Source organism: Hyphomonas sp. CACIAM 19H1, assembly GCF_003325995.1.
In the GTDB taxonomy this organism is placed as follows: Bacteria; Pseudomonadota; Alphaproteobacteria; order Caulobacterales; family Hyphomonadaceae; genus Hyphomonas; species Hyphomonas polymorpha.
This window is the reverse complement of record NZ_CP016437.1, coordinates 2493675-2549764: the sequence shown is the minus strand read 5'-3', so window position 1 is coordinate 2549764 and position 56090 is coordinate 2493675. Positions and strand designations below refer to the sequence as shown.

Below are 56090 nucleotides of genomic sequence, written 5' to 3'. Positions count from 1 at the left end.
ACAGCCTTCCGCAGCTCGCGCGAAGATCGAAGTGAAGGGCAAGGCCGCCGGGGTAGACCGCGTGCTGACCCCGCAGGCGCTGGCCTTCATCGAGGCCCTGGAGCGCCGCTTTGGTGCCCGCCGCCGTGAGCTTCTCAGCCTGCGGAAGGAACGCCAGGCCCGGTTTGATGCTAGCGAACTGCCCGATTTCCTGCCCGAGACAAAGGTTATCCGCAACGGTCATTGGGAAGTCGATCCGGTTCCGTCCGTTCTGCTCGATCGTTCGGTCGAGATCACGGGCCCGGTTGATCGTAAGATGATGATCAACGCGCTGAACTCCGGCGCCAAGATGTTCATGGCCGATTTCGAGGACGCTTCCTCGCCCACCTTTGCCAACATGATCGACGGCCAGGTCAACATGCAGGACTTCGCCCGCGGCAAGCTGGCCTATACGGATACTGCGTCGGGCAAATCCTACGCGCTGAATGATAAAGTCGCCGTCATGATCGTCCGCCCGCGCGGCTGGCATATGGAAGAGGCGCATGTCCTCGTCGATGGCCGCTCGGTCTCGGCCAGCCTGTTCGATTTCGGCCTGCACTTCTTTCATAACGGCAAGATGCTGTTCGATGCCGGTATCGGCCCGTTCTACTATCTCCCGAAGATGGAGAGCCATCTGGAAGCCCGCCTTTGGGACGAAGTGTTCGAGTACGCACAAGGCGAAATCGGCATCCCGACCGGCTCCATCAAGGCCACCGTCCTGATCGAGACGCTGCCGGCTGCCTTCGAGATGGACGAGATCCTTTACGAGCTGCGCCGCCACATCGCGGGCCTCAACTGTGGCCGCTGGGATTACATCTTCTCCTACATCAAGACCCTGCGGAAGAACCCGGATTTCGTGCTGCCGGACCGTGCGCAGGTGGGCATGGACCGGGCCTTCCTCAATGCCTATTCGCTGCTCCTCATCAAGACCTGCCACCGGCGCCGGGCACATGCCATGGGCGGCATGGCTGCGCAGATCCCGGTGAAGAATGACGAAGCGGCTAATGACGCTGCCTTCGCCAAGGTCCGCGCGGACAAGCTCCGTGAAGTGAAGAATGGCCACGATGGCACATGGGTGGCCCACCCGGCGCTTGTCCCGGTCGCCATGGAAGTATTCAACGAACATATGCCGCTCGGCAACCAGGTGCTCGGTCAGCGCTGCTTCCCGCCGATCAGCCAGAAATCGCTGCTGACGCCGCACACCGGCGAAATCACCGAAGCGGGCGTGCGCACAAATGTGTCCGTCGGCATCGAATACACCGCTGCATGGCTGAACGGCCGCGGCGCCGTGCCGATCCACAACCTGATGGAAGATGCCGCCACCGCCGAGATTTCCCGCAGCCAGATCTGGCAGTGGATTTATCATGGCGCGCAGGTCAAGGCCGCCGATGGCGCAGCCCGCACCTTCACGAAGGAATGGTTCGCGGAAATCCTCGCCGATGAACTCGGCAAGGTCCGTGCTGCCCTCGGCGATAATGGCTTCAAGGCGGGCCGCTATGACATCGCCGCCGAAATCTTCACCAATACGGCGACTTCCGAAGACCTCGCCGATTTCCTGACGCTGCCCGCCTATGAAGCGCTGCGCACCCTTGCATGATCCGTCAACACACTAATCAGAACTTTCTCCAGGGAGATCCTCTCATGTCCAAACGACCCACTTACGCCGAGCTGCGCGCCCAGGTTCAGAAACGTTACCCCACCGGACAGGCGCCCGGCGGTGTGACCGTTGACGATATCGTCCAGCTGAAAATGCAGAACACCTACAACACCCATCTCGACATTGCCCGCGAGATGGCCGGTGTGATGCGCGCCGATATGGCCGCCTATGACAAGGATCATTCCAAATTCACCCAGTCGCTCGGCTGCTGGTCGGGCTTCCATGCCCAGCAGATGATCAAGGCCGTCAAGCGCATGAAGGGCACCGCCAAGGGCACTTATGTCTATCTCTCCGGCTGGATGGTTGCCGGCCTGCGCAACCGTTTTGGCCACCTGCCGGACCAGTCGATGCACGAGAAAACCTCTGTCGCAGACCTGATCGAGGAAATTTACGTCTCCCTGCGCCAGGCCGATGAAGTGGGCCTGAACGATCTCTTCCGTGAGCTGAAAGCGGCTCGTGAAAAAGGCGCGCCGGCTGACGTGATCGAGACGATCATCCAGCGCATCGACAATTTCGAAAGCCATGTCGTGCCGATCATCGCCGACATCGATGCCGGTTTCGGCAACGAGCACGCCACCTATCTGCTCGCGAAAGAGCTGATCAAGGCAGGCGCCTGCTGCATCCAGATCGAGAACCAGGTGTCGGATGCCAAACAGTGCGGCCACCAGGATGGCAAGGTCACCGTTCCGCGGGAAGACTTTATCGAGAAGCTGCGCGCCTGCCGCCTCGCCTTCGAGGAACTCGGCGTGGATGATGGCGTCATCGTGGCCCGCACCGACAGCCTCGGCGCTGGGCTGACGCAGAAGGTGCCGGTTTCCCAGCATGCCGGCGACCTTGCTTCGGAATACACCAAATGGCTCGAAGTTGAAGAGATCACGCCTGCCAACCCGTTGAAAGAAGGCGACCTCGCTCTGCAGCAGGGCGGCCGCCTCGTGAAGCCGGTGCGCCTGCCCAACGGCCTCTTCAAGTTCCGTGAAAACACCGGCGCAGACCGCGTTGTGGAAGACTGTATCGCCAACCTCACCCTTGGCGGCGCAGACCTTCTCTGGATCGAGACCGATACGCCGGATGTGGACGTGATCGCTGGCCTCGTGAACCGCGTGAAAGCCGCTGTTCCCGATGCGAAGCTCACCTACAACAATTCACCGTCGTTCAACTGGACGCTCAACCTGCGCAAACAGGTCCGCAAGGCATGGGCCGCTGAAGGAAAGATTGCCGAGGGCGAATATCCGGAAGCGGAGCTCATGTCGGCCAAGTATGACGACACCCCGTTGGGCAAGGAAGCCGATGAGCGCCTGAAGCGCTTCCAGTATGACATCTCCGAACGTGCCGGCGTGTTCCACAACCTGATCACGCTGCCCACCTTCCACATGACGGCCTTCGCCACCGACCAGCTTTCGCGCGGTTATTTCGGCGAAGACAAGATGGCCGCCTATGTGAAGACCATCCAGCGCCAGGAAATCCGCAACAACGTCTCGGCTGTGAAACACCAGCACGAAGTCGGCTCGGACCTTGGCGATACGTTCAAGGAAATGGTTGCCGGTGAACGCGCCCTGAAAGCCAGCGGCGAGCACAACACCATGAACCAGTTCGAGAACGTCTGACACCTTTCCTGCTGCGTAGGGAAAACTCCGGCCCCATCTGCCTCCGGGCAGATGGGGTTATTTTTATCTGGGCTTCATCGACATCACGACGACTGGCTCGTCGCCCGTGACCATGTAGCGAAGCAGCAACGTGCTTGCTGAAGGCGGGGGCGCGAGAGCTTCCGCGCGACAGATATAGTCGTAGCCGGACCTGGTACTGACAGTCACTTCGCCAAGAGTGTGCGCCGGATTTAGGATGATGTTCCTGAAAGCAGCGCGACAGCTCTCTCTCACAGCATCATCTTCCATCAGGGTCTCGTCCGGACCTGGCGCTTCCATGGGGACGCGCATGACCTGGCCGTCCGCTTCTTTCAGGGGCTGAGCCCATGTTGCGCTGCCCCCTTCCTGTGCCGTTGCAACAATCGGGCAGACGGCCAGCGCAGCGGTGAGGAGTACAAAGCGCATCCTTTTCGTCTCCCATGCCTGCAGACCGGGAGACCCTACCATCATCTACCAGGACGGGAAACCCGGGCGCCTGAAAGTGACCGTCTGATCCTGTTCAGGGATGAAGCTCACCCACCGCAAATGTCACCGCTGTCGAATAGGACCGCACATCCGTCTCGGCGCCTTCCGGAGCGGGGGCGATGTGGCGGACGAGAAGGGCATAGACCCCCGGCGCCAGGTTTTCCAGCCGGATCTCCCCACCGGGCGAGATGATCAGGGGCGCCCCGTCATGAGCGCCGGTAAGGAAAGCATAAGCCGGGATCAGGAACGCCTCGCGGGCGGCGAGCGGCGCGCCGCCGAAGGTGACCCGGAATGTCCGGAATTGTCCGATGCTGTCCGCGACCTGTCCGGGCGTGACTGCCAGTTGACCGGCAGGGGATGTATCCGCGGCCGTATTCGTTCCCCCACAGTTGAGATAAGCCTCTGAAACCGTAGCCGTCTGCGATGTCAGGATCTGCGCGCCCGCCGGCAGGCGTGCCGGGTCCATATCTTCCCCACCAAGGCGAAGATATTCCCCATTCACAAGGGCAACTTTTCCTTTGCGGCCAAGGCGTTCACCGCTCGTTATACGGTACGTACCCGGCATATCCAGCGAGGCTTCCAGCCGCGTCATCGCATGGTCGGCTGTTACCTTATCGAGCGGAATGGCCTGCCCCTGCGGCCCCACCAGGCGAAACTCCGCCGAAAGCACAATCTCCGGGGACGGAAAGTAGTCACTGAAGGTCGCAATCGCCCCAAAGCCACTGCAGCTCTTGTAGGCAAAGGAATCGGGCAGCACGAACCCCACATGGGCCGAAGCGGGCAGGGCAGCGGCCAGCGCAGCAGCGCCCGCAAGAAAGGGCTTTGCAAACCGCATCATTTCTCCCCCGCTTTCGGGGTGGCGGCGATGCGCTCAGCCAGCGGCGCCAGATCGAAGGTCACGAATTCCCGCACGAGCGCCCGGCCCTTTGGTCCGGCTTCCGCCAGTGGAATTTTCCCCTCAGCCACTTCGCTCGCCAGTTCCAGAAGCGGAACATAGAGCGCTTCGCTCTCACCCTGGATTGTCAGACCGAACCGGTTGTTTTCATTTCCAATCCTGACCCACTCATCGCGGATTTCGGTCCAGAAATCGGCCGTGCCCGCCCAATAATCCAGAGCTACCTCAACCGCGAAATCGCTGTCGCGCTCATACGTGTTTACGCCGACTTCACGCGCCAGCAGCACGGGCACGCCGGAAGAGAGCACCACCTTGTCATTGTCCTGCTCATGCACCCAGCCAAGCGGCGTGATGACATGCCGGTTCATGGCATTGATCGTGTGATAGTCGTTGCGGGTCGTCATGTCCCGGCGGGGCAGCGGGCGCCATTCATGCGGTGGGGCCCAGGTCGGCGCGCCAAGGTCATAGGTCCAGGCCGCCACAGCGCTGTAACGCGGCGCATCGTCCACCTGATACACCGTTTGCGACCATTTTCCCTTTCGCTGTGCGAGTGGAATATCCTGCCATTCCCAAGCATTGCCGCCAATGAAGCTCAGGATACGGTCGGGTTCATACTGCCAGTCCTGCCGCCAGTGCTTGATCGGGAAGGTCACGTCCCCGTGGGTAGCCACCAGGATATGCTGCAGGCTGATGAAATCGCCCCGGTCCTCGATCACGCGAACCACTTCCTCCGCCCCGGAAATCTTGGGCGGTGTTACAACATAGTTTTCGTTGAAGGAAACCGTCTCGATGAAATCGAATGACACCTTGTAATCGCCCGCCATGGCGAGAATCGACGCGCGGTCCCGCTCGAATTTCGCCGGATCAACCACCTCGCCAGTGGCGGCAGCGGTGAAACTTGCAGGCGCGGTCTGGGCCGGGGACGCGGCGCAGGCGGTCAGGGAAAGCGCGATCGCGGCGGCACTGAAAAGCAGGAATGAGCGGGATCTGGATGGCATGGAGGCCTCCTCCTGAGGAGTTCGGGTGGCGGATCTGTTCCCTTCTGCATAATGCGAATGAGAATTACTTGCAATTCTTCGGAAGCTTTGCGAAAAGAAGTATTGAGAATCATTCGCAACATTCCAAGGTGCCTCCATGTTCCCCAATGTCTTCCCCGCCCGTTCCTGCCGCAGCCGCCGCCCGCGCCTGCTGCTGTCTGCGGCCGTGTTCGCCTTCGCCGCCCTCCCGGCGCTGGCCGAGGAGGCACCCGAAGAGGCCGAACAGCGGGAAGAGACCGTCACGGTCTATGGCACGTCCAACCCCTTGCCAGTGTTTGATTATCCAGGACAGGTCACCGTCATTTCGCGCGACACGCTGGAGCTGATCCAGCCGAGCGCCATGTCAGATCTGTTGCGCGATGTGCCCGGCCTTCAGTTCAGCGGCGGTCCGCGCCGCACGGGCGAGACGCCCAGCATTCGCGGCCTTGGGCGCGAGAATGTCCTCGTCCTGCTCGACGGCGCCCGCCAGTCTTTCAGCTCCGCACATGATGGCAGCTTCTTCCTCGATCCCGAACTCGTGCGCACGGCCGAAGTGGTGCGCGGCCCGGCGTCGGCGCTTTACGGTTCGGGCGCGGTTGGCGGCGTGCTCGCCTTCGAGACGGTCAATGCGGCAGACCTGCTGCGCGAGGGCGAAAGCTTCGGCGGCCGGCTGCGCACGGCCTATCAGAGCGTCAATGAGGAATGGCTCGGCTCGGCCACCGTCTATGGCAGGTCAGGCAATCTGGACGCGCTTGCCAGTCTCGGCTTCCGCCGGTCCGGGGATATTGGGCTCGGGTCGGGCGTTGATCTTCCATCGGATGACGAAATTACCACGGGAATCGTCAAGCTTGGCTATCAGTTCACCGATGCTTTGTCCGGGGAAATTGCCTGGCAGAAATTCAGCAACAATGCCATCGAGCCGAATAATGGCCAGGGCACACTGGGTACGGGCGACGCCACGCTTGACCGGGATGTCGACAAGGACATCAGCAGTGAGCTGTGGCGCGGCGCGGTGCGGTATAATCCGTCATCGGACCTGATTGACGCAAAGCTCACCGTCTACCAGTCCACCACCGGTGTGGATGAGTTTGACGCCACCGTTCCGCGCACGACCCTGCGGGAAATCGAGACGACGGGCGTCAGCCTGCGCAATGCCTCCCGCTTCCTGCTGGGGCCGGTCGAGACCACGCTGACGGTTGGCGGCGACTGGTATGAGGACAGCCAGACGGGTACGGATTCGACGGCCGCCGGCGGCATTCGCGGCGGCGTGCCCAACGGCAGCGCTGAGTTTGCAGGTATCTTTGTTCAGGCCGAAGCCGCAGTTGAGCGCCCGTTCGGCTTGCCGGGGCGCCTGATCGTCATTCCCGGCATCCGGCACGATTCGTTTGAAAGCTCGTCCGATCTCAGCCCCGACAAGGCATCGGATGACAAACTGTCGCCGCGTCTGGGGGCGAGCTATGCGCCGGTCGAATGGCTGCGCCTTTATGCGTCGTATGCGGAGGGTTTTCGCGCGCCGTCCATCAACGAACTTTATCTCGATGGCGTCCACTTTTCGGTGCCCCACCCGACGCTGTTCAATCCCGCGCTCGGGCGGTTTGTCTTCGTGAACAATAACTTCGTGCCAAATGCGGATCTGAAGCCGGAATCGAGCGAGACGGTGGAAGTGGGGTTCGGTCTCGATTTCCGGAATGTGCTCACCCGGGAAGACCGCTTCCAGGGAAAGATTTCTTATTTCGAGAGCGATGTCTCTGACCTCATCAACCTGACGGTCGATTTTTCCTATGATCCCACCTGCTTTGTTGGGCCTTCCTTCTTTCCGTGTACGGCGGGCAGCACCAACTCCGCCAACATTGCCGGCGCCAGCCTGGAAGGTTGGGAGGCGGAGGCCTCCTATGATGCGCTGCTCTGGTTTGCCCGAGCAACGCTTTCAACAATTGAGGGCACCGATACCGCCACGGGCGAAGACCTCGGCACGCTGACGCCCGACCGCCTGACACTCGATACCGGCATCAAACTGACCAGTTGGAATACCCGCATTGGCACGCGCATTCAGGTGGCGGACGAGTTCGAGCGCCGCGCGCTTTCCGGTAGCAGCCTGATGGTGGCCGAGCGACGGGCGGGCTATGTGGTCCTGGACCTTTATGGTTCCTGGCGGCCGCAATTTGCGCCCAACCTGCGTATCGATGCCGGTATCGATAATATTTTCGACCATGACTACGACCGCGTCTTTGAAGGCGTGTCAGAGCCTGGCCGGAACTTCAAGATCGCTTTGTCCTGGCAGTTTGGTCAGTAAAAGGAGTGCCCCATGATCTGCATGCCCATTGATGACAGCCAGATGCTATGCTGGTTGCGGTCGCAGCTGAAAGTGCTTTCAGCCTGGCGCGAGGAACTTGTCTGCCGCAACGAGACCGATCTTGAGGCGGTCTCACGGCTGGAACAGCATCATCAATGGCTGCATGCCGAGCTTGAACGGCTCGATCCCGGCATGCGCCATCACGGCTGACGGTCAGATATCCAGCACTACGACGCGGTCCAAAAGGGCCTCGATTGCGTCATTGGATGTTTTGCTGTGAACCATCATCTGGCGGAACTCATCAGGGATGAACCCGCCTTCGATGATCCGTTCAAGGAGTTCAAAGAAGGGCGACCAGAAACCGTCCTCATCCAGAAAGGCCATGGGCTTGGCGTGCAGACCAAGGCGCGCCCAGGAGAGGATTTCCACCGCCTCTTCCAGCGTGCCAATGCCGCCGGGCAGCACGATGAAGGCCTCGGACTCGTCAAACATCATCTGCTTGCGGGTGTGCATGTCGTCGACGATGCGGTGTTCGACATCCTTGTAGATGCGTTCTTTCTGCAGGAGGAAGCGGGGCATGATGCCCAGCACATCGCCGGAAGCCTCATGCGCGGCGCGGGCGCAGGCGCCCATCAGGCCGACGCCGCCGCCGCCGTAGACGAGGCGGATACCCCGCCGGGCGAGTTCCCGGCCAAGCTCTTCGGCCAGCCGGATATAGCGCGGGTCCACCGCGTCTGAGGCGCCGCAATAGACGCAGATCGAGCGAATTTTTGTCATTTTATCAGTCTCTCGGCTCATTCTTTCCCCTAAGTGATAGGAGGCCTTGAGCCGCTTCGCCAGCCGCTTTCTCACGCGATGGGGCCGTGCCTGCCAATTGGCAGGCGTATCACGCTGTGACCAAAATGCCACACCTTGGATGCGGAGGCATCCCGTGAGGCGATCCAATCTGAGACCCAGCACGTAGCGCCTTCTGGGGAGGGAACCGAGGTCTGTTGCCAAGGCGGCAGTCCCGCATCCGAAAGGCAGTAATATGAAGAAACTCGTTTTGTGCGCGGCAGTCGCCGTTTTTGGCGTGCCTGCAGCATATGCCCAGTCGCATGACTGGAGCGGCTGGTATGGCGGCATCAATGCGGGGGAGGGGCGTAAGGCTGATTTTGATCTAAGCGCTGTTCTGGAGGTCGATCCGGCCACCAGTTTCTTCCCGGCGCCCTTGGCAGGCGGTACTTTCCCAACCAATCGCAGTTTCAGCGGTGATGGCTTCGTTGGGGGCGTCCAATGGGGCTACAACGTCCAGAATGGTGGTCTGGTGCTGGGGGGTGAACTGGATCTGCAAACGTCAGACATCAGCTCCACGATTTCCATTCCGAACGCGCCGGGCGGAGCGGCCAACAATCCCGATGGCTTCACAGACCTGAAATTTGGCGTCGATTACTTCACGACCGCCCGCGCACGCGCGGGCTATGCGTTTGACCGCCTGCTGGTCTACGGCACAGGCGGTATCGCCTATGGAAAGGTCGAGTTCGACCGGAACTACCGCGTGGCTGGCGGTGAAATCCGCGATAGCGCTAGCTCCAATCGAACCGGCTGGATCTATGGCGCCGGGGCAGAGTTTGCCATGACGGACCGGATTTCGGTGCGCGGTGAATACTCCCGGGTAGATCTTGGCAGCGGCAGTTTCGATACGTCCTATTCGGACGGCACGATTGGCCGGGCCAGCATCGATACCGAGTTTGATGTGCTGCGCGCAGGCGTGAATTTCCACTTCTGAGCCGTCCTGTTCCGGCGATCCGTGCCCCGGCTGGCGACAGCCGGGGCATTCCTTTGGCCGTTACACGCAAGGCCGGGTTTCACTTCGCCCCAAACAGCGCCATATGGCAGGCATGAGCCCGCCAAATGCTGCCGTTCCGGCGCCCGAAAACCATGACCGTATCGACAGCGCTGATGGCGGGCTGTGGAAATCCATTTTACGCATTCTGACCCTGCTGGGCCGGCCGGAACTCGCCAAATGGCGGCCGGTGATGGCACTGGCGGTAATCATCACACTTGCCGCTTCGGTGCTCGAGGTCGTCTCGCCGCTGGTAATGGGCCATGCGATCAACCAGGCCGTGCCGGAGGGGGGCGTGGCGGCGAACTTTGCAACGGCGGCGCTGTGGCTGACCTATGGACTGGCCCTGCGCTTTGCCGCCGCCGCCCTGCCGCAGGTGCGGGACTGGCTGTTCTCCCCAGTGAGCCAGGACGCCCAAAGGGTGGCGAGTGTGGATGCGTTCGGCCATTCTCTCGCGCTGTCGCTGGGCTTTCACCAGACCCGGCGCACCGGGGCGCTGAACCGCATCATCGAACGGGGCGCCAGCGCCATCGACTATCTGATCCGCTTTCTGGCGTTCAACATTGGGCCGACGCTGGTGAGGTTGGTGCTGGCTTCGGTGGCCCTTGGCATTGCCTATGACATCCGCCTGTCGCTGATCGCGGTGGCGACGATAGCGCTTTACGTTGTCAGCACGGTGATCATCACTGAGTGGCGCGTGCGCCAGCGCCGGAAGATGAATGAGGCGGATACGCATTTCCGTGCCACGGCGATCGACATCCTCACAAATTTCGAAACCGTGAAATCCTTCGCTGCCGAAACCCGCGAAACCCGCCGGTTTGACGAGGCGATGGCCAATTACAACAGGCATTATGTGGACACCAACCGCAGCATGTATGTGCTGAACACGGTGCAGGCGCTGGTGATGAACCTGGGCCTCTTGGCGGTGATGGTGCTCTCAGCCTGGAACGTCATTCAGGGCACGATGCAGATTGGCGACCTGACGGCGGTGATGCTGATGCTGCTGTCGCTCTATGCGCCGCTGAACATTCTTGGCTGGGCCTGGCGGGAGATCAAGCAGGGCGCGGTGGATCTGGAGAAGCTGCACGGCCTGATGGGTATGGTGCCGGAAGTGCAGGACGCCCCCGATGCTAAGGCGCTGTCGGCGCCGAAGGGCCATGTGACCTTCGAGAATGTGGCCTTCAGCCATGAAGGCCGGGCGGTGGGCGTTTCGGGCGTGAGCTTTGACGTGGCGCCGGGGAAAAAGGTGGCCTTTGTCGGCACCTCCGGCGCGGGCAAATCCACTCTGCTGAAACTCTTGTTCCGCTTCTATGATGTGGATGCGGGCGCGGTGAAGGTGGACGGGCAGGATGTGCGCGGGCTGACGCAGGAATCGCTGCGGGCGGCGCTGGGCCTCGTGCCGCAGGATGTGGTGCTGTTCAACGACACGCTGCGCGCCAACATTGCCTATGCGCGCCCGGAAGCGACCGAAGCGGAGCTGCGCGAGGCGGCCCGCCGCGCGCAGCTTCTGACTTTCATCGAAAGCCTTCCCGATGGCTGGAACACGCGCGTGGGCGAGCGGGGGCTGAAGCTGTCGGGCGGGGAAAAACAGCGCGTGGGCATTGCCCGCGTGATCCTTGCGAACCCGGCGATCCTGGTGCTGGACGAGGCGACCAGCGCCCTCGACAGCGCCACGGAAGCCGCCGTTCAGGAGGCGCTGGAAGAGGCTTCAACTGGCCGGACAACGCTGGTGGTCGCCCACCGGCTGTCCACGGTTATCTCGGCCGACGAGATTATCGTGCTGGAGGCAGGCCGGATTGTGGAGCGTGGAACGCATGAGGGGCTGCTGGCAAAAGGCGGCAAATATGCTGATATGTGGCATCGTCAGGCGCACCGCGCCGAACCCGCTGAACTTCTCAGCGAAAACAGACCTGTAGAGGAGGCGAGCCGATGAGCGATGATTTCGAGCGCCAGTCGCTGCCCTGGATGAAGACCGTGTTTGACTGGGAGGCCGTGGCCGCCGCTGCCGGGGCGTTCCTGGCGGCGCTGCTGCTGGGCTGGATCTGGGCGCCGCTGTTCTGGATCGGCTTTGCCGCGATGGTGATCGCGCTGGCCGCCGGGCGCTGGGCCAAGCGCACGCCACCTGACCTCGCCTATGGGGTGGTGGCGCCGTGCGACGGGGTGGTGGTTTCGGTCGGCTATGGCGACGCGCCCGCCGCGCTGCGCCTGAAGGGCGAGAGCCTTGTGCGGGTGCGGATTGCGTCATCGCCGGTCTCTGCCAACAAGCTCTATGCGCCGATGGCCGGGGGCGTGGAGATCGTGTCCCTGCAGCAGGGCGAGCCGGGGCAGCCGATCTCTCCCAAGCCCGACCAGGAAGGGCTGACGCGGGCCTATGTGACCTTTGAAAGCCAGGGCGAGCAGGCCGGCATCGTGCTGACGACCGGCGGGCTGGGCCCCCGGATCGAGCTGGCGGTGGACCATGGCGATGTGGTGCGCTTGGGGCGGAGCTTCGGCACGCGTCGGCTCGGCGGCTGGTGTGATGTGTATCTGCCCGCCGACATCCGCACGCATGTCTGGGCCGGGCAGACGCTGACCGGCGGGGAAACCGTGATTGCGCATTTCCGCTCTTCGGTGTCGGAAGATTATGAAGATGCAGAAGCGGCCTTCTCGGGCGCCGCGACGCCGGCCCCGCAAGCCCAGCGGGAGATGGTGGCAGCCGCAGCGGTGGCAGCGGCAGGCGGGGTGAGCGCGCCTGCCGAAGCGGCCGAGGATGAGGCTGATGCCGTTCTCGGCGAGTTCTATGAGGATGATTATCCCGAGCCTGATGAAGTATTAGCACCGGAAGACCCGGCGGCGATCTTTGCGCGTCTGAGGGAAGCGGCCCGAAAACACGGCGAAGGCGACTGAAACCTGAAAACCCCTCCGGCGACGGAGGGGTTTTTGTTTGCGGCAGCGCGTGGGCGGCGTTGGAGCTTTTTCCGGAAACCTCCAAAAAACTCCAACGGCGCTCCAAGGACAAATCCGGACAGGTTCAGCCGGCCATGTGCGGGTAGAGGTGGGAGACAGGGGCGACGAAGGTTTCCTTGACGGTACGGGGGGAGGACCAGCGCAGGAGGTTGAAGGGGCTGCCCGCCTTGTCGTTGGTGCCGCTGCGGCGGCCACCGCCGAAGGGTTGGCGGCCAACAACGGCGCCGGTGGGTTTGTCATTGATGTAGAAATTCCCAGCCGCGTCGCGCAGGGCGAGGGAGAGCTGGTCGATGACGGCCTGGTCCTGCGCAAAGATGGCGCCGGTGAGGGCGTAAGGGGTGGACTGGTCCACCAGGGCGAGGGTTTCAGCGAGCTTGCCATCCGGATAGGCATAGAGGCCGAGGACGGGGCCGAAGATTTCATCCGTCATCAGGCGGGACCTGGGATCATCGCAGGCGATGACCGTGGGCGGGATGAACCAGCCTTGATTGTCTGACGGGGAGTCGCCGGCAAGCTTGCGATGGCCGGGCGCGGTAGCGGCATAGTCGAGGAAGCCGGAGATCTGCTGATAGGCGCGCTGGTCGATCACGGCACCCATGAAATTCCGGAAGTCTGAAACGTCACCCATGGTCAGGCTGCTGACGGTATCGGCGAGGCGTTCGGTGACCGGTTTCCAGAGGCTGAGTGGGATATAGGCGCGGCTGGCGGCGGAGCATTTCTGACCCTGATAATCGAACGCGCCGCGCACCAGGGCGGTGACGAGCGCATCGACATTGGCAGAGGCATGGGCGAAGACGAAATCCTTGCCGCCGGTTTCCCCTACAAGGCGGGGATAGGAACGGTAGTTGGAGACGTTCGCGCCAGTGGCGCGCCAGATACGGTCGAAAGCGGCCGTGGAGCCGGTGAAATGCACGCCGGCGAGATGCGGGCTGGCAAGTACGGCCTCGCCAATGGGGGCGGGATTTTCCGCCGGGAGCATGTTGATGACACCGGACGGGAGGCCGGCCGCCTCGAACAGGTCCATCAGGAAGGCCGCCGAATATACGGCGCGTTCGGACGGTTTCCAGACGACCGTGTTGCCCATCAGCGCCGGAGCGAGGGAGAGGTTACCGGCGATGGCGGTGAAGTTGAACGGGGAGGCAGCAAAAACGAAGCCATCGAGCGGGCGATGGTCCAGCCGGTTCAGCTCTGCCGCAGAGGAAAGCGGCTGCATCGCCTCGATCTCTTCGGAGAAGGCCACGTTAAAGCGGAGAAAATCGATCAGCTCGCAGGAGGCATCGATCTCCGCCTGATAGGCGGTCTTGCTCTGCTGCAGCATGGTGGCGGCAAGGAGGCGGGCATTGAAGGGACCGGCGAGCAATTCTGCCGCGCGCAGGAAGACGTTCCGGCGCGAGGCGGCGGGCATGCGCGCCCAATCGTGCCGCGCGGCCATCGCCGCGTTAATGGCGGCCTCTGCCTCGGGCGCACCCGCCGAAGCATAGCTGCCAAGGCTGCGGGCATGAGCATGCGGCTCGCGCATCTCTGTGGCGGTGCCGGTGTCGACCTTGCGGCCGTTGATGACGGGGAGGACGCGGCGCGGATTGGCGCGCTGCAGATCAATCTCGGCCATGAGGCTCGCGCGCTCGGGCGTGCCGGGGGCGAAGCTGCGGACGGGCTGGTTCTGGGGAAGGGTCATGATGGCTGCCTCGACTTTATTGGCGAAACTAGCAGCGGGGCAGGCGGAGGGCCCTCCGGGTAGGGACGTTTCGTTGCGCGATCGGGCCAGATTTGCCTGCGGCGTCAAGGCATCTTCATCCAAGCCTGGAGCGGGTGGCCTTCCAGGGCGGCGTGTATTTCGGCGCGTGAGGTTCCGGACTCGTCCTGGCCGGTCTTGAAGCGGGGGTGGAGCGAATCAATCTGCATACGGAATCCGATGATGCCCTGCAGCAGGCTGTCGAAGCGGGGGCCGATTTCGGCGGCGGTCCAGCCCGAGCCGTTGTGGGTTTCCATATGCGTGACAAGGGCATGGATCGCAGGCTCAGTGAAGGCGTCGTCGAGCGTGATGGCGCCGGTGACCTTGAGGGAGACGAAATTCCAGGTGGGCGCCCAGCCGGGCTTGGAAATCCAGCCAGGCGGGACATAGGCATGGGGGCCGAGAAAGAGGCAGGTGGCTTTGGGATTCTCCCATAGCCGGGGAATCAGTGGAGCAGAGCGCGGCAGGTGGCCCAGGAGGGATAGGGGCGTGCCTGCCGCATCTGTCTCCATCAGGAGCGGCATCAGGATAGCATCAGCTGGGGCAGCGGTGGGTACGACCCAGGCGAGCGGATTTTCCGCTGCAAAGCGGAGGATGTCCGCCTGCGGAACGGATGAAAATTGCGCGCTCATGCGTTGAGGATTCCGGCCAGCCAATCCGACGCATCCTGAAGGGCGCGGCCAGCGCAGGCGGAGATGCTGACCGCTTCGAGGAAGCTGTGTGTGGCGCCTTTATAGACCATGGCGGAGACCTCGACACCCGCCGCCTCGAGGCGGGCGGCAAGTTCCGTATTCTGGTCGGTGAGGATGTCGCATTCGGCTATGCAGAGATGCACGGGCGGAAGGCCGGCCAGGTCTGCCAGAAGCGGGCGGGCATAGGGATCATCCGTAGATGGCTTGCCGAGATAGCTGATCCAGAAGTCCCGCATCTCGTCTGTGGTGAGCATGTAATGGTCACCATCATAGCGTTTGTAGGAGGGGCGCGGATCGGTATCGAGGGCGGCATAGTTGAGGAGCAGGGCGTCGGGCAGGGGCTCTCCCCGGTCGCGCAGGCGCAGGGCGGTGGCGAGGGAGAGGTTGCCGCCGGCGGAGTCCCCGCCCAGTGCGATACGGCCGGTGGATAGCCCGTACGCGGCGCCATCGACGCGCAGCCAGGACAGACAGGCTTCCACATCTTCCAGCGCGCGCGGGAAACGGTGTTCCGGAGACAGAGCATAGTCCAGCCCGACAACGGCGCAGCCGGTGCGGTCTGCATATTCGCGCATCAGCCGGTCATGCGTGTCGATGCTGAACACGGTCCAGCCGCCGCCATGCAGATAGATCAGCGTGCCCTTGCCGGCGCCCGATTGCGGGATGTGGATGCGGGCGCGCACGCCATTTGACCCGAACTGGACCATCCGGGTTTCGGCCATATCCGGGCCGCCGCGGGCCCAGGGCGCGCGCACCTGCTCGCAGATTTCACGGCGGCGGGTGATCGTGGTGGGCGGGGCCACGGCGGCGAGCGCGGCAAAATCTGCCCCGGTGCGCTGTATGAAGCGGCGCACGTCCGGATCAACATCATCCGTGCGGGACAGGGGCGAAACGCTCATGGGGGATACTCTTCTATGCTAGGTGGGCGTGGGGGCGGACAGGCCGGGCGGCGCGGATCAGGCGCTGGTGGCGGCGGCGTGGGCTTTGCGTTTGGCGGCGATGCGAGGGCCGCGCTTCTTCAGCCACACCCAGATGCCGGTGAAGCATTGCTCTGCCGTGGCGAGTCCCAGGATGAAGACGAAGAACACCGCAAGGCCGCCGCCGATTTCGCCGGAATGAAGCGGATAGACGGCGCGGATCATCACCAGGCCTGCGCTGTCCGTGTAGGGATTGACTTCGTGGATCCAGTCGCCGGTGGCTGCGTCGAAATAGTAGTAGATGGGGCCGAGATATTTGTAGTTGAGGTCACCGGTGTCGCTGAAGGTGGTGCCGTAGAGGTTCCAGTTCTGGTAATAGAGCATGGTGGCCGGCTTCCAGGCGATGCCTTCGGCGGCGGCCTGCGCCTGCGACAGGGCGAGCGCGTCGGCATAGCTCATTGCTGGCGTTGTGCCGTCTGGATACGGCGCATCGAGATGGAAGAGGGACTTTTCCAGTGGCGCTACCGTGGTGGCGAACGGGTCCCAGAATTCATCGAAGAAGTTCAGCGTGACGGAAGTGAACGCCAGGATGAAAAGGAAAGGGAAGAGCCACAGCGCGCTGGCGCGGTGAATGTCCAGCATCTGGCGGGCGAACGAGCGTTTCGGGCTGTAGACCCAGCTTGGCCACCAATTTTTGAAGAAGGGGCCCTTCCTCGGGAAAGTGAGGTAGAGGCCGACGCCGGAACTGATGAGCCATCCGAGCGCGACGAAACCCATGAAAATGCGGCCGGCATCGCCTGCCAGAAGATTATAATGCAACTCCAGGATCAGCGGGATGAGCTGGCGGTTGTTCAGCCCCGGATCGGTGCTGCGCATACCGGCAGCTTCGCCGGTGGCCGGATTGAGGAAGACCTCGTCATAATCAAGCGCGGCTTCACGAGGTTTGGGCGCCACCGTGATGAGGATGTTTTCCGTTTCATCTGCACTCAGAGGAAAACCGGTGACCTGGATACCCGGGTTGGCCGCTTCATAAAGGGCGACCGCCTCGATGGGCGGCAGACGGTCTGCGGCGCTGCCATCATAGGTGAACAGATCGCCGTTCGCCCACCGGTCCAAGGTGGAGCGGGCGGTGAGGATGCTGCCGGTGAGGGCGGCAATGAACAGGAACAGGGCTGTGATGATGCCAAACCAGCGGTGGAGCACCAGCCATGTATTCTTGGTTGCCGCTTCGGCCATCGGCCCGCCCTCCTGCACTTCTTCAACCGGGACGATAGGAGGGGTGGTTGGAAACAGCCATAATGCGCCGGGTCGAAAAATACCTCAATCGGGTCCGCAGGGCCAAGGGGAAGGCCGCCTCACACAGATTGGCCAATTAGGGACAACTCCAGACCCGAAGCCGAAATACAGGATTTTGGCGCAATGGTATCGATGGCACCAGTTCGCATTGGGCGAATAAAGACGCAGCAGGGGTGCAAGTCATGATGCAAGGACATCGACAGATGGGACATCGAAAATATTTCAGGGCAACGCTTCTCGGCGCGGCCGCAGGGCTTGTGATGCTGGCGCCGTCTGCCATCGCGCAGGAAGGCGGAGAGGACGCTGCCAGCGTTCAGGAAACCATCATCGTGATCGCGCCAGAGTACGTGCCTCAGGATGGCGCCACGGCCAACAAATCCAACATTCCACTGATCCAGACGCCGCAATCGGTGTCGATCGTCACGCGCGACCAGATCGACCTTCTGAACTTCATCGATGCCCAGCAGGCTGTGCGCTACACCGCCGGCGCGTTTGGCGAGAATTACGGCCCGGATCTGCGCTTTGACTTCATCTCGGCGCGTGGTTTCCGCCCGCGGGAATATATCGATGGACTGGCTGTTCCGGCGACGACGACGATTTCCAGCGTTGGCCTCGACCTTTATGCCTTCCAGACCTTCTCGCTACTCAAGGGGCCGGCCTCGGCGCTTTATGGTAACTCCCCGCCGGGCGGCCTTTACAACCTGTCGCTGCGCCGCCCATCGGATGAGTTTGGCGGTGAGCTGGCCATCAAGTATGGCACGCAGGACTACAAGCAGGTGGCCGGTACTGTGGCCGGGCCGCTGGGCGAAAGCTTCAGCTATAGCCTGACGGGCCTTTACCGCGACCGCGAGACCTTTCGTGATCTCGTCAGCTCCGACCGGAGCCTGATCTCGCCGGCGCTGACCTGGAATATCACGCCGTCCACGGATCTTACGCTGCTGGGCTATTTCCAGTCTGACGCGGTGAACGGCGACACCAATGGCTATCTGCCGGTGGCTGGCACGCTGGAGCCGAACCCGAACGGAAAGATTGGCCCGACGACCAATCTCGGCAACCCGAACAACCGGTATGACCGCGATCAGTGGGGCATCGGGTATGAGCTGGTCCATGCCTTCAATGAAAATGTGAGGTTTATCTCCAATACCCGCGTCAGCCGGTATGCCGAGCGGTCTTCGACGCTGTTCTATGGCGGCGGCGGGTTCATCAACACGACAAACCCGAGCGATCCCAGCTATTACCGCACCATTCAGCAGTATAACTATGCGTACAAGGAAGATGTTGACGGGTTTACCACCGATAACCGGCTGGATATCGACTTCACTACCGGCGCGCTGACTCATGACCTGATTGCGGGCTATGATTATCGCAAGGCGGAGAATGAAGCTGGCTTCGGATTTGTGTTTGCCGGCACGATTGATGCGTTCAACCCGACCTACCCGCCGCAGGCGAGCTACAAGCCGGGCTATCCGACCCCGTACAACGACCAGACGCTGAAGCATTCCGGCCTCTATGTTCAGGATCATATCGGCTACGGCAATCTCTACGTCACGCTGAGCGGGCGGTACGACGATGTGAAGGTGAAGAACCATCTCACGGGCTTTGACCTCAGCGAAGACGCCTTCACCTATCGGGTGGGTGCGAACTATATCTTCGACAGCGGCCTTGCGCCTTATGTGAGCTATGCGACCTCGTTTGAGCCGGTGCTGGGGTCGGATGTCGACACGGGCGAGACCTTCAAGCCGAGCGAGGGTGAACAGGTGGAAGCAGGCATCAAGTATGATGCGCGCGGCCTGCCGGACGGCGTGGACCTGCTGCTGACGGCGGCTGTCTATCAGATCAACCAGAACAACATCGTTTCGGCGGTTGGCTCGCCGACCCCGATTGCCAGCAAGCAGACGGGCGAAGTGGAGGTCAACGGTTTCGAGGTGGAACTCGTCAGCCGGATCAACGACCAGCTCTCGATCAACGCTTCCTACAGCCGGACGGACAGCGAAGTGCTGGCCAGCTCCACGCCGCAGGAAGTGGGCGCCGAACTGCCCGTAACGCCGAAGGACAAGGCCTCGCTGTTTGTCGACTGGACGTTCGTGCAAGGCCCGATGGCTGGCCTCGGTATCGGTGGGGGCGTGCGCTATACGAGCGAGAGCCAGGGCGGCCTGCCCGGCCCGTTTGCGCCCATCGTCTATACCGGCGAAGCCTCGACGCTGTTTGACGCGGTTATCCGCTACGACACCCAGAACTGGCGTTTTGCCATCAACGGGTCCAACATTTTCGATGAGGAATATGTTGCCCGCTGCGCTGGTGTTGCAAACTGTACCTACGGCGCGGGCCGGCAGGTGATTGCAACGGTGACGCGCAAGTTCTGATCCGTAAACTGAGTGAGCGCCGCATGAAGAAGTTCACGCCAGAGGGATGCCGGAGCGCCGCTTCGTTTCGTGCACGCCTAATGACGGCGGCGCTCATCCTCGGCCTGTCCTCCTGCGCGGGAACACCGGCGCAGGAGGCAGAGACCCCGCCCCAGGAGGCGCGGTCTTACACAGCAGGCGTGACGGGCAAGCAGGATATGCCGCTCGCCCGGCCTGGACAGACGCTGCCGATGCGTGCCGCGCGGCAGATTTCGTTTGAAACTCATGAAGGCTCGCAATTGTCGCTGGATGTCTCGCCACGTGGCGAGACGCTGGTGTTTGACATGCTGGGCGACATCTACACGCTGCCCATTGGCGGGGGGAAGGCAACGCGGCTTACCTCCGGCATGGCGATGGACTCGCAGCCGGTCTGGTCGCCCGATGGGCAGACGATCCTGTTTGTCAGTGACTGGTCCGGCGCGGAGAATCTCTGGCTGATGGACGCGCAGGGCGGTAATCTGCGTCAGATCAGTCTGTATGACGACAATCCGGTTTTTGTTTCTCCCGAATGGGCGCCGGACGGGCAGAGCCTGATCGTCACGCGCTTCTGGGCGGACCGGAATGCCTATGAGCTCTGGCGGTTCCGGCCAGTTGAGGGCGATATGGGCGAGGTGCTGCGGTCTACGCGGGCGGGCGATGGCTCGGAAGGGGCCGTCAGTTCGCTCGGCGCGCGGTTTACGCCTGATGGCCGGGCGATTTATCTTTCCTCGCTGTCTAATGGCCATCCCGCGTTCAACGCGCTCGCGGCCTGGGGCATTGTGAAACTTGATCTGGACACGGGGCAGGAAACCGTTGTGCTGCCCGCCGGAAAGGCGGGGGAGAGCACCTTGCCGCGCTTCCGGCCGGCCATCTCTCCGGATGGCAAATATCTCGTTTTCGGAGACCGGCGCGAGGGCGTGTCGCAGCTCAAGATGATTCATCTGGAGACCGGCGCTGGGCAGGTGCTGGCCGAGACAGACCCGGACGCCATCCTGGCCGCGCTGACCAATGACGCGATTGCGCGCTATGATTTCTCGGCAGACGGACACTCCATCTTCCTCAACCGGCAGGGGCGCATTGATCGCATTCCGCTGGATGGCGGAAAAGCAGAAATAATTCCGTTTACGGCGGATATAGATCAGGCGCTGGGGCCGCTGGGGCGGCATCCGGCGCAGATCGAGACGGGCGAGGTGCGTGCGCGGCTGATCCAGTCTCCCGCGCTTTCGCCCGACGGCCGTTCGCTGGCATTCACGGCGCTGGGGCGGCTTTATGTGCAGACGCTGGACGGCGGCGCGCCGCGGGCTGTGCGGGCAGAAGGCGAGACCGGATTTCATCCCGCCTGGTCTGCGGATGGGGCGGCGCTGGCATTTGTGAGCTGGACGAAGGATGCGGGCGGGGCGGTGTGGATCGCGCCAGCGGATGGCAGCGGCGCGCGCCGGATCAGCTCCGAAGCGGGGTTTTATACGCATCCTGTTTTTACCCCGGACGGGACAGCGCTCATCGCAGTACGCTCACCCGCAGAGGCGCGGCGGCGGACCTATATGGAATATGGCCAGTGGCGGGACGGCGAACTGGTTCTGATGCCGCTGGATGGGGCGCCCGTGCGTGTGCTGGCGACGGGACGGATGGGCGGAACGCCGCATTTTTCCGCTGGGGCAGGCGAGGTGTTGATCAACACTGGTGCGGGCGTAGAGGCGATATTGCTGGAAGATGGCGCGCGGCGTGGGGTGACGCAGGCCGTCGGGCCAGGCTGGTATTTCTCCGAAGGCCCGGCGCCGGCGGATGATTTGCGCGTGTCCCCCGATGGCGCCTGGGCGCTGGCGCAGATTGGCCAGCAGTTACATCTCTACAAGCTGGATGATGCAGGCGGGACGTTCGATCTTTCAAGGCCAGCCGGGCCACATGTTCAGTTGACGGATATTGGCGCGGACTATTTTGGCTGGAGCGCAGACGGACAGGAGATCTACTGGGCGCTGGGGGCGACGCTGCGCCGGATCGCGCTGGCGGATGTGACTTTCGAGCGCGGTAGGGCGGAAGCGGCGGCGGGGCGCTTGGACATTTCCGTTACGGCCGCGCGCGATGAGCCCCGGGGGCGTGTGTTGCTGAAAGGCGGCCATGTCGTGACGATGGCAGACCGCGCCGCGCCGGAGGCCATGCTGGAGAATGCCGACATCCTGATCGAGGATGGCCGGATTGTGCAGATAGCGCCCGCCGGGGATATCCGCGCGGCGGCGGGGGATTCCATCGTGGATGTGGCGGGCGCATATATCATCCCTGGACTGATCGATGCGCATTACCATGTGGCCGACATCCGCCGGGATGTTCTGGATTTCGATGTGTGGGGCCTGAAGACGAACCTTGCCTTCGGCATTACCACTGTGTTTGATCCTTCCTCCCTTTCCATCGACATGCTGACCTATCAGGATCTGGTCGAGACAGGGAATGTGTTGGGGCCGCGCCTCTACACGACCGGCCCGGCGATTTTTGATTTCAATGACTTCCGGAGCAAGGAAGAGGTTCTCTCCGTGCTTCGCCGCTACCGGGATTATTACCGCCTGTCGAACCTGAAGCAGTATCGCACCGGCAACCGGCGTGTGCGTCAATGGGTGGCCGAGGCGGCCAATGAGCTGGGCCTGTCGGCAACAACCGAGGGCGCACTGTCTTACCGGTTTGGTCTGACGGGCATTCTGGACGGATTCTCCGGTGTGGAACACGGTATCCCGCCCATCGATCAGTATAAGGATTTTGTGGGGCTTTATGCGCGCAGCGGGACAAGCAGCACGCTGACGTTGATGATCACGCATGACGGCCTACCGGCGGACCGGGTTTTCATGCAGCGAAATGACGCCCTTAACGACCCCAAATATGCTGATTTCGTGCCGGAATGGTTTCGTGAAATGCGCTTTGCCAATGCTGCGCCTGCGCCCTTCTGCGACTACACTTACGGGATGGTGGGCGCCAGCGCCCTGAAGGTTCACCGGGCCGGCGGCGTAGTGGGCCTGGGCGCGCATGGCGATATTCCGGGTCTGGGCACGCAATGGGAAATGCAGGCCTATGTCGAGAGCGGATGGACGCCCGGTGAGACGCTTTGGGCCGCCACCATGGGCAGCGCCCAGACGATTGCGCGGGAGGCCGCGCTGGGCAGCCTCGAGCCGGGAAAATTCGCGGATCTTGTGATCCTCAACACCAATCCGCTGGCGGACATAAAGAACACGCTCGACATCCGGTATGTGATGAAAAACGGGCGGCTCTATCTGCCAGGGACACTTGCTGAAGCCGAGGCGACAGCGAAGCACTGAGGCGGCCGCCACCGCCCCGGAAAATCTAGAGAAAAACGTCTACAGGAGGAACGTAAGTGACCCTTGCACGCACACTATTGTCTGCAACGACCCTGATGGCCGCAGGGCCATTGGCTGCGGAGGCTAGCGAGAAACGCATATTCATGGACATCGGCGCTGTTTCGGCGCTGCATGATCGCGGCGAACAGATCGGCCGCCAAACGCTCGAATTCGGCGCCGGTATCGAGATCGATGTTCAGGAAGCAACCGTCTACGGAGCTTTTTACCGCCTGCTGCCCGTGGGCGATCAGCGGGCGGCGTTTGAGGATGAGGCCGATTTTATCCTCGGCGTGGCCTGGGGCGGACACGGCTACAGCGCCGATGTTTCCGCCAACTGGCTGACCTATCCTGGGGAAGACGCAGATTCGAGCCTCGAAGTGGTGGGCGCAGTCACGTTGGAGGCGCCGTTCGCGCCGACGCTGATCGGTTTTTATGATACGGATCTGAAGGATTGGGGGCTGGAGTTTGCCGCCGGGCCGGAATGGGCGCTGGGCGACTGGACGCTGTCGGCCATCGGCCGGGCAGGATTTGTGCAGCCGGGGGACGATTCGGCCCATCGCTCCTATGCCGGGATTGAACTGGCGGCGGCGCGGCCGGTTTCCGAATTTGTGGAGTTCGGTTTCTTCGCGGGCCGATACCGCCGATGAGGCGTCCTTCGCTCACCGTTTCGGGAATGGAGAGATGACATCCTTCCGCAATTCCGGGATCGCCGCGGGCATCAGCCTGGCGTTTATCCGCTAAAAGGGGCGCCTGCACGCCGGTGGCTCTGGCTGCCGGCGGGCGAGGGCGGTCCGACCATGCTTTAAGCAGGCGATGCCGCCTTTTTGGCCCGAGAAGTTTCATTAGGTCATATTTTTTCTTTTTTGGGCCACGCGGCCAGTCATCATCTTGTCACATCAGCGGACGGTGGCATCATTTGCGGGTGTTACGGCAGTCCCGAGAGGACAGGATGAAAAGCACCCATCAACTCGATCTCAGCCGCCGCCCGGTGGTTGCGCTGGCAGATGAATATCCTTCCGGCTTTGTCGATACTGCGCATTCGCATGAGCGCATCCAGCTGCTCTATGCCTGCTCGGGTGTCATGTCGGTGGTGACGGACAAGACGAGTTTCGTGATCCCGCCGCAGCGGGCGGTGTGGATTCCCAGCCAGGTGCAACATGAGGTTTCCTGCCGGGGGCCGGTATCGCTGCGGACGCTCTACATCGATCCGAGATATGAGCGGGATGATCCGGACTGTCATATCGTCGAGGTGGGCCAGTTGTTGCGGGCATTGATCCTGGAAGTGACGCAGTTTGACCATGACTACGACCTGCAGGGCCGGGAGGGACAGATTGTCAGCCTGCTCATCAGCGAGCTGCTGGCCTCGCCCAAGGTGCCCTATGCCGCCCCAATGCCGACCGATCCGCGCCTGGTGCGCGTATGCCGCGAGATCATCGAGAACCCCTCCGACCAGCGCGACATTGACCAATGGGCCGACATTGCGGGCATGAGCCGGCGCAGCTTTACCCGCGCATTCAAGCGCGAGACGGGGATGGGGGTTGCCCTGTGGCGCCAGCAGGTGCGGTTGCTGGAGGCGCTGTCTCTGCTGTCCACCGGATCGAGCGTCACCAGCGTGGCGATGGATGTGGGCTATGACAGCGCCAGCGCCTTCTGCGCGATGTTTCAGCGGGCGTTCGGTGTCTCGCCAAGCCGGTATTCGTTCTGAGAGCTCAGGCTTTAGCCGAGGCCGCCCATCAGCGTGTATTTGATGTCGAGATAATCGCTGACGCCATACTTTGAGCCTTCGCGGCCAAAACCGCTTTCCTTGCGCCCGCCAAAAGGGGCGATGGCGGTGGAGATCAGCCCCTCATTCATGCCGACGATGCCATAGTCGAGCGCGGCGGAGACGCGGAAGGCGCGGGCGAGGTCTTTGGTATAGGCGTAGGCGGCGAGGCCGAACTCTGTGTCATTGGCCATGGCGATGGCCTCTGCCTCATCCCCGAAGCGGAAGAGGGCGGCGACAGGGCCGAAGGTTTCCTCGCGCGCAATGCGGGCGGTGGCAGGCACATCGGTAAGGACTGTGGGCTCGAAGAAGGTGCCGCCAAGCTTGTGGAGCTTGCCGCCGAGTTCGATGCGGGCGCCCTTGAGGAGGGCGTCTTCAATATGGGCTTTGACGGTTTCCACAGCATCTTCATTGATCAGCGGGCCTTGGTCGATGCCTTCATCCATCCCGTTACCGACATTGAGTTTTCTGACTGCTTCAGTGAGCTTTTCGGCAAAGGCATCATAGATGCCATCGTGCACCAGGAAGCGGTTTGCGCACACGCAGGTCTGGCCGGAATTGCGGAACTTCGAGGCGATGGCGCCTTCGACGGCCGCATCCAGATCGGCATCCTCGAAGACGAGGAAGGGGGCGTTGCCGCCGAGCTCCAGGCTGAGGCGTTTGAGGGTGGTGGCGCTTTGCTGCATCAGTTTCTTGCCGGTCTCGGTGGAGCCGGTGAAGCTGACCTTGCGGATTTTCGGGTTGCTGGTCAGCTCGCTGCCGATCTCTCCGGCAGAGCCTGTGATGACTGAGAACACACCTGCGGGAATGCCGGCGCGGCTGGCCAGTTCGGCCATGGCGAGGGCCGTCAGCGGGGTGGCGGAGGCGGGTTTCACAACCATGGTGCAGCCGACGGAAAGGGCGGCGCCAGCCTTGCGGGCGATCATGGCGGCGGGGAAGTTCCAGGGGGTGATGGCGGCTGTGACGCCGACAGGTTCGTGGGTAACGAGGATGCGGGCGGCGGGATTATGGCTGGGGATGATGTCGCCATAGGTGCGGCGGGCTTCTTCGGAAAACCATTCGATGAAGGAGGCGGCATAGGCGATTTCGCCTTTGGCTTCGGAGAGGGATTTGCCCTGTTCGGCGGTCATGATGGCGGCGAGGTCTGCCTGATTTTTCATAAGAAGATCAAACCACTGGCGCAGGATGCGCGCGCGTTTTTCGGCCAGCAGGCCCGACCATTCGGGGAAGGCATCGGCGGCCGCATCGACCGCCTGGCGGGTTTCGCCAGCGCCCATTTTGGGGACGGTTGCCAGGATTTCGCCGGTGGCGGGGTTGGTGACATCGAAGGTCTGGCCGGAATTGGCGGGGGTCCATTCTCCGGCGAGAAAAGCCTCCGTTTTGAGGAGGGAGGAATCCTTGAGTTTCAGGGGCATGGGCACATCTCCGGCGGGACTTATCCAACAGTTGCGCGCCCTTATAGTTCCCCCGGCAATGCAGGACGACCCGTGTCAGCGGGTGGACACACACCGGCAAACCGGGACAATTCCCGGACAAGTTTGGACAAATCCGGACACATAATTGACAGGACGAGGACAGGTATGACCGACACACATCTCAAGGCATTGGCGGCATCGATGCCGTTTGCGAAGACGATCGGGCTGGAGCTGGTTCTGGCCGACCGGGAGGCGGTGATCGGCCGCGTGACCGTGGGCGAGGCGCACTGCACGGCGGGCGCGATTGCCCATGGCGGGTTCCTGATGACGCTGGCCGATTGCGTGGGCGCGATCGGGGCATTCCTGAGCCTGCCGCCCGAGGCCAAGATGACGACGACGACCGAGAGCAAGACCAACCTGATCGCGGCGGCGCCCGTGGGCAGTGTTCTGACGGCAACTGCCGCGCCGGTAAGTGTTGGCCGGCGGCTGCAGGTCTGGCAGACGCGGATCGAAACGGAGGCGGGCAAGCTAGTTGCGCTGACCACCCAGTCTCAGATGAATTTGTAAGAAGGAACGCGCATGAAACTCGACGGTCTCAAGGTTCTCGATCTCTCGGCTTTCCTGCCGGGGCCGCACATGACGATGATGATGGCCGATCATGGGGCCGACGTGATCATGGTGGAGCCGGCCAATGGCGTGGGCGAGCCGGTGCGCGAGATTGGCGAGCGGGCGCCGGACGGGACGACTGTGTGGTTTCGCAATGTGGCGCGCGGCAAGCGGAGCCTGAAGCTGAACCTGAAAGATCCGGCGGGCGTTGAGCTGCTCTTGAAGCTCGCCGAGGAAGCCGACGTGTTTGTCGAGGCGTTCCGGCCCGGCGTGGTGAAGCGCCTCGGCGTGGGATACGAAGCGGTGTCGGCGCGCAACCCCAAGATCGTTTACTGCTCCATCTCTGCCTTCGGGCAGGAAGGGCAGCATGTGCAGAAGCCCGCGCATGACCTGGTGGTGCAGGCGATGACGGGGCTGATGGATTTGGGGCGCGGCCTCAGCGATGGACAGCCCGCGCCCCCGCCTGTGCCGTTTGCAGATGCCTCCGCCTCTCTGATGGCGCTGTCGGCGATCCTGATGGCGCTTTACCGGCGCGAGAAGACGGGCGAGGGCGATTATATCGACATGTCGATGTATGACGCGGCGATTGCCTGGACGCCCAACGTGCTGGGGCCGACCTTTGGCAAGGGCGCGGCGCCCGAACCGAAGAAGATGCGCAGCTTTGGCGGGGCGGCGATGAATTCGATTTATCCGACCTCGGATGGCGGGTTCATCGTGATCGGTGGCTCGGAAGTGAAGTTTGCAGAGAACCTGCTCACCGCCCTGGGGCGGGTGGACCTGCTCCCCTATGCGAAGATCCCGCCCGGCGATGAACAGGAACCCCTGAAGGCCTTCTTCCGCGAGACTTTCGCCGGCAATACGCAGGCCCATTGGGAGGCGTTCCTGGCGCCGGTGGATTGCTGCTGGGCGGCGGTGCGCAATCTGAAGGAAGCGTTCGATGATCCGTTTACGGCAGAGCGCGGTATGGTGTTCACCGACGCGGATGGCAACCGGCATGTGGGCCCGCCGATCCGCTTTGCCAAGGAGCCGCCCGAGCCCAGCCCGAAGTTGGCGGCCTATGGTGAGCATTCTGAGGCGATTGCGCGCGAGGCCGGTCTGAGCGCGGAAGAGGCGGCGGCGCTGAAGGCGCGGGGGGTGATCTAGACTTCCTTATAAGCAGCCAAAAGCGCGAACTTTCACTCAAAGTCATCTTCTGAGTAGTTGGACTGATGCGACTTTAGTTCTCTTTTGAGGATCGCTGATACTTGGATGTGCCCATCAGCCTTTATCCTTTTGGAAACTTGCTCAAGTGTCTCTGAAGTGCCTAAACTCATAAAAGCTACGAACTCTCTAGCTTCGTCATAAGTTACATACTCGCATGCATCCACAAATGCCTCTGATGCATCGGAGATTTCTTGCAGCCTGCTGATGGATAGAGTTTCTGTTTTCCCCCATCTATCATTCGCTGGCCATGACGTTAGAAGTTGGCGTGCAGGGGGTGCCCAAGGTAGATTAGGTTCAGGGAAGTCTACGTCTAAACTCCCCGCTAAATCCAAGCATTGGTCGAGCGTTTTTGCTTCATATTGAGGTGACTCTAGAAGCGCTAAAATTCGATCACGAGCGTAATGAGCCAATACAAATTTGATCTTCTTTTCACGCTCCTCGATATCTTGATAAGTCTGCTTCAATCTGCGTGCATCTTCTCTACGCTGTTTCTCACCCTCTCTCCACAGATCAATTTGTTTGAGCCAACCACCTACAAAAAATCCAAGGGCGCCGCCCAAAAGTGCGCTTCCTAAAAATATAGTTGCGTCGTCCATTTAAGCCCCCGTGATCAGATAATATTATCTGAGTACTCTAGGGATGGAAGTTGCAAAGTAGAAATTCGGTTTAGGAGTTCGGCAAACCCCTTTCGCTTAGATCCGCCGCCGCATAGCTTCCCACTCCTCGGCTAGCATGGGCCTGTGCTGCGGATCGGCAATCGAGATCAGGGCTTCGGCGCGGGCGTCGATGCTTTTGCCGCGCAGGCGCGCGGTGCCGATCTCGGTGATGACGACATCCATGTCCGTGCGCATGACGGTGACGGCATCGGGCGGGAGGCGGGGGACGATGCGGCTGATTTCGCCGCCTTTGGCCGTCGCCATCAGGGCGGTGATGGCGAGGCCGCCCTCAGAGAGCGCGGCGCCGCGCAGGAAATCGTTTAGGCCGCCTTGCCCCGCCACCTGGCGGCCATTGATGAACTCGGCATTCGCCTGGCCGAAGAGATCCACTTCGATCACGGAGTTTATCGCGCGCAGGCGGGGCACGGCGGCGAGCGCGCTGGCGAAATGGGTTTTCGAGACGGGGTGGAAGTGGACGCGGGGCTCTGTGGCCATCCGGTCGTAGAGGGCTTTCGTGCCGGTGGCGACGCCGGTGTCGACACGCAGGGTGGGGTCAGCGTCGAGCATTCCCAGAACGGGGTCTGACACCATGCCGGAATAGATGCGCAGGCCGCGGCGGCCTTTCAGCGCGGAAAGGATGGCCTGCTGCACATTGCCGACGCCGAACTGAAGCGCGTCGCCTTCATCAATGAGGGCGGCGATATGGCCCGCGATGGTTTCAAAGGCGGGCGGGAGCGGGCCGCCGGGAAGCTCCAGGATGGGGGCGTCATCCTCCGCCAGCTGAGCAAATTTCGACAGGGGCACTTTGGGTGAATTCGGGGGGGCGGGCATCTGCGGGTTGATGATGCCGAGGAGGGGCACGCCGCTGCGCGCCAGCATCAGGGGCGAGAAATCCGGGCTGACGCCGAGGGAGACGTTGCCGTCAGCATCGGGCGGAGAGACGAGCAGGACGGCGCCATCGAGCGGCGTGGCGGCCATCCAGTGCCATGCCTGGCTATAGGAGAGAGGCAGGAAGCGGGTTCGGCCAGCCTCGAAAGAGGGGCGCTGCGCGGGGGGCAGGAAGATGGTTTCAGCGCTGGCCTCATGATGGAAGCCGGCCCAGTCGGTTACGTTGATGCCCGCGATCCAGGCGCCGAGGAAGGTGAGGCCGCTGGTGAGCTCCGGATCTGCCTTGAACAGGCGGGCGAGGCCGAGAGGCTCTCCACTGGCGCCGCCGATGAAGAGGCGGGCGCGCGCCGGAAGACGGTGGCGGAACTGCTCGAAGGCATCGGCGAGGCTGGGGAAGGGCAAGGCGTGTCTCCGGGCGGCGCCCTGCCGTGTTAGCCTTTAAGGCGGCCCAATAGAAGAGCCGCCGCAAGGACAGGCCTAACCGGCCGTTTCCTTCAGGCGGGCGCGGAGGGATTTGCGATCAAGCTTTCCGACAGCGGTTTTCGGAATCGCATCCGTGAAGATGACCTTGTGGGGCTTCTTGTAGGAGGCGATCTGGCCGGCGACATGGGCGATGAGATCGGCTTCGCCTGCCTGCTGACCGGGGCGGAGGATGACGAAGGCGGTGACGGCTTCGACCCATTTCTCATCCGGCGCGCCGACGACGGCGGCTTCGAGAACAGCCGTGTGGGACATCAGGGCGTCTTCGACCTCGCGGGGGTAGACGTTGTAACCGCCGGAGATGATCATGTCAGACGTGCGGTCTCGCAGGTGGAGGAAGCCGCGCGCATCGAAAAGGCCGACATCGCGGGTGTGGACCCAGCCATCGGGATCGAAAGACTGGGCAGTGAGGTCTGGCGCGTTGAAATAGCCCGCGGCGGCAGAGGGTGTCCGTACAAGGATTTCGCCGGCTTCGCCCTTGGGCACATCGTTGCCCTGATCGTCCACCAGGCGGATTTCAACATCCAGCGCCGGGCGGCCGCAGGCGCCGAGCAGGTCGCCTTCATGATCTTCCGGGCGCAGCACAGCCAGGCAGAGGGGAGCTTCGGTCTGGCCGAAATATTGCCAGAACTTTTCCTGGCCGAACTTTGCAATGGCGCGGGTGATGACGGCGCGGGGCATGGGCGAGGCGCCATAGATGATGTGGCGCAGGCTGGAGAGATCATGCGCATCAAGACCGGGGTTTTCCAGCAGCATGTGGAGCATGGTGGGCACGAGGTTGATCGCGGTGACCCGGTGCTGCGCAATGGCAGAGAGGAAGGCATCGGGCGTGAAGGCGGGCAGGACGACCGAGCGGGCCCCGCGCAGCCAGAAGGGCAGGACGAAGGTGCCGCTGGCATGGATCAGCGAGGCGGCGTGGAGCATTGCGTCGTCCTGGCTGACAGGGAAGAGATTGAGCAGGATGTTGCGGCAGATGGCCGCGTAGGAGGCTTGCGTATGCTGGGCCGCCTTCAGCACGCCGGTGGTGCCGGAGGTATACAGGGTAAGGATGATGTCGTCAGGTTTGGCAGCAAGCGGGGGCGGGGTGTCTGGCTGGATGGCGGCGAGGCGGGAGAGGTCATCGCTGAGGCCGTGGATGGCGAGGCCGGGGGCAGCCTGCGCGAGGGCGGCGGCGCGATCGGCAAGGTCTGGGCCGTAGATGAGGATGCGGGCGTCTGCCTCGGCCAGCATGCGGGCGTGTTCTTCGACGGACAGGCGTGCGTTCAGAGGTACACGGTTGATGCCTGCCTTGACGCAGGCAAAGTCCAGCGGGACGGAGAACGGACCGTTGTTGACCAGCAGGCCGACGCGCGCGCCATGCCCGGCGCCGAGGCTGCGCAGGGCATGGGCGAGGCGGTTTGCCTCCGCATTGATTTCCGCGAAGGTCCAGGCCTGGTCGCCGAAGACGATGGCGGTGCGGGCAGCGTTGGCGGCGGCGCCGCGTTCGATCAGGTCAATGCAGAGGGGGCCGGATGAGGGCATGAGCGGGGTCTCCGAGGGTCAGTCTTCGGGCTGGGTGAACTTGCCGTGACGGCCAGCGCCGCCGACAAAGCGCTTTGCCCCGGCGCGGCCTTCGGCGGCAACGATCGGGGCGCTGAGGCGGCCTTCCTGGCGGAGGGCTTCGTCAAGTGGCATATCCCATTGGGCGTAGGCGGAGTAACGGTCTGCCAGCATGCATTGCTGAGGGAAGGCGGCAATCTCCCGGGCGAGCGCCTCGGCGGCGTGACGGGCGTGACCGGCGGGGACGACACGGTTGGCCAGGCCCATGGCGAGAGCTTCCTGCGCATCGACCGGGCGGCCGGTGAGGATCATGTCCATCGCGCGGCCCATGCCGACGATACGGGGAAGGCGGACGGTGCCGCCATCAATCAGCGGCACGCCCCAGCGGCGGCAGAAGACGCCAAAGGTGGCAGTTTCCTCCACCACACGCATATCCGCCAGCAGGGCGAGTTCAAGGCCGCCCGCGACGGCATAGCCGGCGACGGCGGCGATGAGGGGCTTGGAGATGGCGAGGCGCGTGGGGCCCATCGGGCCGGAGCCGCTGCCGTCTGGGGTGAGTTCATGGGCGCGGGCGGGATCTTCCAGGGCGGTAAGGTCTGCCCCGGCGCAGAAGTTTCCGTGGGCGCCCCAGAGGACGGCAACGCGCTGGGTATCGTCTGACTCAAACGCCTGAATGGCATCGCGCAGGGCAAAGGCCATGGGCCTGTCGACCGCATTACGGCGGTCTGGCCGGTCCATGATGAGGGTGGTGACAGCGCCGTCGATCTCGACGCGCACATGGGCTGGTTCGCTGGCGCCCGTCATGATTGGTTCCCCTGTTTCATATATTTCAATATTTGACGAATAATGCCATTTAATGAAACTTGCAATCTTGCCCCTGACGGGAACTGCCGGAGCCCCATGACCACACCCCTGCCTGCTGCGACGGATCTGGTGCTGGACTTTCTTTCGACCGCGAGGGGCGGGCGGATGTCTGCGCAGGATCTCTGCCGGGCGGGCGTCATCATGGGGCTGGCCGAGCCGGTGGTGCGCGTGGCGCTGACCCGGCTGGCGCGGCAGGAGAAGATTCGCAAGACGGAGCGGGGCGTGTACGCCTTTCACCCCGCCTACCGGCCACTTTATGAGGATGTGGGCCATTGGCGCGAGCGGCTGGGCTGGATGGCGCCATGGAAGGGCGGCTGGATCGGCGTGCAGGATGCCGGGCTGAGCGGCGGCGAGCGGACGATTGCGCGGCGGCATCAGCGCGCCCTGGCGCTGCGCGGTTTCCGGACGTGGAAGCCGGGGCTTCAGCTGAGGCCGGATAATCTGAAAGGTGGGGTGGCCGCAATGCGCGCGCAGCTTGCCGAACTTGGCCTGAGGACCGAGGCGGACGTGTTTGCCGTTTCCGGGCTGGACCGGGCGCAGGCACAAGCTGTGCAGGGCCTGTGGAACGCTGCGGCGCTGAAGGCTGGCTATGCGGCCGAATTGAAGCGGCTGACGGCGAGTGAGCGCCGGCTGGCGCGGCTTGGCCCGGAAGCGGCAGCGCGGGAGGGCCTGCTGGTGGGCCGCCAGGTGATCGCGCAGATCGTGCGCGATCCTCTGTTGCCGGAGGAAATTCTGGGCGGCAATGAGCGCGGCCGGCTGGTCGCGGCCATGACCGCCTACCAGACGCGCAGCCTCAAGGTGTGGGCATCGGTTCTGGGATCGCGCGATCTGATCGGTTGAGGCTGGGTCAGGCCCATGGCGCAACCATGACCTTGCATTGATGCGTGCGGCTGCGCAGCGCCTCGAAGGCAGCGGGCGCATCTGCCAGCGAGACCGTATCGGTGATCATGGCGCGGGGGGAAACATGGCCAGCGTCCAGCGCATCAATGCAGGCCTGGAACTCAGCCACATCATAAACGACGGAGAAGCGCAGATCGGCTTCCTTGGCGAGGCCGGTGAGCGGCAGGAAGGTATCCGGCTGGAGGCAGACGCCGAGCACGACGACGCGGCCGCCAGTGCGCACGCAGGCGAGAGCGCGCTGGATCATGCCGGTCTGGCCCACGCATTCGAGGACAACATCTGCCGCGCCGCCAAGGGCTTCTTCGGAGGCGGCCGCCAGGGCGGCGTCATCGCTGGCGGCGATGAAGGCGGTGGCCCCCATCGCCTCCGCCAGTGGTTGGCGGCGGGTGGAGGGCGCCGAAACGACGACCCGGCTGGCGCCTGCGAGCCTGGCCCAATAGGCCGCGGCAAGACCGATGGGGCCAGCGCCGATCACCAGCACGCGGTCTCCGGGTTGAACGCCGCCGCGCTTGACGCCGTGCAGGCCGACAGCCAGCGGCTCTACCAGCGCGCCATCATCAAGGGAGAGCGCGGCGGGCAGCGGCAGGCAGCTGCCCGCGCCGACCTTCACATATTCCGCATAGCCACCGGCGATGTCCTCGGTGCCGGTATTGAGGCGGGTAGGACAGTAGTGCGGATTACCTGCCAGGCAGGCCCGGCATTTGCCGCAGCCGATATAGGGCAGCGCGGTGATGCGCATGCCCGTCTTCAGGCCCTCCACGCCCTTGCCCAGGGCGACGATCTCTCCGGCAAATTCATGGCCCAGGACCACCGGAGGGCGGCAGGTCCAGATATTGTGCTCTGTGCGGTGAAGATCGGTGCCGCAGATGCCGCACCGGCCAACCTTGAGAACCACCTCGCCTTCGCCGGGGGTGGGATCGTCCAGGGTCTCAAGCTGCAGTGGCTGGCCGACGCCGCGAAAGACAAGTGCGCGCATGAAACCTCTCCGTCGAAAAGATAGCTATCACTACCTTTGAGCGGGGCGCAGGGAATGTCAATGCAGCGCAGAGGCAACACCTTGTTGTCGAGGGGCGAGGAATGTTTGAATGTCGGGACCAGAGGGGATCTGGCGGAGAACATACAGGGCGAGTGAACGGATGAGAGTGCTTCTGGTTGAGGATCATGCCAGCCTGGGGGAAAGCCTGCAGGCGGCGCTGGAGAGTAGCCGGTATGTCGTCGATTGGGTGCGCTCGATTGCCGGGGCGGAGACGGCGCTTGCGGCTACCCGCTATGATCTGATGCTGCTGGACCTGGGCCTGCCTGATGGCGACGGGGTGGATTTTCTGAAGAAATGCCGGCGCAGCGCGGTGGCCATTCCCATTCTGGTGTTGACGGCGCGGGGCGGGCTGAACGACCGGGTGGACGGGCTGGACGGCGGGGCCGACGATTATCTGGTGAAGCCGTTTGACCTGTCCGAGATGCTGTCGCGCTGCCGGGCGCTGCTGCGGCGGCCGGGACATATGGAAAACGATGTGATCGAGCTGGCGGATGTGAAGCTGGATCTTGGCTCTGGCGGCGTGCTGGTGCGCGGGCGGCCGGTGACGCTGCCGCGCCGGGAGCATCAGCTGCTGGTGGCGCTGATGCGCAAGGCGGGGCGGGTAAGCTCGCGGCCCTATCTGGAGAATGCGCTTTACGATCAGAACACGCAGGCCGGGCCCAACGCGCTGGAAGCGGCGGTGTCGCGCCTGCGCTCGGTGCTGAAGGAGCAGGGGTCGGAAGTATCGCTGCGCACCATCCGGGGCGTGGGATATGTGCTGAGCGAGGGCGATGTTGACGCCTAGTTCCAAATGGTCGCTGGAGGCGCGGCTTCGGCGGCGGCTGCTGGGGGTGATCCTCGGCGTCGGCACGCTGACGGCGGCAATCGTGGCCTTTCACTATGGCAGCGACGTGACCGACCTGCGCCAGCGGCAGGTGCTGGAGATGGCCGAGAAGCTGGCGGGGGAATTTCAGGGCGCGATTCAGCCGGGTGTGCCATTTGATCCGGGTGCGGCGCATAAGGACAGTATCTACGAGAAGTATCCGGAGGCTTATGGATGGGCCTTGTCCGGACCGGATGGGCAAGCGTTGGCACAGTCGGCATTCGACTGGTCGGGCATCGAACGCCGGTCTGTCGCCGGGATTGATGAGTGGACCCTGCAGGCGGGCGATGACATCTGGCTGGCGGGGAAGGAATTTGACTGTGGCGGGCCGGTGGCCTGCCGTGTCGAGACGATTGTGGCGAGCGACCCGGCCTTCCGGTTTTACCGGATGATCCTCACTGAGGTGACGGTGCATGTGCTGATCCCGCTGCTGCCCTTTGCCGTTCTCAGCTTCTGGGTGGTGACGGGATTTGTACGCCAGACGCTCCGGCCGCTGCGCGAGATTGCCGAGCAGGCGCGGGGCGTTTCGGAGTTCCAGGATATCCGCCCCCTGATCGTGGAGAACCCGCCGGATGAGGTGGTGGATCTGGTGCGGGCGCTGAATGGCAGCCTGGACCGGCTGGCCGCCGCCATGGAGCGGGAGCGGGCGTTCATTCTGGACGCATCCCACACGCTGCGCACGCCGCTGGCGGCCCTGAAAGCGCGGTTGCAGCAGGATGGCGGCCATGCCGACCTTGCCAAGCTGCGCCAGGATACCGATGCGCTGATCCGGCTGAGCATGCAGCTGCTGGCGCATGCCAATGCCGACCGGCTGAGCGTGCTGCCGGGACAGTCCATAGATGTCAGTGATCTGATCATGGATATTGTGGTGCGGATGGAACCGCTGGCGCGGCAGGCCGGGGTTGATCTGGGCTGTGAGGGCTGTGACACGCCGGTCAGGGCGGTGGCCGATCCGGACGCGCTGTCGATTGCGGTGATCAATTTGATCGAAAACGCCATCCAGCATTCGGCGGAGGGCGCCCCGATCACAGTGGCGCTGCAGCAGGGGCCGCTGCGCATTTCGGTGATCGATCAGGGCGCGGGCATTCCGGAAGGCAAGCTGGCGGAGGTAACCAAACGCTTTGCGCGCGGCAGCGACGGGCGCAGCCAGGGCGCGGGGCTGGGCCTGTCCATCGTGGAGCAGATAATGCGGGCGCATGGCGGGCGGCTGGAGCTGCGCCGCAATGCCGGCGCGGGGCTGACAGCAACGCTGCACTTTACAGCCGCGGCCTGACGCGGCGGGGCGTTTACATCTGCAGCCACGCCTGAAACACTCGGCCGGATATCAGCATTGGAGGAAAGCGGCATGTTTGAAGGCAAGGTGTGGTGGATCACGGGGGCCTCCTCTGGCATCGGCGCGGCGCTGGCACAGGCGTTGTCCGGCGCGGGGGCGAAGCTGATCCTGTCTGGCCGCAATGTGGGCGCGCTGGAGGAGGTGAAGGCGCAGCTGAAGACCGATGCGCTGGTGCTGCCGTTCGAGGCGACCGATTATGCTGCCCTGCCGGGCGCGGTGGAGACGGCCTGGACTTGGGCCGGGCGCGTGGATGGCCTGGTCAACAATGCCGGCATCTCGCAGCGCTCAATGGCGGTGGATACGGTGTTTGATGTGTATCAGAAGATCATCGCCATCGACCTGCTGGCGCCGATTGCGCTAACGCAGGCGCTGCTGCCGAAGATGGTGGGCGCGGGCGGCGGGCAGATCGTGGCGATCTCCAGCGTGGCGGGTATTGCCGGGCCGCCGCTGCGCAGCGCTTACAGCGCGGCCAAGGCCGGCCTCATCGGATACAATGACAGCCTGCGGGCGGAGACGGCGCATCAGGGGATGAAGGTTCTGGTGGTGGCGCCGGGCTCTGTGAAGACGAATGTGTCGAAGAATGCGCTGGATGGGTCTGCCAATGCGCGCGGCTTCAGCGATACGGCCATCGACAATGGTATGCCTGCGGAGGAAGCGGCACGGCGGATTCTGGAGGCGCTGAAAGGCGGCGTGCGCGAACTGGTGCTGGCCGAGGGCATGGAGGCGGAAATCGCCCGCCTGCGCCGGGCTGACCCGGACAAGCTGTTCGACCTGATGGCCCAGATGGTGGCGCAGGGCTATGCCCAGCAGATGGGCGTGAAGGACAAGAGTTAGGCCCGCAATTTCCCGCGCCTTTTAAATTAGGTCAATTGTCCTATTGCGCGATTAGGGCGATTGTCCTAATCAAGGTCGGAGGCTGGGCCGCAGGGCCTGGCGAAAACTTCTGGCCTTTGGGGCGTATTTGGGCGCGCGGGAGACACGCGAAGAGATCGTGGCGGCGGCCGACGAGCTGTTTTACCGGCAGGGCTTTGACCACACGTCCTTTGCCGACATTGCCGGGGCGGTGAAGCTCTCGCGCGGCAATTTCTATTACCATTTCCGCACCAAGGATGAGATCCTCGACGCGGTGATCGACCGGCGCCTTGAGGCGACGCGCGCGATGCTGGCGGGTTGGGCGGCGGAAGGCGCCTCGCCTGTGGCGCGCATAGAGTGCTTTGTCCGTATCCTGATCATGAACCAGATCAGGATCATGGCCTATGGCTGCCCTGTGGGGACGTTGTGCCAGGAGTTGGCAAAGCTGGACCATGCGGCCAGGGCGCGGGCGGCGGATGTGTTCGCGCTGTTCCGGGACTGGCTGACGGCAGAGTTTGAAGCGCTGGGCGCAGGCGATGAGGCCGGCGCGCTGGCGCTGCATGTGCTGGGTTGGTCTCAGGGCACGGCGGCGCTGGCCAATGCATTCAAGGATGAGGTGTTTGTCAGGCGTGAGGTGGACGGCATGTGCGCCTGGCTGGCGGCGCAGGCAAGGCGCCTTGCCAGGGCGCGGCGCTGATTGTTTCAGGAGGGAGAGGCAGATGTATTTCGTTCAGCTTAAATTTGCGGCCAACAAGGCAGCGGCGCCCCAATTCATGGCGGCGCACAATGCCTGGATCGGCGAGGGGTTTGCCGATGGTGTGTTCCTGATGACGGGCAGCCTGGCGCCCGGCCTGGGCGGCGCCGTGCTGGCGTACAACACCACCCGCGAATCGCTGGAAGCGCGCGTGGCGGCAGACCCGTTCGTGGCGGAAGGCATTGTCAGTGCCGAGATCAGTGAAGTGAGACCGGGGCGCGTGGATGCGCGGCTGGAATTTCTGAAAGCCTGAGGCGGCAGACAGGCGGATGGCCCGCCTGCCGCTCCGGGCACCGCTCAGGCGCTTCTGTATGTATTTTGACGGTCTAGCATCCAGCCGGGATATTCTTCCGGCAGGCGGGAAACGTCGTTCAGGCGGGCAAGGTCTTCCGGGCTGAGGCTGACCTTTGTGGCGCCGATATTGTCCGCAAGCTGGTCTGGCCGTTTGGCGCCGATGATGACGCTGGTGACGGCTTTCTGATGCAGCAGCCAGGCAAGCGCGATCTGGGCGACGCTGGCGCCCTTGGCGGCGGCGATTTCCCGCATCGCCTCAATGGCGGCGTAACCGCGATCCATGTTGACGGGAGGGAAATTGAAGGTGGCCCGGCGGCCATCATTGCCACGGCCTTCTCGGTCATACTTGCCGGAGAGATAGCCGCCGGCGAGCGGGCTCCAGACCATCAGGCCAACCTTCTCGGCCGTCAGCATTGGGATGACTTCGCGCTCAAGATCGCGCCCGGCGAGGGTGTAGTAAGCCTGCAGCGAGATGATGGGGGCAAGCTGGCGCAGCTGGGTGAGGCCGATGGCTTTCATCACCTGCCAGGCCGCCCAATTGGAGAGCCCCAGATACCGAACGGCGCCCTTTTGCACGAGGGAGTTCAGCGCTTCGAGGGTTTCTTCCAATGGCACGGCGGGATCGAAGCCGTGGATCTGGTAGAGGTCTATATGATCGAGACCGAGGCGTTTGAGGCTGGCTTCGGCCTGGTAGAGGATGTGGCCGCGTGAGGCGCCGCGATTGTTCTGGCCTTCTGCCATGGGGCCGAGGACTTTTGTGGCGATCACGACTTCGTGCCGGGGCACACCGAGATTGCGCAGCGACTGGCCGAGAATTTCCTCACTCCTGCCGAGGGCGTAGATATTGGCCGTGTCGATGAAATTGATGCCAGCGTCCAGCGAGGCTTTGACGAGGCCGTCGGCCTCTTCCTGCTGGAGCTGGCCGATCATGCCCCACATGCCTTCGCTGCCGCCGAAGGTCATGGTGCCAAGGCACAGTTCGGAAACGAAAAGGCCGGAATTGCCGAGTTGTCGCATACGCATGGGGGAGGCTCCGTTCTGAGGGATTGGAATGCCCCTGATTTAAGCCCTGCAGGCAGTGCTGTCCGGTGACGATCCTCTCAAAGTCTTGCCCATTTCTCTCAAATGCGTGTGAGGGGCATCGCCCCGCGCGGAAGAATGTGGTTCAGTCATTTCATGATCGATGATCTCAAGACCCTTGCGGACCTGCTGGACCGGCACGCCCGCCGTTATGGCCGGGAGACGCCGGTGGATGGTCTGAACCTTACCCGGACCGAAACGCCGATGGAGATCCGCTCGGTTTACCGGCCATCTTTCTGCGCCGTGCTACAGGGGGGAAAGGTTTCGATGCTGGGCGAGCGGGCGTTCCGCTATGGCGCCGGGCAAGGGCTGCTGGCGTCAGTGGATGTGCCGGTGACGGCGCGGATCGTCGAGGCGTCGCCAGAGCGGCCCTACCTTGCTTTCGGTGTGGAGATTGATCCGGCAATGGTGGCCGAGATGCTGCCCGCACTGGCTGAAGACGCGGTAGCCGAGCCTGCCTTCACTGCTCTGCATACAGACAGGCTGGACGCCGCGATCATGGATCCGCTGGGCCGTCTGCTGAGCCTTCTGGACCAGCCGCGGGATATTCCGGTGATGGCGCCGCTGATCAAGCGGGAGATCACCTGGCGGCTGCTCAACGGATCGCTCGGCCCGATGCTGCGCCATATGGGCTTGCGGGACAGTCAGGCGGCGCGGATCGGCCGGGCGACGGCATGGATACGCGATCATTTCCGCGAGCCGCTGCGTGTGCCCGATCTGGCAGAGATGGCGGGGATGAGCCTTGCGTCCTTCCACCGCCATTTCAAGGCGGTGACGACGCTTTCGCCTGTGCAGTTCCAGAAGCTGGTGCGGCTGCAGGAGGCGCGGCGGATGCTGCTGGAGAACCATGAGGTTTCCGCCGTGGGGTATGCCATCGGGTATGAAAGCGCCTCGCACTTCAACCGGGATTACCGGCGCCAGTTTGGCGCGCCGCCGGGCCGGGACGTGGCCGCGATCCGCGCGCTGGTGGCGCGCGAAGTGGCGTGAGGGACTAGTCTTCCTCGGGCGGCTCTACCGCGTTCATCCAGGCGAAAAGCGGCTTCAGAGGCAGAATCCAGAGCACGCCCGCCAGGATATAGAACGGCATCTGAACCCAGCTGGGCAACGTGCCGACCGGGCCGCTGAGCGAGCCGATGGCCACGATATAGATCACCAGCCAGGTCAGCATCATCAGCATGGCGAGGGGCTTTCGCGGGTTCCGCATGGGCTTTGGACCTTCCGTGACGGGTGGCTGCGACTTCAGCGACCCTTGATCGTGGCGCGCGTCAAGTGATCTAGGCGTCATGACCACAAGCGCAATTTCCCCCGTTGCCGCAGGCTGGATCCGCCGTTGGCTGATCCTTCTGGGCCTTATGGTATATGCCATCATTCTGGTGGGCGGGGCGACCCGTCTCACCGATTCCGGCCTGTCCATCACCGAATGGAACCCTGTCAGCGGCGCCCTGCCGCCGATGAGCGAGGCCGACTGGCTGATCGAGTTCGAGAAGTACCGCGCGACCACGCAATACCAGCTGACCAATGCCGGCATGTCGCTGTCGGAGTTCCAGTTCATATTCTGGTGGGAATGGGGCCACCGGCAGATTGGCCGGTTGATCGGGTTGGTGGCGGTGGCGGGCTTTGCCGTCTTTGCCTGGCGCCGCTGGCTGGGGCGGGGGCTCGGGCTGAAGCTGGTGGGTCTGATTGCGCTGGGCGGCCTGCAGGGCGCGATCGGCTGGTGGATGGTGTCCAGCGGCATTGGTGACACGGACCGCGTGGCCGTCGCGCCTTACCGGCTGATGACGCATTTCACGCTGGCGCTCATCATCCTCGCAGTGATCACCTGGCTGTGGCTCGATCTTGGACCGCAGAAGCGGGGGGGCGCGCCGAAGGGGCCCCGAGGTGCGGCGCTGGCGCTGATGCTGTTGATCTTCGTGCAGATGGCGGCGGGCGCGCTGGTGGCGGGACTCGATGCGGGACGCACCTATACCGACTGGCCGCTGATGGCGGGGGAGGTGTTCCCGTCTCACTATCTGCACGCCGAGCTGGGCATCCGCAGCTTCTTCGAGGGGCGCGAGGCGACCCAGTTCAATCACCGCCTACTGGCCTACATCCTGTGGGCGGGCAGCCTGGCGGCGGCGTGGGCCTTCCGGAAGACAGCTGTGCGGCGGGAGTTTGCGTTCCTGGCAGTGCTGGTATCGGCGCAGGCGGCGTGGGGTATCCTGACGCTGCTGAATGCGGCCCCGATGGGGCTGGCCCTTGTCCACCAGGGGCTGGGCGTGGTGACCACGCTGTGGGCCGTCTACACGGTGTGGCGTGCAGGCGGCCCGGAAACGCGGCTTAGTCCTTCAGCGTAATTGCGCTGGGATCAACGAACACAACCTGATGAGTGCCCTCGCTGGTTTCGCCGGCGATGACGACCACGCCGCCCGGATAGCCACCGGCGGGCAGAGAGCCATTCGCGGTGACAGCGGTGGGGACGTCCGGTGCTGTCACGGTGATTCCATCGCGGACGGTGATGGAGCTCGTGGTCATCCCGAGATCTGTGGATATCTGCAGCGGGCCACCTTCCTCAATGGAGAGGAGGGCGGCGTTGTCCCCGCGGGTCAGCGAGGCGGAGGCCGCCGAGCGGGGCGAGGCGACCAGTGTGTCATATGCGAAGACGCAGGAGGTGATCGGGAAACCGGCCTCGGTTGCGTCTTCTTCTTCCCAGGTCAGCTCATCGCCTGACTGGCCGATGACGCCGGTGCGCAGCAGGCGATTGTTGGAGATCGTCCAGTAGGCGATGCGCATCAGGCCCTGCGAGCCGGCCTCTCCGCTGCAGAGGCCTTCCACAGCCCGCTGTTCTGGAATGGGCAGGTCAATCTGCGCCGGGGCGACCAGACCTTCGCCGAAGACATAGGCCTTCAGCCCGCCTTCTATGGTCACGCCCGGGAAGATGGTGAGCTGGGTGCCCTGGATGCTGGATGCGCGGCCATCGGCGATGTCTTTCAGATGGAATCGCGTCGGTTCGCCCAGACGGTCGCCTTCCATGTCGAAAAATTCGAGCCCGCCAGCGTCATAAGCGACCGCCAGAATGGCTCCAGAGCCCGTAGAGAGGGCCACATCGCGAACTTTTCCCTGCAAGGGGCGGGTCGACCAGACGGCTGGGAGCTCTATTTCTCCTGATATTACAGGGTCTTGACTTGGGGTCTCAGTCGGGGTCTCTTGCCGTCCACAGGCTGTTGCCGCAAAAAGCAGGCTCAGCCCGGCGGCTGCGTTGACAAAGGGAAACGCGGCGCTTAAACGCCAGCCCTTAATTTGCATTCCTGGAACTCCGAAAGTAGAGGCTCTGAGCAGAGCGATGAAAACGTATAACGCACCCGTCGGGGTAGAGAACAAGTGGGTCGTGATCGACGCGACGGACGTCGTTGTCGGACGCCTTGCTTCTTACGTCGCCAAACGCCTTCGCGGCAAGCACCGCCCTGACTTTACTCCGCATGTGGATACCGGCGATCACATCGTCGTTATCAATGCTGAGAAGGCCGTGTTCACCGGCAACAAGCTGACCGACAAGGTCTATTACCGCCACACCGGTTATCCGGGCGGTATCAAGGAAACCACGGCTGGCAAGATCCTTTCCGGCCGCTTCCCGGAGCGTGCCATCGAGCTCGCCGTGAAGCGCATGATGCCGCGCGAGAGCGCGCTGTCGCGCAAACAGTTCGGCAAGCTGCGTATCTACGCTGGCGCTGAGCACCCGCACACTGCACAGGCGCCCGAAGTCGTCGACTTCAAGGCGATGAACCGCAAAAACTCGAAAACGGCCTGATAAACATGACCGACACCTCCAACTCGCTGCAAGACCTTGGCGCCATGACCGGCGCACCTTCCGCCCAGCCGGTGAAAGCCGCTGAGCCGAAGATCGATGCCCAGGGCCGTTCCTACGGCACCGGCCGCCGCAAGGAAGCTGTCGCCCGCGTCTGGATCAAGCGTGGCACTGGCAAGATCATCATCAATGGCCGTGACCAGGAGCAGTATTTTGCTCGTCCGGTTCTGCGCATGGTGATTGCCCAGCCGCTGATCGAAGCTGGCCGCGAAAGCGAGTTCGATGTGATCGCGACTGTCAAAGGCTCGGGCCTCATGGGTCAGGCCGGCGCTGTGCGTCACGGCATTTCCCGCGCGCTCGTGGCTTACGAGCCGGGCCTGCGCGCTGTTCTGAAGCCGTTCGGCTTCATGACCCGCGACCCGCGCGTTGTTGAGCGTAAGAAGTACGGCAAAGCGAAAGCTCGCCGCAGCTTCCAGTTCTCCAAGCGCTAATCGCAGCAGCACATATCCAATGTCTGGCGGGCGCTTCGGAAACGGAGCGCCCGTTTGTTTTTGCCCTCATTTTCGCGGAGGGGCGCCATGTTGCCCAAGGTTTTCATTGATGGCGAAGCCGGCACGACCGGCCTTCAGATTGCCGAGCGGCTGAAAGACCGCAAGGATCTGGAGCTGATCTCGATTCACGCTGACAAGCGCAAGGATGTCGATGAGCGCGCGCGCCTGATCAACAAGGCGGACGTGGTGATCCTCTGCCTGCCCGATGAGGCGGCGCGCCTGGCGGTCAGCCTGGTGAGCAACCCCAACACGGTGATCATCGACGCCTCCACCGCCCACCGGGTTTCGCCGGGCTGGGTGTATGGCTTTGCGGAACTGGACAAGGGCCAGCGCGCGGCCATTGCCGCGGCCAAGCGCATTTCCAATCCGGGCTGCTATCCCACCGGGTTTATCGCGCTGGTGCGCCCCTTGGTGACGGCGGGGATCATTCCGCATGACTGGCCGGTGACGGTGAACGCCGTTTCGGGCTATTCGGGCGGCGGCAAGCCGATGATTGCCGAGTTCGAGGAGCGCCAGACGCAGGACAATTTCCGCATCTACGCCCTTGGACAGCAGCACAAGCACCCGCCGGAAATGAAGAAGTTCACCGGCCTTTCCCATCTGCCGATGTTCACGCCGGCCGTGGGCCGCTACGCGCAGGGCATGATTGTGGAAGTGCCGCTGCCGCTATGGGCGCTGCCGGGCAAGCCCAAACGCAAGGATATCCACAAGGCGCTGAGTATGGCCTATGCGGGCGAGGCCTTTGTGAAGGTTATTCCGCTGGCGGAGGGAGATGCGATCAAGTCGCTCGACGCAGAAGGCTGCAACGATACCAACCGGTTGGAGATCTATGTCTTCGGCACCGATGAGCAGGCCCGCCTCGTGGCGCGGCTCGACAATCTCGGGAAGGGCGCTTCAGGCGCGGCGGTGCAGAACCTCAACATCGCGCTGGGGCTGGACGAGGGCGCGGGGCTGGTGGCTTAAGCCCTTACCTCCCGCGCACATTGCGCGGGGGCCTACAATGGCGGCAGCCGGATGTCTTCCAGGCGTACTTTCACATAGCTGCCCGGCGCGGCGCCGAGGCCCATGTCCTTGGGCTCCACCGCCTTGACCTTGTTGCGGCCGGATTTCGGCTTCAGCCAAGCCCACCAGGTGGGCCACCAGCTGCCCGGTGTTTCGGTGGCGGTCTGCAGCCATTCATTGGCCGAGCCAGCCTCAAGGCTGGTATTGGTCCAGTGCTGGTATTTCTTTGCATCCGGATGGTTCACCACGCCGGCAATATGTCCCGACCCGGACAGAATGAAGGTGGGATCCCCGCCAAAACGTTTGGCCGAGCGGAAGACGCTTTCGAAGGGTACGATATGGTCGTCCTTCGAGGCCTGCAGCATCACGGGGATCTGGATCTTCCCCATGTCCACTTTCTCTCCGAGCACGGTATATTCGCCGCGGGCGAGGCGATTTTCCGCATAACATTCAGAGAGGTAGCGCTTGTGCACAGGGCCGGGAATGTTGGTCTGATCGGCATTCCAGTAGAGCAGGTCAAACGGGCGCGGGTCCTTGCCCAGCATGTACTGGTCGATCACATAGCGCCAGACCAGATCAATCGGGCGCAGCCAGTTGAACGTCTCGTACATGTCCTTGCCGGGCATGATGCCGCCATGGTTGTCGATGATGCCGTAGACATAGTTCCTGCCCGGACCATCGGTGAAGACCTTCAGATCTCCGGCGAGTTCAAAGTCTGACTGTGAAGCGAAGAAGGTGGCCGAGTCGATCTTGTCATAGCCGGTGGCCGCCATATGGCCGAGGGCGGAGGTGAGTAGGGTGCCGCCAATACAATAGCCCACGGCATTCAGGCTCTTGGCGCCGGCAGCTTGCAGCGCGGCCTCGACGCCGGCGTAGATGCCTTTCTTGACGTAATCGTCCCAGGTGTAGTCTTTGGTCACGCCATCGGCCGAGCGCCAGGAGACGACAAACACCGTCAGTCCACGGTCTACCAGCCAGCGGATCATCGAGTTCTTTTCCTGCAGGTCCAGGATGTAGAACTTGTTGATCCAGGGCGGGAAGATGATCAGGGGTTTGGAATAAACCGTCTCCTGCGTTGGGGCGAACTGGAGAAGTTCGATCAGGTCGTTGCGGAAGACGACCTGGCCCGGCGCCGTGGCGATGTTCTCGCCGAGCTTGAAGGGCGTTTCATCGGTCTGGGTGATGTGCAGTTTGCCCCCGCCCTTGCGCACATCTTCGCGCGCCATGCGGATGCCCGCCAGCACGCTTTCCCCGCCGCTCTCGATGAAGGTTTTCAGCGCCTGGGGATTGGTGCCGAGGAAATTTGTGGGCGAGAGGCTGTCGGTGAGCAGCTGCATGAAGAATTTGGCCCGCAGATGGATCGGCTCTTCGATGTCAGGGGCGCGGTCTGCCAAGCTCATCATCCAGCGGGCGTTGAGATCATAGGCCTTGCGGATGAATTTGAAGGTAGGGTTTGCCTGCCATTCGGGATCGGAAAAGCGCTTGTCCTTTTCCGGCTTGGGCTCGGCGGTCAGGCTCTCGGTCACCATCTCCTGCCAGAGACCCATCCAGCCCTGCATCAGGTCCATGTTCGCCTGCATCAGCGCCATCGGATTGCGCGCAAGGCTCATGCCGACCTGGCCGAACGCGTCGCCCGCGCCCATGGGATCACCTTGCGTAACGGTGCCCAGCGGGCCCGACCCGGTCAGAACTTCGCTGAGAAGGGCCTGAGATTCTGTATTTGCTAGCGCCAGAGTGGTCATCAGCACTTGCAGACGTGCCGGGTCCTGCGCCATCAGCAGGGATGCGATGGAAGGTGTGTCGGCCGCTGGTGTTTTGTTTCCGCCCATATGTCGTAGTTTCGCCCGCTTCTTTGGGCTTATCTATCCTTTAGAATGTTTGTCATTTAATGAGCTTAACCATGAAAAACACGGCGATTCCCCTCCTGATTGTGCCGGTCCTGCTTATTGCGGGATGTTCATCTTCCTTTGCGAAGGTGCGGGAGACGGTGAATAACGCGCCGGAATGGTATGGCGAGCGCCGCGCGGAGATACGCGGGGAAGGGTATCCTGACCTTTCTACCCTGCCAAAGGTTGATCCGCAGAATGTGCCCGGAAAGACGCTGGAAGCCCAGTTAAACCGCGGCAACGAGCTGGCGAAAGAGTTTGCAGGCGCCCGAGCGGAAGTGGCGGTGGGCGGAGCTGAGGAAATCCGCGCCATCGCCGCGAGCATGATTGGGGGTTTTGGCGATATCCCGCCGGAATCCGATTTCCTTACCGAAGCCGAAATCGCTGCCATCCGCAGCCAGTTCAACGTTCCCCGCGTCACACAAGACGAATTTTGAGACCTCTGAAAATGAACACCGACTTTCACAAGATCCGGCGCCTTCCGCCTTACGTGTTTGAACAGGTGAACCGCACAAAAGCGGCGCTGCGCGCCAAGGGCGCTGACATCATCGACCTGGGCATGGGCAATCCGGACCTGCCGACGCCGAAACATATCGTCGACAAACTGGTCGAAACCGCTCGCAAGCCGGATGTGAACGGCTACTCCGCCTCACGCGGCATTCCCGGCCTGCGCCGCGCGCTGACCGACTATTACAAGCGCCGCTTCGGCGTCAGTCTGGACAAGGACCGGGAGGTGATCGTCACGCTCGGCTCCAAGGAGGGGTTTGCCAACCTTGCCCAGGCCATCTCTGCGCCGGGCGATGTGATCCTGGCGCCGGACCCGTCCTATCCGCTCCACCATTTCGGCTTCATCATTGCCGGCGCCTCGATCCGCGGCGTGCCGGCGCATACGCCGGAGCAGTATCTTTCAAACCTTGGCCGGGCCGTGAAATACTCCGTGCCCCCGCCGACCGCGATGGTGCTCTGCTTCCCGTCGAACCCGACGGCGGCAGTCTGCGATCTCGACTTCTATAAAGAGGCCGTGAAGTTCGCGAAGAAGCACGACCTCTGGGTGCTGTCGGACCTTGCCTATAACGAGATCTATTTCGAGGAGCCCACGCCCTCGATCCTTCAGGTGGACGGCGCGAAGGACATCGCGGTGGAATTCACCACCATGTCCAAGACCTATTCCATGGCTGGCTGGCGGATGGGCTTTGTGGCGGGCAATGAAAAGCTCGTCGGCGCGCTCGCCCGCGTGAAATCTTACCTCGACTACGGCGCCTACACGCCGATCCAGGTGGCCGCGGTGGCGGCGCTCGACGGCCCGCAGCAATGCGTGGACGAGACGCGCGCCATCTACAAGGCGCGCCGCGACGTGCTGGTCGACAGCTTCACCCGTGCCGGTTGGCCAGTGCCGAGCCCGAAGGCCTCGATGTTTGCCTGGGCGCAGATCCCCGAACAGCTACGCCATCTGGGCAGCCTGGAGTTTGCGCTTCAGCTGATCAACGAGGCACATGTGGCCGTCGCGCCGGGCGCCGGCTTTGGCGAGCATGGCGATGATTACGTCCGCATCGCGCTGGTCGAGAATGAGCAGCGCATCCGCCAGGCTGGCCGGAACATCCGGAAGTTTCTTGCGTCGCGCGGCGTGAAGGAGATCAAGCCGGTGGTGGCGGCGGAGTAGGCATGGCGCACAAAAGCCGGAAGCTACTAGTCGGAACTGGCTGGATGCTGGGTGGTGTCCTGATGGTTTTTGCGCTTCTGGCTGCCTTTATAGGATGGGTCACGTCATCTTACACCATAGGTGTTGAGGTGGCGCCGATGGGGATTGCCTTCTTCGCCGTTATAGGGGGCGCTTGCGGGCTTGCTGCTCAAAGGCTTTGGGGCGCCATCCTACGTTCTCGTAGTTCATCATGAGCGAAGTCGTGGAACGAGTTGCGAAATGGGACGTGGGATCAACGTCTCGGGGCCTTCCCCCGCGCGCCCAAAAAGGGTAGGCAGCAGCCCGAAGCGTAAGAGATGAAAAGGGGCGCCTTGTGGGGCCTTTGAGAATTGGAATTGCCGGCCTCGGCCATGTGGGCTGCGGGCTGATCGAGCTGGTGCAGCGTCAGGATCGCCTTCGTCTGCCGGGCAGGGTGGAGATTGCGGGCGTCAGCGCGCGCTCCCAGAGCCGCAACCGGCCGGTGAACACCGATGGCTATACTTGGTTTGACGATGCCGCGACGCTGGCCGAAGACCCGAATGTGGACGTGTTCGTCGAACTCGTCGGCGGCTCGGATGGCCCGGCCAAGTTTGCCGTGGAATCGGCCCTGCGCGCGGGAAAACACGTGGTCACCGCCAACAAGGCGCTGATCGCCAAGCATGGCAACATGCTGGCCGCGCTGGCCGCCGAAAAGCAGGTGGACCTGCTGTTCGAGGCCGCTGTGGCGGGCGGCATCCCCGTGGTGCGCGTGCTGCGCGACAGCCTGGCGGGCACCGAAGTGACGCGCGTTTCGGGCATTCTCAACGGCACCTGCAATTTCATCACCTCCACCATGCTGGACACCGGACGCTCCTATGAGGATGTGCTGGAGGAAGCCCAGAAGCGCGGCTACGCCGAAGCTGACCCGACGCTGGACGTTTCGGGCATGGACGCGGCCCACAAGGCGGCGATCCTTTCGGCCATCGCTTTTTCCGCCGATCTGGATTTCTCCAAGGTTTCCGTGCGCGGCATCGAGCAGATCGGTCTTCTGGACCTGCGCCTGGCCGACCGGCTGGGTTTCCGTATCAAACTGATCGCCGAGGGCGTGCTGACGCCGGCGGGTGTTGTGTGCCGGGTTGAGCCGATGGCGCTGACGGCGGGGCACGCGCTGGCGCGGATTGATGGCTCGCTGAACTCTGTCCGCGTGGAAGGGGATCCCCTCGGCGCGGTGGTGCTGACCGGGCCCGGCGCCGGCTCCGGCCCGACGGCGAGCGCGGTGATGGGGGATGTGGCCAAGCTCTTCCGCCCGGCGATCCGCAACGCCTTTGGCCGCGCCGAGCACCATGTGGCCCAGCCCTTCGTTAACAGCGGCCAGGAGGAGATTTCGCCCTTCTTCCTGCGCGTGCGCCTGACTGACAAGCCCGGCACGCTCGCCGCGTTAACCGAAGCGCTGGCCGAAGAGGGCGTTTCGGTGGACAAGCTGTTGCAGGATTCGGCCGACGAAACGGGCGCCAGCCCCGTGGCCGTGGTAACCCATCGTTGCCCCCGGCGGCAGATTCTCTCTGCCATTGCCCGGATCGAGGCGCTTGGAGTGACCGTTGAAGCGCCCAGACTGATCAGAATAGAGACGGCAAGCTAATTGCTTAGGCCGGTCCAATCCCTACGAACGATGACCGATTTCGGAGAAAAACATGGATAACAGCGTACTGACCTCGAGCCTTGCAGACGCCATGGTGCGCGTGACCGAGCTTTCGGCCATCGCAGCCGCCCGCCTTGCCGGGCGTGGCGACGAGAAGAAGGCCGATGCCGCCGCGGTGGACGCGATGCGGTCTGCTTTCAATGCCGTGGATTTCAAAGGCCGCGTTGTGATTGGCGAGGGCGAGCGGGACGAAGCCCCGATGCTGTATATCGGCGAGGAAGTCGGCACCGGCAAAGGCCCGGAGATCGACATTGCGCTTGACCCGCTGGAAGGCACGACGCTGACGGCCAAGGCGATGGCAGATGCCTGCGCTGTGCTGGCGATTGCCCCGCGCGGCGGCCTGCTGCATGCGCCTGACACCTATATGGACAAGCTGGCCATCGGCCCTGGCTATCCGGAAGGCATCATCAGCCTGGATGCTTCGCCTGCGGACAATATCAAGGCGCTGGCCAAACATACCGGCCGCAAGGTGGAGGACATGACCGTCTGCGTTCTGGACCGCCCGCGCCATCAGGAGATCATCGACTCGCTGCGCTCGGCCGGGGCGAGAGTTTCCCTGATCAGCGATGGCGATGTGGCTGGTGTGATTGCGACGACCAATCCGCTGACGGGCATCGACATGTATGTTGGCCAGGGCGGGGCGCCCGAGGGCGTTCTGGCGGCGGCAGCGCTTAAGTGCGTGGGCGGACAGATGTTCGGTCGTCTCGTTTTCCGCAATGACGACGAGAAGAAGCGCGCAAGCCGCGTTGGCATCACCGATTTCGGCAAAACCTACAGCCTCAACGAACTGGCTTCGGGCGAGACCGTTTTCTGCGCCACCGGCGTGACCAAGGGCAACCTGCTGGACGGCGTTCTGCACCGCGATGGCCGCGTGCATACGCACACGCTGGTGATGACCTCCACGGACGGCATGGTGCGCTATGTGCGCAGCTCGCGGAAGATCTGAGGCAGGCTTCTTTTCCTGATCTTTGAAGACACCGGCGGGGCAGGGCTCCACCGGTGTTTTTGTTTTGGGCAGCAGCAAGGGCCGGAACGCGCGAGGGGCGCTGCAGACAGAAGTCTGGCCAGAAGACTGGCAGTAAGTAGGCTTACAGGCGCGATCTGGGGCGACATGCCTTGCAGTATACGTCCGCCTGCGGAGGGGGTGGGGAAATAAAGTTTTTTCCGCGTGTTTGCTGCAGGTTCGAGCCGATTTTTGTTGGATAGGGCTGCGGCGTTGGAGTTTTTGGCGGAAAGCTCCAAAAAAACTCTAGCGGGTCTCCAACGGCGTGGGCGTTCAGCCGGGTCGGTTGAGGGGGAGGTCTGCGAGGCCGAAGAGGGCGTATTGGAGGCTCTGGGCGATGCGGTTTGCGCGTTCGAGGAAGAAGGCGGCGGCTTCCGGGGTGGCGGCGGTGTCGCGCAGGGTTTGCTCGAAGAGGGCGAGCCAGAGGTTGAAGTGAACTTGCTGGATGTGGCGGTGCCGGGCGTGGGCAGGCACGGGGCGGCCGGAATAGCGGCCAGTCCCCAGGGCGACCGAGGACCAGAAGTTCTTCATGGTTTCAAGATGGGGACCCCAATCAGAAATGGCCACATCGAAGACCGGGCCAAGAACGGGATGGCCGCGGACGCGGGTATAGAAGGTCTCCACCAGGGTGGAGATATAGGCTTCATCAATGCCGAAGGCGGCGGCCTGATCCCGCAATTCTTCGCGGCGTTCCTGAGCGCTGCGGACACGATAACCGGTCATGTCAGGCCTCCTTTTTTGACATTACCGGACAGAACCGGACAAATCGGGACACTAGCGGGACAGCGCGAGGCGCTTCGATACGTAGTTTTCCGGAGGGTCCCTTCAGAGCGGTTTGGCCAGCACGATATCGTCATAGACTTTGTCGCCGACCTGAAACTGGCGCGTGCCGGCGAGCGCGAAGCCGGCCTGGCGGTAGAAAGCGATGGCGCGGTGATTATCTTCATAGGTGCCGAGTAGCAGGCGGGGGGCGCCGCGCTGGCGGGCGTCCTCGATCGCTGCCTCCATCAGGCGCTGGCCGGCGCCGGTGCCGTGGAAGCGGGAGAGGACGTAAATGCGCTTCAGCTCCACGTCTCCGGGCTGAAGCGGGATGGGCAGGTCTGGCGGGCAGTTGACCGCGTAGCCGATGGGGGCGCCGGTCGCGGCGTATTCGGCGAGCCAGACCGAGCAGGCCGGATCGGCAAGGTATCTGGCATAGACCTCGCGCGAATGCTGGCGCGTGCAGTGGGCGATGATGGCGTCGCCGTCGATATCGTAGACATAGCTGTCGATGAAGGTGGCCACGCCGATATGGGCGAGACGCTCGGCATCTTCAGGCCGGGCGCGGCGTAGGGTGATGTCGTTCATGCAGTCGGCGCGCTTTCGCAGCGGGCGAGGAGGGCATCAATGGCAGCGACGGCCTGTTCGACGCGGCCTTCCCAAGGGCCGGTAATGAGTGTGTACGGAACACCCGCGTGCTCGATCAGCTCGACGAAGCGATCATGCATCCAGCCGCGGATCTTCTCGCCATCGCGCACACCATCCTGCACGAAGGGAACTTCGGGGGTCGGGATCAGGTAGAGGTCTACCTTGTCGGCATTACCGATGGCGTCGACCTCCGGATGGCGCTTGCCGGCATAGCGTTCATACCAGGTGGCAGTGGCGAAGGCGTTGGTGTCGGCAAAGAGGACGGCGTTCGCGCGGCCGGCGGCTTCGTTCTCGCGGCGCTGCTGTTCCTTGGCGATGTGGATGAAATCCTCATCGGTCCATTCGGGAATGTCGCCGCCTTTCAGAGACTGGGCGGCGAGTTTTTCTTCCCAGAGCTCGCGGCCATATTCGGCGACCCAGATGGTCTTGTAATGCCGGGCGAGCTCGATGCAGAGCGTGGTTTTGCCGGTGGACTCAGCGCCGATCAGGACGACGCGCAGGGGAGTGTTGCAGGTCATGCGGTGGCCGCCTTGCGCCATTCGAGAAGCCCCATGATCGCAAGGGCCAGGAAGACGCCATAGAGCAGGGCTGTCAGGTAAAGGCCATTATAGAGGCAGAAGGGGATGTAGAGGATGTCGGCCACGATCCACAGCCACCAGCATTCCAGGACCTTACGGCTCTGCCCCCATTGGGCGGCGAGGCTGATCGAGGTGATGAGGGCATCCCAGAAGGTGGTAGCGCCGCCGGCTTCGTTCAGCAGGCGGTAGAGCAAGGCCGTTCCGCCCGTGATGCCGAGGGCGGTGAGTGCCCATTCGAGGCGCGGGGCGCGGCGGACTTTCAGCTGGCTGCGGTTTGCTCCGCCATAGAGCCAGAGATACCAGCCGATAAGATTGAGCGCGAAGAAGACAAGCTGGAGGCCGGCGGTGGCGAAGAGCTGCGACTGGTAGAAGACGTAGGCGTAGATGCCGACCGTGATGAGGCCGAGGGGGAAGTTCCAGATGTTCTGGCGGGTGACCAGCCAGACGCACAACACGCCCGTGACGAAGGCGATGGCCTCAAGCGGATGGGCCGCGCCGGTGCGCCAGGCGGCGAAGGCAATGGCGGATGTGAGTAGGACGAGACCGGCCAAGAGCGCCGTGCCGGGACGGCGGGAAGGGGCTGCATCGGTCAATTGTTCAGCCTTCCCGGTGTAAAGGGTGGCGAGGCCCCTCCTTTGGAGAGGGGCCCCCGCCTTAATTCAATCAGGCTTTACCCATCTCGATTTCGAGGTTCTGGGCGACCTTTTCGATGAAGCCTTCGGTCGTCAGGTAGCCCTGATCGGGGCCGACGAGAAGGGCGAGGTCTTTGGTCATGAAGCCAGCTTCGACGGTCTTGATGATCGTCTTCTCGAGCGTCTGGGCGAACTTGCGCACTTCGGGGGTGTCGTCCATGCGGCCGCGATGGTCGAGGCCCTGCGTCCAGGCGTAGATCGAGGCGATCGAGTTGGTCGAGGTCGCTTCGCCCTTCTGGTGGGCGCGGTAGTGGCGGGTGACGGTGCCGTGAGCGGCTTCGGCTTCGACGGTCTTGCCATCGGGGCTGAGCAGAACCGACGTCATCAGGCCGAGCGAGCCGTAACCCTGGGCCACGGTGTCAGACTGAACGTCGCCGTCATAGTTCTTACAGGCCCAGACATAACCACCCGACCATTTCATTGCCGCGGCGACCATGTCGTCGATGAGGCGGTGCTCGTAGGTGCCTTTGAATTCGGCGAACTTTGCCTTGAATTCCTTGTCCCACAGCTCCTGGAAGATGTCCTTGAAGCGGCCGTCATAGGCTTTGAGGATGGTGTTCTTGGTGGAGAGGTAGACCGGCAGCTTGCGCTGGAGGCCGTAATTGAACGAGGCGCGGGCGAAGTCGCGGATTGACTCGTCGATGTTGTACATGCCCATGGCGATGCCCGAGCCGGGGAAGTCGTAGACTTCCTTCTCGATCACCTGGCCGTCTTCGCCTTCGAATTTCATCGTCAGCTTGCCCTTGCCGGGGACGAGGAAGTCAGTGGCGCGGTATTGGTCGCCGAAAGCGTGGCGGCCGATGATGACCGGCTTGGTCCAGCCCGGCACGAGGCGCGGGATGTTGGAGATGACGATCGGCTCGCGGAAGACGACGCCGCCGAGGATGTTGCGGATGGTGCCGTTGGGCGACTTCCACATCTTCTTGAGGCCAAATTCCTCAACCCGGGCTTCGTCCGGCGTGATCGTGGCGCATTTGACGGCGACGCCGTATTTCTTGGTGGCTTCGGCCGCGTCGATAGTGATCTGGTCGTCGGTTTCGTCGCGTTTCTGGATCGAAAGATCGTAATATTTCAGGTCGATATCGAGGTAGGGGTGGATCAGCTTATCCTTGATGATCTGCCAGATGATCCGGGTCATCTCATCGCCGTCCATCTCGACTACGGGGTTTTTGACCTTGATCTTCGCCATTTTTTAGAATCCTTGCGCTGCGTACGGTTTGCGGGGGCTATAGCAGACCCACAGGCCGCGTCAAAACCCGGAAAGATCGCCAGTTATGCAAGGCAATCCTGCAATTATCCTTCATTCGCCCCAACTGGGCGAAAACATCGGCGCGGCGGCCCGTGTGATGCTTAATTTCGGGCTGACGGACCTGCGGCTGGTGAGCCCTCGGGACGGCTGGCCGAGCGAGACGGCAGAGGCGATGTCGGCCGGGGCGCTGGGCCAGGGCGTGACGGTGACAGTGTTCGACACGTTGGAAGCGGCGATGACGGGGCTGACCTATACGATTGCCACCACGGCGCGGCCGCGGGGCATGGAAAAAGAGGTGTTCGGGGCGGCTGAGGCCGTCGGCGCGCTGAAGGCGCGGGACGGGCAGACGGCGGTGCTGTTCGGGGGGGAGAAATCCGGCCTGCCGAACGAAGCGGTGGCGCTGTGCGATGCGATCCTCACCTATCCGGTGAACCCGGCTTTCTCCTCGCTGAACCTGGCGCAGGCGGTCGGCGTGTTCTGCCACCAATGGGGGGCAAGCGCGGGGCTGGAGGGGAAATTCGGCGGCAAGGGCGAGGGTGTGGACGCGCCGGCGACACGCGAAAACCTGATCGGCATGTTCGAACATTTCGAGGCGGAACTGGAGCGGGCGGGATATTTCTATCCGCCGGAAAAGACGCCGGTGATGGTGACCAACCTGCGCAACGCGCTGGTGCGTGCTCAGTGGACGGAGCAGGAGGTGCGCACCTTCCGGGGGGCGATCAAGGCGCTGAGCCTGGGGCGCGGGAAGGCGCGGGTGGTAAGGGAGGAGTGAGGGGGCGGGCGTCGGATTTCGGCCTGCGGCCTCTATCCGACCTACGAGTCGACCCCGAACAGTTAGCGAGTTCTTAAGAAACTCGTGGGAATTTTTCCTTCAATCATGAAGCAAAGAATTTGCGGAAGCGGGCGGTCTGGTGGGGCGCGTCTGGCTGTTTCTGTTTGTGGTGCTTCGT

At 63.0% G+C, this 56090-nt stretch carries 52 protein-coding genes (1 of these 52 only partly in view); 29 read left to right on the top strand and 23 right to left on the bottom strand.

All coding sequences use genetic code 11. The features are described from left to right. Positions 1-1615, top strand: partial view of a malate synthase A gene (gene aceB, locus BBF93_RS11835; RefSeq protein WP_114106038.1) — the 3' portion only. It extends 23 nt beyond the left edge of the window; the window shows 1615 of its 1638 coding nt (coding positions 24-1638); its start codon lies beyond the left edge, outside the window; its stop codon occupies positions 1613-1615. A gap of 44 nt (positions 1616-1659) precedes the next feature. Next, complete coding sequence (locus tag BBF93_RS11830) at positions 1660-3279, top strand: isocitrate lyase (protein WP_114106037.1); 1620 nt, start codon at positions 1660-1662, stop codon at positions 3277-3279. 63 nt (positions 3280-3342) lie between these two features. Here the strand turns inward: BBF93_RS11830 and BBF93_RS11825 are convergent, their stop codons facing one another. From BBF93_RS11825 to BBF93_RS11815, 3 genes are all read right to left on the bottom strand, one after another. Beyond that, positions 3343-3723 (bottom strand): hypothetical protein, encoded by a 381-nt coding sequence (locus tag BBF93_RS11825; protein WP_162786537.1) that lies wholly within the window; start codon positions 3721-3723, stop codon positions 3343-3345. 94 nt (positions 3724-3817) lie between these two features. Then, positions 3818-4621, bottom strand: a complete 804-nt coding sequence (locus tag BBF93_RS11820; RefSeq protein ID WP_162786536.1) for a DUF4198 domain-containing protein — start codon at positions 4619-4621, stop codon at positions 3818-3820. Further along, positions 4618-5676: a DUF6607 family protein gene (locus BBF93_RS11815; RefSeq protein WP_114106034.1), complete on the bottom strand. Its 1059-nt coding sequence runs from the start codon at positions 5674-5676 to the stop codon at positions 4618-4620. Before BBF93_RS11815 ends, BBF93_RS11820 begins: the two co-directional genes overlap by 4 nt. Positions 5677-5812: 136 nt before the next feature. Here BBF93_RS11815 and BBF93_RS11810 point away from each other — a divergent pair, with 136 nt between their 5' ends. Further along, positions 5813-7987, top strand: a complete 2175-nt coding sequence (locus BBF93_RS11810; RefSeq protein ID WP_114106033.1) for a TonB-dependent hemoglobin/transferrin/lactoferrin family receptor — start codon at positions 5813-5815, stop codon at positions 7985-7987. Positions 7988-7999: 12 nt separating this feature from the next. Then, complete coding sequence (locus tag BBF93_RS11805; RefSeq protein ID WP_035601469.1) at positions 8000-8197, top strand: hypothetical protein; 198 nt, start codon at positions 8000-8002, stop codon at positions 8195-8197. Positions 8198-8200: 3 nt separating this feature from the next. Here the strand turns inward: BBF93_RS11805 and BBF93_RS11800 are convergent, their stop codons facing one another. After that, the gene (locus tag BBF93_RS11800; RefSeq protein ID WP_035601467.1) at positions 8201-8764 is read right to left on the bottom strand and encodes a TIGR00730 family Rossman fold protein; all 564 of its coding nucleotides are present in this window, start codon (positions 8762-8764) and stop codon (positions 8201-8203) included. Positions 8765-9017: 253 nt separating this feature from the next. Here BBF93_RS11800 and BBF93_RS11795 point away from each other — a divergent pair, with 253 nt between their 5' ends. The 3 genes from BBF93_RS11795 to BBF93_RS11785 all read left to right on the top strand — a co-directional run bounded on the left by BBF93_RS11795 (position 9018) and on the right by BBF93_RS11785 (position 12698). Beyond that, positions 9018-9755 carry an outer membrane protein gene (locus tag BBF93_RS11795; RefSeq protein WP_114106032.1) on the top strand — a complete coding sequence of 246 codons (738 nt, stop codon included), beginning with the start codon at positions 9018-9020 and terminating at the stop codon, positions 9753-9755. A 103-nt stretch (positions 9756-9858) separates the two neighbouring features. Next, on the top strand, positions 9859-11745 hold the full coding sequence (locus BBF93_RS11790; RefSeq protein WP_114106031.1) for an ABC transporter ATP-binding protein/permease: 1887 nt from the start codon (positions 9859-9861) through the stop codon (positions 11743-11745). Continuing rightward, positions 11742-12698, top strand: coding sequence for a phosphatidylserine decarboxylase (locus tag BBF93_RS11785; protein ID WP_114106030.1), 957 nt, complete (start codon positions 11742-11744; stop codon positions 12696-12698). The genes BBF93_RS11790 and BBF93_RS11785 overlap by 4 nt, the downstream gene beginning before the upstream one ends. A 124-nt stretch (positions 12699-12822) precedes the next feature. On the opposite strand, the gene pruA is transcribed toward BBF93_RS11785, so the two are convergent. From pruA to BBF93_RS11765, 4 genes are all read right to left on the bottom strand, one after another. Continuing rightward, entirely contained in the window at positions 12823-14433 is a 1611-nt protein-coding gene (gene pruA / locus BBF93_RS11780) for an L-glutamate gamma-semialdehyde dehydrogenase (protein WP_114106029.1), read from the bottom strand. A 104-nt stretch (positions 14434-14537) separates the two neighbouring features. Next, on the bottom strand, positions 14538-15122 hold the full coding sequence (locus tag BBF93_RS11775; protein WP_114106028.1) for an FMN-binding negative transcriptional regulator: 585 nt from the start codon (positions 15120-15122) through the stop codon (positions 14538-14540). Then, a complete protein-coding gene (locus tag BBF93_RS11770; RefSeq protein WP_114106027.1) occupies positions 15119-16078 on the bottom strand; it encodes an alpha/beta hydrolase in 960 nt (319 codons plus the stop codon). Before BBF93_RS11770 ends, BBF93_RS11775 begins: the two co-directional genes overlap by 4 nt. A gap of 57 nt (positions 16079-16135) precedes the next feature. Then, positions 16136-17332, bottom strand: coding sequence for a PepSY domain-containing protein (locus BBF93_RS11765; protein WP_114106026.1), 1197 nt, complete (start codon positions 17330-17332; stop codon positions 16136-16138). A 263-nt stretch (positions 17333-17595) separates the two neighbouring features. Here BBF93_RS11765 and BBF93_RS11760 point away from each other — a divergent pair, with 263 nt between their 5' ends. From BBF93_RS11760 to BBF93_RS11740, 4 genes are all read left to right on the top strand, one after another. After that, positions 17596-19755, top strand: a complete 2160-nt coding sequence (locus tag BBF93_RS11760) for a TonB-dependent siderophore receptor (RefSeq protein WP_233349106.1) — start codon at positions 17596-17598, stop codon at positions 19753-19755. A gap of 23 nt (positions 19756-19778) precedes the next feature. Then, positions 19779-23072 carry an amidohydrolase family protein gene (locus BBF93_RS11750; protein WP_162786535.1) on the top strand — a complete coding sequence of 1098 codons (3294 nt, stop codon included), beginning with the start codon at positions 19779-19781 and terminating at the stop codon, positions 23070-23072. 56 nt (positions 23073-23128) lie between these two features. After that, positions 23129-23758 (top strand): hypothetical protein, encoded by a 630-nt coding sequence (locus tag BBF93_RS11745; RefSeq protein ID WP_162786534.1) that lies wholly within the window; start codon positions 23129-23131, stop codon positions 23756-23758. A gap of 302 nt (positions 23759-24060) precedes the next feature. Next, complete coding sequence (locus tag BBF93_RS11740) at positions 24061-24816, top strand: helix-turn-helix transcriptional regulator (RefSeq protein ID WP_035601452.1); 756 nt, start codon at positions 24061-24063, stop codon at positions 24814-24816. 11 nt (positions 24817-24827) lie between these two features. Here the strand turns inward: BBF93_RS11740 and BBF93_RS11735 are convergent, their stop codons facing one another. After that, positions 24828-26282, bottom strand: a complete 1455-nt coding sequence (locus BBF93_RS11735) for an NAD-dependent succinate-semialdehyde dehydrogenase (protein WP_199288449.1) — start codon at positions 26280-26282, stop codon at positions 24828-24830. A 171-nt stretch (positions 26283-26453) separates the two neighbouring features. Between BBF93_RS11735 and BBF93_RS11730 the strand changes: the two genes are divergently transcribed. Continuing rightward, the gene (locus tag BBF93_RS11730) at positions 26454-26855 is read left to right on the top strand and encodes a PaaI family thioesterase (protein ID WP_114106020.1); all 402 of its coding nucleotides are present in this window, start codon (positions 26454-26456) and stop codon (positions 26853-26855) included. A 12-nt stretch (positions 26856-26867) separates the two neighbouring features. Further along, on the top strand, positions 26868-28037 hold the full coding sequence (locus tag BBF93_RS11725; protein ID WP_114106019.1) for a CaiB/BaiF CoA-transferase family protein: 1170 nt from the start codon (positions 26868-26870) through the stop codon (positions 28035-28037). A 32-nt stretch (positions 28038-28069) separates the two neighbouring features. On the opposite strand, the gene BBF93_RS19535 is transcribed toward BBF93_RS11725, so the two are convergent. From BBF93_RS19535 to BBF93_RS11710, 4 genes are all read right to left on the bottom strand, one after another. Beyond that, positions 28070-28693, bottom strand: a complete 624-nt coding sequence (locus BBF93_RS19535) for a hypothetical protein (RefSeq protein ID WP_162786533.1) — start codon at positions 28691-28693, stop codon at positions 28070-28072. A 96-nt stretch (positions 28694-28789) separates the two neighbouring features. Continuing rightward, positions 28790-30043 (bottom strand): acetyl-CoA hydrolase/transferase family protein, encoded by a 1254-nt coding sequence (locus BBF93_RS11720; RefSeq protein WP_114106018.1) that lies wholly within the window; start codon positions 30041-30043, stop codon positions 28790-28792. Positions 30044-30118: 75 nt separating this feature from the next. Then, positions 30119-31642 carry a class I adenylate-forming enzyme family protein gene (locus tag BBF93_RS11715; protein ID WP_114106017.1) on the bottom strand — a complete coding sequence of 508 codons (1524 nt, stop codon included), beginning with the start codon at positions 31640-31642 and terminating at the stop codon, positions 30119-30121. A gap of 18 nt (positions 31643-31660) precedes the next feature. Then, positions 31661-32464, bottom strand: a complete 804-nt coding sequence (locus BBF93_RS11710) for a crotonase/enoyl-CoA hydratase family protein (RefSeq protein WP_114106016.1) — start codon at positions 32462-32464, stop codon at positions 31661-31663. Between the two features lie 96 nt (positions 32465-32560). On the opposite strand from BBF93_RS11710, the gene BBF93_RS11705 reads away from it, so the two are divergent. Beyond that, complete coding sequence (locus BBF93_RS11705) at positions 32561-33364, top strand: hypothetical protein (protein WP_035600810.1); 804 nt, start codon at positions 32561-32563, stop codon at positions 33362-33364. Between the two features lie 7 nt (positions 33365-33371). Here the strand turns inward: BBF93_RS11705 and BBF93_RS11700 are convergent, their stop codons facing one another. Beyond that, on the bottom strand, positions 33372-34400 hold the full coding sequence (locus BBF93_RS11700) for a zinc-binding dehydrogenase (protein WP_114106015.1): 1029 nt from the start codon (positions 34398-34400) through the stop codon (positions 33372-33374). Positions 34401-34560: 160 nt separating this feature from the next. Here BBF93_RS11700 and BBF93_RS11695 point away from each other — a divergent pair, with 160 nt between their 5' ends. From BBF93_RS11695 to BBF93_RS11675, 5 genes are all read left to right on the top strand, one after another. Continuing rightward, complete coding sequence (locus BBF93_RS11695) at positions 34561-35244, top strand: response regulator (protein ID WP_114106014.1); 684 nt, start codon at positions 34561-34563, stop codon at positions 35242-35244. Then, on the top strand, positions 35231-36595 hold the full coding sequence (locus BBF93_RS11690; protein WP_114106013.1) for a HAMP domain-containing sensor histidine kinase: 1365 nt from the start codon (positions 35231-35233) through the stop codon (positions 36593-36595). Before BBF93_RS11695 ends, BBF93_RS11690 begins: the two co-directional genes overlap by 14 nt. Before the next feature lie 72 nt (positions 36596-36667). Next, positions 36668-37489: an SDR family NAD(P)-dependent oxidoreductase gene (locus BBF93_RS11685; RefSeq protein WP_035600818.1), complete on the top strand. Its 822-nt coding sequence runs from the start codon at positions 36668-36670 to the stop codon at positions 37487-37489. A 127-nt stretch (positions 37490-37616) separates the two neighbouring features. After that, complete coding sequence (locus tag BBF93_RS11680; RefSeq protein WP_114106012.1) at positions 37617-38204, top strand: TetR/AcrR family transcriptional regulator; 588 nt, start codon at positions 37617-37619, stop codon at positions 38202-38204. Between the two features lie 22 nt (positions 38205-38226). After that, positions 38227-38514 carry a YciI family protein gene (locus BBF93_RS11675; protein WP_114106011.1) on the top strand — a complete coding sequence of 96 codons (288 nt, stop codon included), beginning with the start codon at positions 38227-38229 and terminating at the stop codon, positions 38512-38514. 44 nt (positions 38515-38558) lie between these two features. On the opposite strand, the gene BBF93_RS11670 is transcribed toward BBF93_RS11675, so the two are convergent. Further along, the gene (locus BBF93_RS11670) at positions 38559-39578 is read right to left on the bottom strand and encodes an aldo/keto reductase (RefSeq protein WP_035600823.1); all 1020 of its coding nucleotides are present in this window, start codon (positions 39576-39578) and stop codon (positions 38559-38561) included. A gap of 153 nt (positions 39579-39731) precedes the next feature. Between BBF93_RS11670 and BBF93_RS11665 the strand changes: the two genes are divergently transcribed. Further along, on the top strand, positions 39732-40622 hold the full coding sequence (locus BBF93_RS11665) for an AraC family transcriptional regulator (RefSeq protein ID WP_114107071.1): 891 nt from the start codon (positions 39732-39734) through the stop codon (positions 40620-40622). Positions 40623-40626: 4 nt separating this feature from the next. On the opposite strand, the gene BBF93_RS11660 is transcribed toward BBF93_RS11665, so the two are convergent. Then, positions 40627-40839, bottom strand: a complete 213-nt coding sequence (locus tag BBF93_RS11660) for a DUF2842 domain-containing protein (RefSeq protein WP_035600826.1) — start codon at positions 40837-40839, stop codon at positions 40627-40629. A 79-nt stretch (positions 40840-40918) separates the two neighbouring features. On the opposite strand from BBF93_RS11660, the gene BBF93_RS11655 reads away from it, so the two are divergent. After that, positions 40919-41968 (top strand): COX15/CtaA family protein, encoded by a 1050-nt coding sequence (locus BBF93_RS11655; RefSeq protein ID WP_114106010.1) that lies wholly within the window; start codon positions 40919-40921, stop codon positions 41966-41968. Here the strand turns inward: BBF93_RS11655 and BBF93_RS11650 are convergent. Beyond that, entirely contained in the window at positions 41952-42716 is a 765-nt protein-coding gene (locus BBF93_RS11650) for a hypothetical protein (protein WP_162786532.1), read from the bottom strand. The two genes, BBF93_RS11655 and BBF93_RS11650, sit on opposite strands and share 17 nt — an antisense overlap. A 238-nt stretch (positions 42717-42954) precedes the next feature. Between BBF93_RS11650 and rplM the strand changes: the two genes are divergently transcribed. From rplM to argC, 3 genes are all read left to right on the top strand, one after another. Beyond that, complete coding sequence (gene rplM / locus BBF93_RS11645) at positions 42955-43419, top strand: 50S ribosomal protein L13 (RefSeq protein ID WP_035600832.1); 465 nt, start codon at positions 42955-42957, stop codon at positions 43417-43419. A gap of 44 nt (positions 43420-43463) precedes the next feature. Continuing rightward, complete coding sequence (gene rpsI / locus BBF93_RS11640) at positions 43464-43907, top strand: 30S ribosomal protein S9 (protein ID WP_199285923.1); 444 nt, start codon at positions 43464-43466, stop codon at positions 43905-43907. A gap of 87 nt (positions 43908-43994) precedes the next feature. Next, positions 43995-44930 (top strand): N-acetyl-gamma-glutamyl-phosphate reductase, encoded by a 936-nt coding sequence (gene argC, locus BBF93_RS11635; RefSeq protein WP_114106008.1) that lies wholly within the window; start codon positions 43995-43997, stop codon positions 44928-44930. A gap of 32 nt (positions 44931-44962) precedes the next feature. Here the strand turns inward: argC and phaC are convergent, their stop codons facing one another. Next, on the bottom strand, positions 44963-46798 hold the full coding sequence (gene phaC, locus BBF93_RS11630; protein WP_114106007.1) for a class I poly(R)-hydroxyalkanoic acid synthase: 1836 nt from the start codon (positions 46796-46798) through the stop codon (positions 44963-44965). Positions 46799-46869: 71 nt separating this feature from the next. On the opposite strand from phaC, the gene BBF93_RS11625 reads away from it, so the two are divergent. The 4 genes from BBF93_RS11625 (at position 46870) to glpX (ending at position 51157) form a co-directional block, all read left to right on the top strand. Continuing rightward, positions 46870-47292, top strand: coding sequence for a hypothetical protein (locus BBF93_RS11625; RefSeq protein ID WP_035600844.1), 423 nt, complete (start codon positions 46870-46872; stop codon positions 47290-47292). Between the two features lie 11 nt (positions 47293-47303). Then, positions 47304-48515 carry an LL-diaminopimelate aminotransferase gene (locus BBF93_RS11620; RefSeq protein WP_114106006.1) on the top strand — a complete coding sequence of 404 codons (1212 nt, stop codon included), beginning with the start codon at positions 47304-47306 and terminating at the stop codon, positions 48513-48515. Between the two features lie 352 nt (positions 48516-48867). After that, positions 48868-50151: a homoserine dehydrogenase gene (locus tag BBF93_RS11610; RefSeq protein WP_035600849.1), complete on the top strand. Its 1284-nt coding sequence runs from the start codon at positions 48868-48870 to the stop codon at positions 50149-50151. Between the two features lie 52 nt (positions 50152-50203). Next, entirely contained in the window at positions 50204-51157 is a 954-nt protein-coding gene (glpX, locus tag BBF93_RS11605; protein WP_114106004.1) for a class II fructose-bisphosphatase, read from the top strand. A 330-nt stretch (positions 51158-51487) separates the two neighbouring features. Here glpX and BBF93_RS11600 read toward each other — a convergent pair whose 3' ends face one another. From BBF93_RS11600 to BBF93_RS11580, 5 genes are all read right to left on the bottom strand, one after another. Then, a complete protein-coding gene (locus BBF93_RS11600; protein WP_035600854.1) occupies positions 51488-51937 on the bottom strand; it encodes a group III truncated hemoglobin in 450 nt (149 codons plus the stop codon). A 102-nt stretch (positions 51938-52039) separates the two neighbouring features. Then, positions 52040-52561 (bottom strand): GNAT family N-acetyltransferase, encoded by a 522-nt coding sequence (locus tag BBF93_RS11595; RefSeq protein ID WP_114106003.1) that lies wholly within the window; start codon positions 52559-52561, stop codon positions 52040-52042. Beyond that, positions 52558-53139, bottom strand: coding sequence for an AAA family ATPase (locus tag BBF93_RS11590; RefSeq protein ID WP_162786531.1), 582 nt, complete (start codon positions 53137-53139; stop codon positions 52558-52560). The genes BBF93_RS11595 and BBF93_RS11590 overlap by 4 nt, the downstream gene beginning before the upstream one ends. Then, the gene (pnuC, locus tag BBF93_RS11585) at positions 53136-53792 is read right to left on the bottom strand and encodes a nicotinamide riboside transporter PnuC (protein WP_233349103.1); all 657 of its coding nucleotides are present in this window, start codon (positions 53790-53792) and stop codon (positions 53136-53138) included. The genes BBF93_RS11590 and pnuC overlap by 4 nt, the downstream gene beginning before the upstream one ends. Before the next feature lie 70 nt (positions 53793-53862). Beyond that, on the bottom strand, positions 53863-55080 hold the full coding sequence (locus BBF93_RS11580) for an NADP-dependent isocitrate dehydrogenase (RefSeq protein ID WP_114106001.1): 1218 nt from the start codon (positions 55078-55080) through the stop codon (positions 53863-53865). Between the two features lie 85 nt (positions 55081-55165). Here BBF93_RS11580 and BBF93_RS11575 point away from each other — a divergent pair, with 85 nt between their 5' ends. Beyond that, on the top strand, positions 55166-55912 hold the full coding sequence (locus tag BBF93_RS11575; protein ID WP_114106000.1) for an RNA methyltransferase: 747 nt from the start codon (positions 55166-55168) through the stop codon (positions 55910-55912). Positions 55913-56090: the final 178 nt, after the last annotated feature.

Excerpts from the sequence above, each read along its gene's own strand:
- BBF93_RS11830 (WP_114106037.1), top strand. The coding sequence starts at position 1,660 with ATGTCCAAACGACCCACTTACGCCGAGCTGCGCGCCCAGGTTCAGAAA.
- BBF93_RS11825 (WP_162786537.1), bottom strand. The coding sequence starts at position 3,723 with ATGCGCTTTGTACTCCTCACCGCTGCGCTGGCCGTCTGCCCGATTGTT.
- BBF93_RS11820 (WP_162786536.1), bottom strand. The coding sequence starts at position 4,621 with ATGATGCGGTTTGCAAAGCCCTTTCTTGCGGGCGCTGCTGCGCTGGCC.
- BBF93_RS11815 (WP_114106034.1), bottom strand. The coding sequence starts at position 5,676 with ATGCCATCCAGATCCCGCTCATTCCTGCTTTTCAGTGCCGCCGCGATC.
- BBF93_RS11810 (WP_114106033.1), top strand. The coding sequence starts at position 5,813 with ATGTTCCCCAATGTCTTCCCCGCCCGTTCCTGCCGCAGCCGCCGCCCG.
- BBF93_RS11805 (WP_035601469.1), top strand. The coding sequence starts at position 8,000 with ATGATCTGCATGCCCATTGATGACAGCCAGATGCTATGCTGGTTGCGG.
- BBF93_RS11800 (WP_035601467.1), bottom strand. The coding sequence starts at position 8,764 with ATGACAAAAATTCGCTCGATCTGCGTCTATTGCGGCGCCTCAGACGCG.
- BBF93_RS11795 (WP_114106032.1), top strand. The coding sequence starts at position 9,018 with ATGAAGAAACTCGTTTTGTGCGCGGCAGTCGCCGTTTTTGGCGTGCCT.
- BBF93_RS11790 (WP_114106031.1), top strand. The coding sequence starts at position 9,859 with ATGGCAGGCATGAGCCCGCCAAATGCTGCCGTTCCGGCGCCCGAAAAC.
- BBF93_RS11785 (WP_114106030.1), top strand. The coding sequence starts at position 11,742 with ATGAGCGATGATTTCGAGCGCCAGTCGCTGCCCTGGATGAAGACCGTG.
- pruA (WP_114106029.1), bottom strand. The coding sequence starts at position 14,433 with ATGACCCTTCCCCAGAACCAGCCCGTCCGCAGCTTCGCCCCCGGCACG.
- BBF93_RS11775 (WP_114106028.1), bottom strand. The coding sequence starts at position 15,122 with ATGAGCGCGCAATTTTCATCCGTTCCGCAGGCGGACATCCTCCGCTTT.
- BBF93_RS11770 (WP_114106027.1), bottom strand. The coding sequence starts at position 16,078 with ATGAGCGTTTCGCCCCTGTCCCGCACGGATGATGTTGATCCGGACGTG.
- BBF93_RS11765 (WP_114106026.1), bottom strand. The coding sequence starts at position 17,332 with ATGGCCGAAGCGGCAACCAAGAATACATGGCTGGTGCTCCACCGCTGG.
- BBF93_RS11760 (WP_233349106.1), top strand. The coding sequence starts at position 17,596 with ATGGGACATCGAAAATATTTCAGGGCAACGCTTCTCGGCGCGGCCGCA.
- BBF93_RS11750 (WP_162786535.1), top strand. The coding sequence starts at position 19,779 with ATGAAGAAGTTCACGCCAGAGGGATGCCGGAGCGCCGCTTCGTTTCGT.
- BBF93_RS11740 (WP_035601452.1), top strand. The coding sequence starts at position 24,061 with ATGAAAAGCACCCATCAACTCGATCTCAGCCGCCGCCCGGTGGTTGCG.
- BBF93_RS11730 (WP_114106020.1), top strand. The coding sequence starts at position 26,454 with ATGACCGACACACATCTCAAGGCATTGGCGGCATCGATGCCGTTTGCG.
- BBF93_RS11725 (WP_114106019.1), top strand. The coding sequence starts at position 26,868 with ATGAAACTCGACGGTCTCAAGGTTCTCGATCTCTCGGCTTTCCTGCCG.
- BBF93_RS19535 (WP_162786533.1), bottom strand. The coding sequence starts at position 28,693 with ATGGACGACGCAACTATATTTTTAGGAAGCGCACTTTTGGGCGGCGCC.
- BBF93_RS11715 (WP_114106017.1), bottom strand. The coding sequence starts at position 31,642 with ATGCCCTCATCCGGCCCCCTCTGCATTGACCTGATCGAACGCGGCGCC.
- BBF93_RS11710 (WP_114106016.1), bottom strand. The coding sequence starts at position 32,464 with ATGACGGGCGCCAGCGAACCAGCCCATGTGCGCGTCGAGATCGACGGC.
- BBF93_RS11705 (WP_035600810.1), top strand. The coding sequence starts at position 32,561 with ATGACCACACCCCTGCCTGCTGCGACGGATCTGGTGCTGGACTTTCTT.
- BBF93_RS11700 (WP_114106015.1), bottom strand. The coding sequence starts at position 34,400 with ATGCGCGCACTTGTCTTTCGCGGCGTCGGCCAGCCACTGCAGCTTGAG.
- BBF93_RS11695 (WP_114106014.1), top strand. The coding sequence starts at position 34,561 with ATGAGAGTGCTTCTGGTTGAGGATCATGCCAGCCTGGGGGAAAGCCTG.
- BBF93_RS11690 (WP_114106013.1), top strand. The coding sequence starts at position 35,231 with ATGTTGACGCCTAGTTCCAAATGGTCGCTGGAGGCGCGGCTTCGGCGG.
- BBF93_RS11685 (WP_035600818.1), top strand. The coding sequence starts at position 36,668 with ATGTTTGAAGGCAAGGTGTGGTGGATCACGGGGGCCTCCTCTGGCATC.
- BBF93_RS11675 (WP_114106011.1), top strand. The coding sequence starts at position 38,227 with ATGTATTTCGTTCAGCTTAAATTTGCGGCCAACAAGGCAGCGGCGCCC.
- BBF93_RS11670 (WP_035600823.1), bottom strand. The coding sequence starts at position 39,578 with ATGCGTATGCGACAACTCGGCAATTCCGGCCTTTTCGTTTCCGAACTG.
- BBF93_RS11665 (WP_114107071.1), top strand. The coding sequence starts at position 39,732 with ATGATCGATGATCTCAAGACCCTTGCGGACCTGCTGGACCGGCACGCC.
- BBF93_RS11660 (WP_035600826.1), bottom strand. The coding sequence starts at position 40,839 with ATGCGGAACCCGCGAAAGCCCCTCGCCATGCTGATGATGCTGACCTGG.
- BBF93_RS11655 (WP_114106010.1), top strand. The coding sequence starts at position 40,919 with ATGACCACAAGCGCAATTTCCCCCGTTGCCGCAGGCTGGATCCGCCGT.
- rplM (WP_035600832.1), top strand. The coding sequence starts at position 42,955 with ATGAAAACGTATAACGCACCCGTCGGGGTAGAGAACAAGTGGGTCGTG.
- rpsI (WP_199285923.1), top strand. The coding sequence starts at position 43,464 with ATGACCGGCGCACCTTCCGCCCAGCCGGTGAAAGCCGCTGAGCCGAAG.
- argC (WP_114106008.1), top strand. The coding sequence starts at position 43,995 with ATGTTGCCCAAGGTTTTCATTGATGGCGAAGCCGGCACGACCGGCCTT.
- phaC (WP_114106007.1), bottom strand. The coding sequence starts at position 46,798 with ATGGGCGGAAACAAAACACCAGCGGCCGACACACCTTCCATCGCATCC.
- BBF93_RS11625 (WP_035600844.1), top strand. The coding sequence starts at position 46,870 with ATGAAAAACACGGCGATTCCCCTCCTGATTGTGCCGGTCCTGCTTATT.
- BBF93_RS11620 (WP_114106006.1), top strand. The coding sequence starts at position 47,304 with ATGAACACCGACTTTCACAAGATCCGGCGCCTTCCGCCTTACGTGTTT.
- glpX (WP_114106004.1), top strand. The coding sequence starts at position 50,204 with ATGGATAACAGCGTACTGACCTCGAGCCTTGCAGACGCCATGGTGCGC.
- BBF93_RS11600 (WP_035600854.1), bottom strand. The coding sequence starts at position 51,937 with ATGACCGGTTATCGTGTCCGCAGCGCTCAGGAACGCCGCGAAGAATTG.
- BBF93_RS11595 (WP_114106003.1), bottom strand. The coding sequence starts at position 52,561 with ATGAACGACATCACCCTACGCCGCGCCCGGCCTGAAGATGCCGAGCGT.
- BBF93_RS11590 (WP_162786531.1), bottom strand. The coding sequence starts at position 53,139 with ATGACCTGCAACACTCCCCTGCGCGTCGTCCTGATCGGCGCTGAGTCC.
- BBF93_RS11580 (WP_114106001.1), bottom strand. The coding sequence starts at position 55,080 with ATGGCGAAGATCAAGGTCAAAAACCCCGTAGTCGAGATGGACGGCGAT.
- BBF93_RS11575 (WP_114106000.1), top strand. The coding sequence starts at position 55,166 with ATGCAAGGCAATCCTGCAATTATCCTTCATTCGCCCCAACTGGGCGAA.